Genomic DNA, 55,151 nt, shown 5'->3' with positions numbered 1-55,151 from the left:
TTGCCGAGATCGCCGACCGCGTGGCGGTGATGCAATATGGCAAGATCGTCGAGGCCGGCACCGCCGACGAGGTGTTGGACAATCCGCAGCATGAGTACACGCGGAAGCTGATCGCAGCGATCCCGAAGCTTGCCGCCGAGGCGAGCGAGGAGACGGTGGGAAAGACGCCGATCCTCGAAGTGGAAGGGCTCAACAAGACCTATGTGACCGGCGGCGGCCTGCTCTTTTCCAAGCCGCGTATCGTTCATGCGGTCAACGATGTGAACCTGACGCTCAGCGAAGGCGAGACGCTGGGCATTGTCGGCGAATCCGGCTCCGGCAAATCGAGCGTCGGGCGCTGCCTCGTGCGGCTGATGCAGCCCGATTCCGGCACGGTGAAGCTCGCCGGACACGACATGGCGCAGCTCTCCGGCGAGGCGCTGCGCGAGGCGCGCAAGTCGATCCAGATGATCTTTCAGGATCCCTATGCCTCGCTCAATCCACGCTCCAAGGTTGGCCGCATTATCGCCGAAGGGCCGATGGCGCACGGGGTTTCCAAGCAGGAAGCCTATGCGCGCGCGGTGAAACTTCTGGAACTGGTGGACCTCGATGCGCTCGCCATCGACCGTTATCCGCACGAGTTTTCCGGCGGGCAGCGCCAACGCATCGGCATTGCCCGCGCATTGGCCCTGGAGCCGCGCGTGATCATTGCCGATGAGGCGGTTTCGGCGCTGGACGTTTCCATTCAGGCGCAGGTGCTCGATTTGCTGGCGGAGCTGAAGGAGCGGCTCAATCTGGCGCTGATCTTCATCACCCACGATCTGCGGGTCGCCGCCCAGATCTGCGACCGCATCGCGGTGATGCAGAAGGGCAGGGTGGTCGAGATGGGACCGGCGCATGCCATCTTCAACAACCCTCAGAGCGATTACACGCGCACCCTGATCGAGGCCATTCCCGGCCGCGAGAAGGAGCTGGCGGCGGCGGGGTAACGCGGTGACAACTGGAGCTCACTTCAGCGCTGTGCGTGCCCATTCCCTCGCCCTTCGACAGGCTCAGGATGAGGGAAGGGGCATGGATAGGCTGGTGTCTGTAGTATCGCATATCCAAACGCTCGTGCATCCGCTGTTAGCCCTCATTCTGAGCTTGTCGAAGGGCGAGGGCGGGATGACGCGCGCCATCGCTCACCACTCTCAACACTAATCCGCAGGAACCACCAATTTGGACGAACAACTGGCACAGAAAATCCTCGCAGCCGTCGAGGAAGGCTTTGAGGAACAGATCGACTTTACCGAAGACCTGATCCGCTTTCCCTCGCTGCGCGGAAAGGAAAAGCCCGCACAGGAATTCGTTCACAAGGCGCTCGAAGCGCGCGGCTATGCGGTCGAAACCTTCCATATTGACGAAGACAAGATCAAGGATCATCCGGGCTTTTCGCCCGTTGCTGTCGATTATTCCGACGCGGTGAACGTGATCGCCACCCACACACCGCGCATGGAGAAAGGCCGGTCGCTGATCCTGAACGGTCATATGGATGTGGTGCCGGAAGGCCCGCACGACATGTGGGAGGTTTCGCCGCCCTATGAGCCAAAGCGCGAGGGCGACTGGCTCTATGGGCGCGGGGGCGGTGACATGAAGGCTGGCATCGCCGCCAACATTTTCGCACTCGACGCGCTGCGCCGCATCGGCCTGCAACCGGCAGCGAAAGTGCATGTGCAGAGCGTGGTGGAGGAAGAATGCACCGGCAATGGCGCACTCGCCTGTCTGGTGGAAGGCTATACGGCGGAGGCCGCCATCATCCCCGAGCCGGAAGACGAAATGCTGGTGCGCGCCAATACGGGCGTCTTGTGGTTCGAGGTGAATGTGTCGGGCCACCCGGTGCATGTGCGCGAGGCGGGCACGGGCGCCAACGCCATCGAGGCGAGCTTCCGCGTGATCGAAAGCCTGAAACGCCTGACCGCGGAATGGAACGCTGAAAAGGCGAGTTACCCCTATTTCGAGGAACTCGATCACCCGATCAATTTCAATGTCGGCAAGATCGAGGGTGGCGACTGGGCGTCGACCGTGGCGGCCTGGTGCAAGCTCTCCTGCCGCATCGCCATTTATCCCGGTGACGACCCGAAGGACCGGGCAGCGCAGATCGAGGCGCATCTGGCGCGTGAGCTGGCCGACGATCCCTTTCTTGGCAATCGCCCGCCGGAGGTGATCTGGAACGGGTTTTTCGCGCGCGGCTACGTGCTGGAAGAAGGCACGGACGCCGAAAAGGCGCTTGCCGAAGCGCACCGCGCGGCGACCGCGAGCGAACTGAAAAGCTTCGTGACGCCGGGCTATCTCGATGCGCGGGTCTTCGTGATCTATGCAGGCATGCCGTGTCTCGTCTATGGCCCGATAACCGAGAACATCCACGGGTTCGATGAGCGCGTGAGTCTTTCCTCCATCAAGCGGGTGACGGGGGCGATCGCACTTTTCATCGCCGACTGGTGCGGGGTGGAACCCATCGAGACCGAGGCTGCACATGGCTGACGGACGAGTGATCGAGGGCGTGTATCTGAGCGAGGTCTACGACCTGCATGAACTCTACGGACATGCCTTGGCACCGCATGCAGGCATGATCCGGCTGCGCCATCCGCATGAAATCGACAATCCGGAGGAAATCCGTTTTGCCCTCAGCTGGAGGCCGGCGGCTGATGCGTTTGACCCTTATCCGAATCTGCGGCTTGCGCATTCCATTGCGGCGGGTGTCGACAGCATCATCAACTGCCCAAGCCTGCCAAAGGACGCGCTGGTGGCGCGCGTGCGCGACCCGGATCAGGGCGACATGCTGGCAGGCTTCGCGGCATGGCATGTGATCTGGCATCACCGCAACATGCGCCACCATATCGTGCATGAGACAAAGCACGAATGGGCGCGGCTCATCCCCTCGACCATGAAGCCGCCGCGTGAAACACCGGTCGGCATTCTGGGTTTCGGCCTGATGGGACGCGCCATTGCCCGCGCGGTGACGGCGCTGGGCTTTCCGGTCGTTGCGGCGGCACGCACCACACCCAGGGAGACGATGCCGGGTGTGCGCTTTGAAAGCGCTGAGGGGGCGGCGCTCCGGGTTGCCGAGCAGGCTGCCATCCTCATCAACGTGTTGCCGCTGACGGGAGAGACGCGCGGCCTGCTTGATCTCGATTTCTTCAACCGGATGCCTGAGGGGGCCGCTCTCATTCAGCTTGGGCGGGGAGAACATCTGGTCGAGGCCGATCTTCTGCGTGCGCTCGACAGCGGACGCATCGCCTCTGCCTCGCTCGACGTTTTCGACGTGGAGCCATTGCCCAAAGAACACCCCTTCTGGGCGGATGAACGCATTCTCGTGACGCCGCATCAGGCGGGCGATTGCTCACCGCACCGGATGGCGGAACAGCTTGCCCGCGCTGCACAGGCCGTGGTGGCGGGAGACACACCGAAAACGGTGGTCGACAGATCCAACGGATATTGAAGGACGACAATGAAAGCCATTTTCGACGAACGCCAATTGCGGCACACGCCGGAGCGCTATTTCCGGCGCGGGGCCTATATGCCCCATCCTGAACAGGCTGAACGCGCGATCCTGATCCGCGACATGCTGATCAAAAACCAATTCCCCATCGAGAAACCCCGCGATTTCGGCGACGGGCCGATCAAGGCGGTGCACGATCCGGACTATGTGGATTTCTGGAAAGACGCCTATCAGCGCTGGCGCGCGGAGGCGCCGGATCAGGAGCCGATCCCCAATTGCCATCCCGGTCCGCGCCGGGGGCGGCCTTCCTCATCCGTTTTCGGCCAGCTTGGCTGGTGGGCGACCGACACGTCGGTTCCGCTGACGGAAGGCACATGGGATGCCGTCTACTGGTCGGCGCAGACCGCGCTTGAGACTGCCGAACGCGTGAAGGAAGGCGAACGCATGGTCTATGGCCTGTGCCGCCCGCCGGGGCACCATGCGCTTTCCAACGCGTCGAACGGGTTTTGTCTCTTCAACAATGCGGCCATCGCCGCGCAAAGCCTGCGCGAACGCTTTGGCAAGGTGGCGGTGCTCGACATCGACACGCATACGGGCAATGGCACGCTCGACATTTTTTATGATCGTGGGGATGTTTTTGTCTGCTCGCTGCACACGGACCCCGACCTCTATCCGACCTATTATCTGGGCTATGAGGACGAGCGCGGCGAGGGCGAAGGCGAGGGGGCGACGTTCAATCTCTGCCTGAAGCCCGGATCGGATACGGAAACGATCCTTGGCCGCTTCCGCGAGGGACTTGCGGCCATCACCGCCTTTGGCGCGGAGGCGCTGGTGATTTCGCTTGGGCTCGACATGGCGGCGGACGATCCGCTCTCGGAGGTGAAGCTCACGGGCGACGGCTTTGCCACCATGGCACGCGAGATCGCGGCTCTGGGACTGCCCACGGCGCTGATCCAGGAAGGCGGCTATCTGGGGCCGTCGCTTTCGAGAAATGCGGAGATCTTCCTCACTGCCAGCCGCGAGGCGCTGGCCGGCTGAGGCGGCTCAGAACATTATTGCACGCTTTGCGGATCGGGGGCTGGCTGAACCGGGGTGACCGGCCTTGCCAGCGCCCGCTCACGGAACACGATGTAAAGCCCGGCACCCATGGTGATGGCGATGCCAAGGGCCGCCAGCCCATTGGGCAGATCGCGGAAGACGAGCCAGCCAATGACCGTGGCGAAGGGGATCTCCAGATACTGGATCGGCGCCACGGTGGCCGAAGGCGCAAAGCGCAGCGACCATGTCATCAGGAGATGGCCGAACGTGCCGAAGAAGCCGGACGCGACCAACAGCAGCATTTCCCGCAGATCGGGTTGCACCATGCGCAATTGCGGCAGGTCGAGCCCGAGATTGACGAAAGCCAGCGCGCCGAAGCCGATCATGGCATAGATGCCGCTCACCACCTGAAGCGCGATGGGATCGGCATCGCGCGAGATCTGCCGCGTCACCAGCATGTAGCCGGAGAAGGCGACCGCCACGAGCAGCGGCAGAAGGGCTGGCGCACCGACGGTGAGGAAGCTTGGCTGAACGACCAGCATGGTGCCGACGAAGCCGACCGAACAGGCGGCAAGCCGCCTTGGGCCCACATCCTCGCCCAGAAAGAACTTGCCGAAGGCCAGCATGATGAAGGGCATGACGAAGGCGATGGCGACAGCATCGGCCAGCGGCAGATAGCGCAGCGACATGAACATCGCGCCGATGCCGGCAATGTGGAGAGCCGTGCGCAACACGGTGAGCCGCATGACGCGGGGAGAAAGAAGCAGCGACTTGCCGCTCCACCACACGACCGGCAGGAGAAACACCACCTGCGCGGCGAAACGCACAACCAGGAGCTCGAAGAGCGGAATGGTCTCGCCCAACAGTTTCGCGATCGAGTCGCCCAGAGGGGCAACCGCGCAAAACCCGATCATCAAGAGGATGCCGACAAGCGGCCGGTCGTTTGACATTGCGCGACCCTATGGAGCGAAGCCGAAGCGCGCAATGTCACATGGCGGCGAAACGGTACGGCCAGCGACGGAAATCCTGCGCTGGCCGGTTTCGCCTCAAGCGGCCTGTGCCTGCGGGCCGGTCTGGGGCTGGTAGGTACGGCCGAAACGGTTGGCCAGAAAATCCTCAAGCGCGATGTCTTCCTGCTGGACAAAGCCCTTGGACGGAAGCTTGCCGTTGGCGAGCAGGTCGAGCACGGTGCAGATGCCGGCGGCGGTCGTTTTCTGGATTGCGCTGCGCGCATTCGGGCCGGCCGGATCGGCAAACACGCTGTTGGCATAGCTTTCCTGCACCAGCCGGCCGTTCTTCAGTCCGGTGATGGTGACGAAGATCACCACCACATCCTGCATGGTGGTGGGCAGCGCGTGTTCGAAAATCTCTTTCAGAAGATCGCGGCGTTCGCTCAGGCGCAGATCGTTCAAGAGCATCTTCATAATCGAGGCATGACCCGGATAGCGGATCGTGCGGTAGTTGAGATTGCGCACGCGACCTTTGAGCGATTCGCAGATGGAGCCGAGCCCGCCGGAGGTGTTGAACGCCTCGTAGCGCACGCCATCGAGCGAGAACTCCTCATGCCCCTCAAGCGGCGCGACTTCCTTCATCTCGCCATCGACAATGGCTTCGCAGGGCTCACAATACTCGTTGATAACGCCTTCAGGCGACCAGGTGAGATTGTAGTTGAGCGCATTGGCCGGAAACTGCGGCAGCGCGCCGACGCGCATGCGCACATCGTTGAGCGTGTCAAAACGCTTGGCGAGCGAATTGGCGGCGATGGTGATGAAGCCCGGCGCAAGCCCGCATTGCGGGATGAAGGCCGTGCCTGCAGAGGCGGCGATTTCCTTCACGCGGCGCGTGCTTTTCACATCCTCGGTCAGGTCGAGATAGTGAACGCCGGCCTCGGCAGCCGCCTCGGCGATCGGTACGGTCAGATTGTAGGGGGCTGCGTTCAACAGGGCGAACTTGCCCTTGAGCACGGCAGCCAGCGCCTTCGTGTCTGAAAGGTCGACTTCCACGCCGGAAATCTGCTTGTGAGAAGAGAGGCCAGCGAGCTGTTCCGCCGATCGGTCGGCGACGGTGACCGTGTAATCGCCCGAGGCGACCAGCATGTCTGCGATGGCGGCCCCAATGCGCCCGGCTCCGGTGACAACGATTTCTTTCATCCCGCTCCCTTTCGAATTTATCTGGCGATTCTGCCTGGATGTTTGTCCAGTCTGGCTTTGATCGACGTTGAATCGAAGTATCAATCCGGGTAATTTCACTCACGATTTTATGCATATCGACGAATGGAATGAGCAATATGACGACATCAGACGCAGACCGGTCGGTGATTGCGCTCTTGCGTGAGAATGCGCGCATGCCTGTGTCGGAGATTGCCCGGCGGCTGGGCGTCTCGCGCTCCACCGCGCAGAGCCGGCTGGAGCGGCTTGAGCGCAGCGGAACGATTGCCGGCTATATGGTGCGGCTTTCGGGCGAATATGATGCAGCACAAATCCGCGCGCATCTTCTCGTGACGGTGTCGCCAAAGCTTTCCGGCGATGTGATTACGGCGATGGAGAAGATGAGCGCCGTGCGCACGGTTCACTCGGTGAGCGGGTCGTTCGACATGATCATCATCGTCGAAGCGCCTTCGGTGGCCGAACTCGACACGGTGATCGACACGATCGGCGCGCTGAAGGGCGTCGACCGGACGATGAGCTCGATCGTCCTGTCGACACGGATCGACCGGTAGACGCAGTCCTCAGTCGACGGCCATCCGCGCCGCGCCGCGCCTGCGGGCAATCTCATAGGCGATGGCGCCGAACACGGTGATCGCGATCATGATAAGCGCCAGCGCGTTGACGGCGGGCGTCAGCCCCGTGCGCACCTTGGTGGCGATGTAGACCGTGAGCGGCGTGTCGAACCCGCGCACGAAGAGCGTGGTGTTGTAGTTTTCGATGGACTGGAGAACGGCAAGAAAGCCGGCAGCGATGAGCGCCGGTTTCAGAAAGGGCAGAAGCACGCGGCGAAAGACCATGAATTTCGATGCGCCAAGGCCAAGGGCCGCTTCTTCCTGTGTGGGATCGAAGCGCTGGAGGCGCGCCGTGATCATCAGCATCACATAGCAGATGATGAAGCTTGCCTGCGCGACCACGATCAGGAACACACCGCCGCCAACGCCAAGCTGCCGCCACAGGACCAGCGTGGCGATGCCGATGACCACGCCGGGCGTGAGCAGCGGCGACACCATGACCGCATACATGAAGCTGCGGGCGCGCGCATGCAGGCTGGTGAGAACGAGAGCCGCCGCCGTGCCGATGGGCAGGACGGTGATGACCACGAAGAAGGCGACGACGAAGGAGGTCCAGAGCGACTGCCACATGCCGCCATCGCTCCACAGCGCGTCGAACCATTGCAGCGTCGTGCCGCGCCACGGCGTTACCGTGGGGAAGCGGCTGGTGTTGAACGTGGCGATGCCCATGATGGCGAGCGGCGCGAAGAGATAAAGAAAGAACGCCACCATGTAGAAGCCGAACAGGGCGCGTGCGATGCGGTCGGCGGCACTCATTTAGCCACCTCCGTCAGGCTCACGCGGGCAATGCGCAGCGTGACGAGCACCACTGCAAGGCACAGAACCAGAAGAACCAGCGCGTAGGCAGCGCCGCGGTTCCAGTCGCCGCCCTCGAAGAACCAGTTGTAGATGATTTCGGTGAACCAGCGGCTGCCCGGTGCGCCGAGAAGGGCAGGGGCCACATAGCTGCCGGCGGCGAGCATGAAGGTGAAGACGCAGCCCGTGGCGATGCCCGCCTTGGCGTGCGGGATGACCACCCGCCAGTGAATGCGCCAGGTGGAGGCGCCGAGGTCGCGCGCGGCCTCGATCTGCGATTTGTCGAGCGATTCAATGGCGTTGTAGATCGGGAACAGCATGAACAGGATGTAGGCATAGGTCATGCCGGCCAGAACACCGCCATCGCCATACCAGCGCACCGGTTCGTCGATGACGCCGAGCGAAAGCAGGAAGGCATTCAGCGGGCCGCGAAACGCGAGCAGGATATACCAAGCGAGCGTGCGCAAGACCTCGTTGATCCAGAACGGTATGGTGAGGGCCAGAAGCACCACCGCCGTCTGGTTCACCGTCGCGTGCTGGGCAAGCCAGAACGCCATGGGATAGCACACCAGAAAGGTGATGAAGGCGACAAGCGCGCTCGCCCACACGGTCTTGAAAAAGATCGCGCGGTGAACGCCCTCATTGGCGAGATAGAGAATGTTGTCGAGCGAATAGACATCGTTCGGCCCGCCAAGCTGCGACGGCGGAAGATTGGGCCGCAGCGCATAGTCGATCATCATGACATTGGGCGCGAGCACCATGCCGGCAAGCCATGCGCCGACCAGCGCCAGAAACAGCGTGCCAAGCCCGCCGCCGAAACGTCGATACAGATCAGACATCGGGCAGCACCACCGCATTCGCGCTTTCAAAGCCGAAGCCGGATTTTTCGCCGATGGCGGGAGCCGTGGCGAGCTCGGTGCTGGCGATGGAGGCCACCAGCGGTGTGCCGTCTTCGGCAACGCCATGCGCGAGCGCAAAAGCGCCCTCGAAATCGATGCGCTCGATGGTGGCGGCAAGGCGGTTTACACCACCTTTCGGCTTCAACGCTTCAGGCCGCACATAGAGCTTTGCCGCCACGCCGCCCGAAAGGCCGTCACCGGCGCGGCCAGTCAGCGTGCCATGGGCGGTTTCCACCGTGGCGATGCCGTTGTCGATGCCCTTGACCGTGCAGGAGAGCGCGTTGGTCTCGCCAACGAAGGTGGCGACGAAGGGTGTGGCCGGATTGTCGTAAAGCTCGCGTGGCGCGCCCACCTGCTGCACCACGCCGGCGCTCATCACCGCCACGCGGTCCGACATGGCGAGCGCCTCGGACTGGTCGTGCGTGATGTAGATGAAGGTGACGCCGGTGCGCTTTTGAAGAGCGCGAAGCTCGGCGCGCATGTGCTGGCGCAGCTTCAAATCGAGCGCGGACAAGGGTTCGTCGAGCAGAAGCACCTGCGGCTCGACCGCGAGCGCGCGGGCAATGGCGACGCGCTGGCGCTGGCCGCCGGAAAGTTCGCCCGGCATGCGGTCGCCAAAACCATCCAGAGCGATCAACTTCAGGAGTTCGTCGGCCTTCTTGCGGCGCTCGGTCTTGGAGACGCCACGCGCCTCAAGCCCGAAGGCGATGTTTTCCCACACGGGCATCAGCGGGAAGAGCGCAAGCGACTGGAAGATCATCGCCGTGGGGCGCTGGTTGGGACCGAGCGGTGTCATGTCCTTTTCGCCGATCAGGATGCGGCCTTCGGTCGGGTTCAGGAAACCGGCGATGACGCGCAGAAGCGTGGTCTTGCCGCAGCCGGATGGCCCGAGAATGGAGAAGAATTCCCCACCTTCAACCGTGAAGGAGACATCGTCCACGGCACGGGTGGTGCCGAATGTAACGCCGACATGATCGAGCTCTACGGAATGTGACATGGGCCTCCAATGTTTCCCGATGTTTGGTAGCGCGCAGGTCGCTGCGGCTCGCCTGCATTTCCATGCAAAGATCGGCGCCCGCCCCTCATCCTCACCTTCTCCCCGCTCGCGGGGAGAAGGGGGCATAGAGGTTTCCACTTCTTCCTTCTCCCCGTAGGCGGGGAGAAGGTGCCGGCAGGCGGATGAGGGGCAAACGCCATCATCTGTTGTTTAGCGCGCCTCAGGCCGAAAGGAAGCGGTCCTGATATTCGTTGCGCTTGGCAACGAACCAGCTTTCCTGGATCGGCCACCACCAGAGTTTCTCCAGCGCATCGCCCGGATAGGCGGCGGCGAAGAAGGCCTTGGCATCGTCGGACGTCATGTCGGCGGCACCCACGGCGGTGGAGTTGATCGAGGTCGCGTTGGTGTACATGGCGCCGGCTTCCGGCGTCAGGAACCAGTTGATGAAGGCATAAGCCTGATCGAGGTTTTCGGCACCCTTCGGGATCGCGACACCTTCCATCCATGCCAGCGCGCCTTCCTTCGGCGCGATGAAACCGATGGGGAGGCCTTCCTTGGCGAGTGCTGCAGCGGTTGAATCCCAGGTCTGGCCGATGGCGCAGCCATTGACGCGGAAGGCACCCTGCGCCTCGTTCTCGTTGGACCAGAACTGCGCGATGTTGGCCTTGCGGGCAATCGCTTCCTCGAGGATCACGTCATAGATCTTGACCATGTTCTCTTCGGACTTGAAGGCATCCGCCATCGGCATGGGCAGCTTGCCCTCGCCTTCGAGCCAGAGGCCCAGGCCAACGAGACCCGAATGGCCGCGCACGGTGGCCTTGCTCTTCATTTCCGGCTTCCAGATGTCGCCATAGGATGCGGTGCCATATTCGAGCGGCGCCTGATCCTTGTCGAAGGAAACGGCTTCCGTGCCCCAGTCGGTGGGCACCTGATAGCGCTTGCCGTCGATCACCGCGCCAAGATTGGCGGAGTTCGTCCAGGCGCTCGGCAGGCAGTTGTCGACATTGACCTTGCTCTCGTCGATGGGCTGCACGAGCTCGAACTCGACATAGTTGGGCACGCGGTCGACCGTCGGCCAGATGATGTCGAACCCGCCGCCATTGTTGGCGCGAAGCTGGTTCAAGAGCTCGTCATTGGTGCCGTAGGGCGTGTAGTTTGCCTTGATGCCGGTCTCTTTTTCGAAAGCCGCGAGCATCTCGTCGTTCAGATAACCGGCCCAGGCAAAGATGTTCACCGAGCCGGAAGAACCCTGCGCATAGCTGCGCGAAATGAACGGCACGGCAAGCGAAAGGCCGGCCATCGAGGCAGCGCCCTTGATGAAGTTGCGGCGTTTGATCAATGTCATGGAAAGCACTCCCCTGATTTCTGCGTTGAGATCGCAGGCGTTATTCCTGCATTGTTACAGCGCGATGACCGGGCGGCAACAAAAAACGTAGCTCCCGACTTTCCCTGTTGAATGTGTTTTGCGTCGGCAATGCTTCTCCCGATGTTTGCCATTTCGCGATTTTCGGGGTCTGGCCCATTTGATCCATGTCAAAAGACTGATTGTATGAAGAACCACGGCCCGCACCGGGGTCTGATCAGGGAGGGGAGACAGAATGCGACTTCAGGAAAAGCGGATATTGATATCGGCAGCGGCACAGGGCATCGGACGGGCCAGCGCTCTGGCCTGCGCGGCGGAAGGCGCGACGGTAACCGCCGTTGATATCAATGAGGAAGGGCTGGCATCGCTGGCCACGGAGAACCCCGCGATCCGGACCCACAGGCTGGATGTGCGCGAGCGCGGTGCAATCGATGCGCTGGCCGACAAGATCGGTCCGCTCGACGGGCTCTTCAATTGTGCGGGCTTCGTTCATCACGGCACCATTCTCGACGTTTCGGAGGAGGACTGGGCGTTCAGCATGGATCTCAACGTGACCTCCATGTATCGAATGACGCAGGCTTTCCTGCCCGGCATGCTGGAGCGGGCGGGAGAGGCGGGCAGCGTCTCCGTTCTCAACATGGCCTCGATGGCCTCTTCCATCAAAGGCTTCGTCAACCGGGCGGTCTATGGCGCGACCAAGGCAGCCGTGATCGGACTGACCAAGTCGATCGCCGCCGACTTCGTGACACAGGGTGTGCGCTGCAATGCGCTTTGTCCCGGCACGGTCGACACGCCCTCGCTGCGCGGCCGCATCGCCTCGGCCGCCGATCCGGTACAGGCAGAGAAAGATTTCATCGCGCGCCAGCCCATGGGGCGGCTCGCCACGGTCAACGACATGACTCCGATGATTTTGTATCTCCTTTCGGATGAAAGCCGTTTTGTCACCGGGCAGGCTATGCTCGTCGATGGCGGCGTGACGATCTAAGGATCACCATAGGCGCACCGATGCATCTTTCTGGAGGAACCTCATGCTGCGTGGTATCGACCCCATTCTATCACCTGAACTCCTGCGTATCCTGCGCGCCATGGGCCATGGCGACGAGATCGTCATCGCGGATGCAAATTTCCCTGGTGAGGCCAGCGCACGCGAATTCGTGCGGCTGGACGGCATTGACGCGACGCGCGTGCTCAAGGCCGTGTTGAGTGTGATGCCGCTCGATTCCTTTGTCGATGATCCGGCCATTACCATGCAGATGGTCGATGACCCCGATGGTATCCCGCCGGTGGTTGCTGAATTTCAGGCGGTGATCAACAAGATCGCCGACAATCCCGCTGAGATCCGGCCACTGGAGCGTTTCGCCTTTTATGACCGCGCCCGCGAGGCATTCGCAGTGATCCAGACGGGCGAGCGCCGTTTCTATGGCAATGTGATCCTGAAGAAAGGTGTCCTGCCACCGGAACAGGGCTGAACCGTCAGGCTCTTCCATAGATCGTCGTCGGATTTCACTGCACGGTTCCGGCCAATTCACATGCGCCCATCCTTGATCTGCATGGTGCTCCCCACAGTCGTCCGCAGGAAAAGGCGCGACCTCTCCTTGTCCGAGGCCGCGCTCTAAGCGCTTCGCGGTTCGTCATGGGAATGTGGGTGTACAAACTTGCGCTGCTGTTATGTTATGATATTACATACCAAGCATCAGCCAGAGGAGCCACCCATGCCCAACCAGGACAACCGCCTGCCCGTCACCGTTCTTTCCGGTTTTCTGGGGGCAGGGAAGACGACTCTCCTGAACAATGTGCTCAACAACAGGTCCGGGCGGCGTGCCGCGGTAATTGTCAACGACATGTCGGAAGTGAACATAGACGCCGATCTGGTGCGCGAGGGCGGGGCCAATCTCTCCCAGACCGACGAGAAACTGGTGGAAATGACCAATGGCTGCATCTGCTGCACGCTGCGCGACGATCTTTTGAAAGAGGTTCGGCGTCTGGCGGCGGAGGGACGGTTCGATTATCTCCTGATCGAATCCACGGGCGTCTCCGAGCCGCTGCCTGTGGCCGCCACGTTCGAGTTCCGCGATGAAAAAGGCATGAGCCTTTCCGATGTTGCGCGGCTCGACACGATGGTGACCGTGGTCGATACGGTGAACCTTCTGGAGGACTATGCAAGCCACGATTTCCTGCGCGACCGGGGTGAGGTTGCGGGCGAGGGGGACGAGCGCACGCTGGTGGACCTCCTGGTCGATCAGATCGAGTTTGCCGATGTGGTGATCCTCAACAAGGTGAGCGATGCCGGCCCTGAGCGGCTTGATGCCGCGCGCAAGATCGTCACCGCGCTCAATCCCGATGCGCAGATCATAGAGACGAACCATTCGCATGTTGCGCCAGAGCGCATCTTCGATACGGGGTTGTTCGATTTCGAGGCGGCGCATCAGCATCCGCTCTGGGCCAAGGAGCTCTATGGCTTCGCCGACCATGTGCCGGAGACGGAGGAATATGGCGTTTCCTCGTTTGTCTACCGCGCGCGGCGTCCCTTCCATCCGCAGAAAGTGCATACGGTGCTGAATGCGCCTCTGCCGGGCGTGATCCGCGCGAAGGGGCATTTCTGGGTGGCGACGCGGCCCGACTGGGTGGCGGAGTTCAGCCTCGCCGGTGCGTTATCCAGCGTGAAGCCGCTCGGCACCTGGTGGGCCGCCGTGCCGCGCGAGCGCTGGCCGAACCACCCGGAAGCGAAAGCCTTCATGGACCGCTACTGGAGCGAACCCTATGGGGACCGGCGGCAGGAGCTGGTCTTCATAGGTTCCGGCATGGACCGCGAACGCATCACCGCCGCGCTGGACGCTGCTCTGGTTGGCAGCGCGACGCGGTTTGATCCTGCAGAATTCCTTGCGCTGGCGGACCCTTTCCCGCGCTGGCAGCGGGCACAGGCCGCCTGAGGCGCGGTGTGCTTGCCTTCTCCCCCGCCCTTCGACAAGCTCAGGGTGAGGGAAAAGGCAGGGAAAACCTGGCACAAGTGTCAACGCAGAAGGCATCCCACACAGCCCTCATCCTGAGCGTGTCGAAGGACGGGGGCGGGATGACGTGCGCCCAACTTAACCCCTCACCCGCAAAAGATAGGTATCCATGATCCAGCCCTTGTCTTCTCGCGCCCTGGCGCGCGTCTCCACGATCTGCCCGGCGACTTCCCCAAGCGGGCCGGCGATCAGAAGCTCGTCCTCCGTGCCAAGATAGGCCCCCCAGAAAATCTCGTAGGCATCGCCGTCGAGCGTGCGGAAGGCGCAGTCGCCGTCGAGCATGACGAGAAGCGTGTCGGCATTGGGCGGAAAGCCTTCCGCCTTCAGCCGCCTTCCCGTGGTGATCAACACAGAACCGCCGATCGTGTTGATCGGCATATGGTGGCTGGCCGCGAGCGCCTGAATGCTGGTTATGCCCGGCACCACCTCCAGTGCGACGGCAAGCGCCGTCTCGCGGCGCATGTGCTCGATGATGCGCAGCGTGCTGTCGTAGAGCGAGGGATCGCCCCAGACGAGAAAGGCCGCACGGCCCGTCTCGCCCGTGTGCGCTGCGAGCAGATCGCCATAGGCGTGGGCGATGACCATGTGCCAGTCGTCCACGCCCCGGCGATAGCTCGGATTGGCCGCATCGCGCACCGGCAGGTCGAATTCCACGATCCGCGTCTGCCGGTTCTCCAGAAACCGCTCGCAGATGACGCGGCGCAGATCGGCCAGATCCTCTTTCGCCTCGCCCTTGCGGGGAATGAGGATCACGTCTGCCCGGTTCAGTGCGTTGATGCCCTGAACCGTCATGTGTTCGGGATTGCCGGTGCCAATGCCGATGAGCGAGAGCGTGCGCATCATCAACCGTCCGATACGCCGGCTTCGGCAAAGGTCGCCATGCCGTTGTGGCAGGCAAGTGCTGCGCGCAGAATGTTGATCGCAAGGCAGGCGCCGGAGCCTTCGCCAAGCCGCATGTCGAGATCGAGCAGCGGCCTGAGGCCGAGTTCGGCAAGCAGTTTGCGGTGGCCGGGCTCGGCGGAAACGTGGCCGGCAATGACGTGCGCCAGACCGCCCTCGCCGAGGCACGCGAGCGGCGCGACTGCCGATCCGCACACGAACCCGTCGAGCAGGAGGGGAATGCGTTTTTGCCGCGCGGCAAGAGCCGCGCCGAACATGGCAGCAAGCTCGCGGCCGCCGACCCGGCGCAGCGCCTCCAGCAGATCGGAAAGCGCCTCGCCATGGCAGGCAAGCGCGGCATCCACGGCCTCGGCCTTGCGCGAGAGGCCGGCATCGTCGACGCCTGTGCCGCGCCCGACCCAGTCCGCGCCCCCACCACCGAAAAGGGCTGCGGCCAGCGCGGCAGCGGCGGTGGTGTTGCCGATGCCCATTTCCCCGAGTGCCACGAGATCGGCTCCCTCCGGCACCGCATCGAAACCGGTCTGGACGGCGGTCAGGAAGCTGGCTTCATCCATGGCCGGCGCTTGCGTGAAATCCGCCGTGGGGCGCTCGATCTCCAGCGGCGTGACGGTGAGGCTCGCGCCGGCCTGCTTTGCCAACTGATTGATCGCTGCACCACCGGCGGAAAAATTCGCCACCATCTGCGCCGTTACCTCGGCTGGGAAGGCGGAGACGCCGCGTGCGGTCACCCCATGGGAGCCGGCAAAGATCAACACATGCACCCTGTCGAGCGCGGGCTTCTCACGCCCCTGCCAGCGGGCCATCAGGATGGCCGCTTCTTCCAGCCGGCCAAGGCTGCCGGGCGGCTTGGTGAGCACGGCCTGACGGGCCGTTGCGGCCTGTGCGGCGTTTTCGTCGCCTGAAGGCCGGTCGTTGCAGGCGGTGCGCAGATCGTCGATCGAGAGAAAGCGGGGCATGGATATCCTTCAGATGAAATGCGTGACGCAGGCGAGAAGCAGAACGGTTTCGGCCAGTTGCTGCAATGTGCCGAGCACATCGCCCGTCTGCCCGCCGATCTGTTTTTCGGCGAGCCATTTGATGAAAAAGAGCGCAGCCGCCAGAAGCGGCACGCCAATGAGCGCAAATCCGGGACCGGGAACGAGGAGCAAAACGCCGCCAATCGCCAGCGCGACAAGAACGGTGCCTCTCGTCGGTTGCCCTGCGCCCGCCGAAAGCCCGTTTTCGCGCGCGGGTGGCGAAAGGCGCATCAGCGCGGGCATGAGCGCGCGCGAGGCCGTGTGGGCGATCAGCAATGCGGGAATGGCGGCGAGCCCGAGCGCCACGAGCGCCGACCAGCGCAGGAGAAACGACAGGATCAGCGCGGCCACACCATAGGAGCCGATGCGACTGTCCTTCATGATGGCGAGCTTCTTCTCCCGCGTTGAACCGCCGCCGAAACCGTCGGCCACATCCGCCAGCCCATCCTCATGCAGACCGCCGGTCAGAAGCACGCCCGCCGCGAGCGCGATGGCGGCGGCGATGGTGGCCGGCAGGCCCAGCACGATGACACCCGTCAAAGCGGCGCTGCACACCGCACCAATGAAAAGACCGGCCAGCGGTGCCGCCCATTGGGCATTGGCGAAACCGTGCGCCGGCATCTCGAACGCCGGTAGAGGCAGCCGCGTATAGAAGCCAAGGCAGGCGGCAATGTCACGAAGCGCGTAGCGAAACCCGGCCATTCCTCAGCTCCGCGCGATGGCGTGGAAATAGGTGCCCGACACATGCCCGCGCCGCGCACCGGAAGGGCCGAGCGCGCGGCCCTGACCGTCTGCCAGCATGGCGAGCGGTGCATCATCGCCGGGTTCCATCAGGCGCGAATAATGAAACTCGTGGCCACGGATTGTCTCGCCCTTGCTGCCGATGGCGCAATCGCTCATGAGCGTGGCCTGCCGATAGCCGAGATTCATTTTGCGTTTCGCATAGCTCGTCACATGGGAAAGCAGACCCAGCATGGTGTGGGTCGTGCCCTCCGCATCTTCCAGCGCCTTGCCCAGAACCATGAACCCGCCGCACTCGCCGTGAACGGGCCTGTTCTCCGCGAAAGCCTGCATCGAAGCGTGAAAATTCTTCGCAGCAGCAATTCGCCCCGCATGAAGCTCGGGATAGCCGCCGGGAAGCCAACAGGCGTCAGCGCTCTCCGCCGGTCCCTCATCGGCAAGCGGCGAGTAGGGCAGAAGCTCCGCGCCCGCCTCGCGCCAGTGGCGGGCGAGATGCGGATAGACGAAGCTGAAGGCGGCATCCTGCGCGATGGCGATGCGCTGGCCCGGCGGCGGCAGAAGCCGCGCCGCATCGCCCGCCCGCATGGAAAGCGGCACGGCGGCCTTCATCACCGCGTCGAGGTCGATGGCCTGTTCCATCACATCGGCAAGCCGCTCGATGAAGGCTTCGAGCGCGGCATGTTCGCTCGCCTGCACAAGGCCCAGATGCCGCTCCGGCAGCGCCATGTCCAGGTTGCGGTAGACCGCGCCCAGAACCGGAATGCCGATCGCCTCGATGGCCTCGCGCGCCATCGCCTCATGACGTGGGCTCGCCACCTGATTGAGCACCACGCCGGCAATCCGCACCTTCGGGTCGTAGGCGGCAAACCCCTTTGCCAGCGCAGCAGCCGTCTGCGACTGGCCGGACACATCGAGAATGACGAGGCAGGGCACGTCATAAAGCCGCGCGATGTCGGCTGCCGCACCGGATCGTCCCGGCTCCGAAACGATGCCGTCGAACAGGCCCATGGCGCTCTCGATGAGCAGCATATCGGCATCTTCGCTTTGCCGGCTTCCAAGATGGGCGAGCAGATCGGGGTGCATGGCCCAGCTGTCGAGATTGACGCCCGCTTGCCCCGTCGCCGCCTGATGAAAGCCGGGGTCGATATAGTCGGGGCCGGATTTCGCCCCCCGCACCGCAAGACCGCGCCTTTTGAGCGCGCGCATCAGGCCGATGGTGACGCTGGTCTTGCCCGAGCCAGACCGGGCCGCGCCGATGATGATCGCCCGCGCCGTCATGAAAGCGCCTCGCGCAGCGCCACGATGCCGCCGATCACGATGATGGAAGGCGAGCCGAAGCCCTGCTCTTCCGCTTGAGCGACAAGAGACGAAAGCGTGGTGGTGAGGATGCGCTCATCCGGCTTGGTCGCGTTCATGATGAGGGCGGCGGCCGTGTCGCCCGCCATTCCGCCGGAGGAGAGTGCGTCCACGATCAGGGCGAGCTTGTGCATCCCCATATAGATGACGATGGGCTGCCCCGTTTTCGCCAGCGCCGCCCAGTCCAGATCGTCGGGCGTGCCGGCGGCGTGGCCGGTGGCGAAGACCACCGCCTTGTTCACCCCGCGCATGGTGGCGGGAATGCCCGCATCGGCGAGCGCCCCCACCGCCGAGGTGATGCCCGGCAGAAAGCGGAAGGGAATGCCGGCAAGCGCCAGCACCAGCGCTTCCTCGCCGCCGCGGCCAAACATGTTGGGGTCGCCGCCTTTCAGGCGCAGAACCCTGTGTCCCGCCTCGGCCTCGGCCACCATCAGCCGGTTGATTTCATCCTGCGCCGTGGAGGGTTGGCCGGCGCGTTTGCCGACAAAAATGTGCCGGGCTTCCGACGCGGCCTTCAGGATCTCCGGATCCACCAGCGCGTCATAGATCACCACATCCGCCGCATCGAGCGCGGCCAGAACACCGAGCGTCAGGCAGCCAAAGCCACCGGGACCCGCACCCGCAAGCCACACATGGCCGGGCTCGAACGGCGCTGGTTCAAAAGGCAGGCGGTTGAGCGCTTCAGCCAAACTCATAACCCCTCCCGCCCGCGAAACCGGCGCTGATAATCGGCGCTATAAAGCGCGCTTTCGCGGAAATCCTCGGCACCCAGCCCCGGCCCGACGAGGATGAGCGCCGTGCGCTCTATGGGATCTTTCGCCATCTCCGCTTCGATGGTGGAAAGCGTGCCGCGCAGAATACGCTCATCCGGCCAGCTTGCCCGCGCGACGATTGCGACCGGGCAGTCGGGGCCGTAATGCGGGGTCAGCTCCGCCACCACCCGGTCGAGCGCGTGAATGGCGAGATGGATCGCCAGCGTCGTGCCGGTGGCCGCGAAACTGGCGAGCGTTTCACCCTCCGGCATTTTCGAGGCGCGGCCGGAAATGCGGGTGAGGACAAGGCTTTGCGCCACTTCCGGAATGGTCAGCTCACGCCCCAGCGCCGCCGCAGCCGCCGAGAAGGACGGCACGCCCGGCGTCAGCGTGTAGTCGATGCCAAGTGCTGCAAGACGGCGGATCTGTTCGGCAACCGCGCTCCAGACGGAAAGATCGCCCGAATGCAGGCGGGCGATATCCTCGCCGGCCTTATGCGCGCGGATATATTCCGCCTCGATCTCTTCAAGCGACATGGGCGCGGTGTTGACGATGCGTGCGCCGGGCGGGCAATGGGCGAGCAATTCCTCCGGCACCAGCGAACCGGCGTAAAGGCAGACCGGGCAGCGCGCGATCAGGTCGCGGCCACGAACGGTGATGAGGTCGGCAGCGCCCGGGCCGGCGCCAATGAAATGAACGGTCATGATTGTCTTCCGGTGGTGGCGATGGCGCAGGTCACGCCGTCAAATGTGAGCCTCGGCCCGAGGAGCCGAGCGGCTGGGCCGCAGACGGTCAGCGCCGCCGCCTCCGAGGCCGATGGCAGGCCCGTGGCGGAAAGCGCGTGGTCCGAGCGAGTCAGGCAGCGGGTCGCTACAGCCTGCAACGCGCTCTCATCGGCGATGGAAAGCGGCAGGCCAAGCGCTTTTGCGGCATCAAGCAGGCAGGGTTCGTCCCGTTTCCGTGGCACGGTCGCCAGCGCGCCGAGCCTGTCCCGCGTGAGGCCATGTGTCGTCAGGGCGGCGTCGAGCGCGGCGAGAACCGCCTCGCTTGTCACGCCTTTGCGGGCTCCAAACCCGGCGCAGATCATGGTTTCCTCCAGCGCCATTGAAGCACCGGCATGGCCGCGCGCAGCGCCCTCATGGTGCCAACGGGCGCAGCGCGCGCGATGGCGATCTCGATCAGCTCTCCGCCGTGCCGCCCGTGGTAGTCGATCAGAAGCGCCTGCGTTTCGAGCGTCACCGCATTTGCGACAAGGCGGCCTCCGCTCCCAAGAGCGGCAATCGCCGCCTCCATCAGCCCCGGCACGGTCGCCCCGCCACCGATGAAAACCACATCGGGCGCGGCAAGGCCCGCAAGAGCGGCGGGAGCCTTTCCCTCAACCACGGTGAGCTGTGGCACGCCCATGCGCTCCGCGTTGCGGGCGATGCGCGCCGCGCGCTCCCCGTCCGCCTCGATGGCGATGGCGCTGAGCGATGGTTGCAGCCGAAGCCACTCGATGGAAATCGAGCCTGAACCCGCTCCGATGTCCCAGAGCCGTTCACCCCGTTTCGGGGCAAGCGCGGAAAGCGTGACAGCCCGCACCTCCGATTTGGTGATCTGCCCGTCATGCTCGAAAAGCCCCTCTTCAAGCCCGGTTCCAAGGGGCAGGATGCGTGCATCCTGATCTGCCGCCACCTCGATGGCGACCACGTTCAGATCGCCAAAGCTTTCTGCGGAAAGCGCGGAAGCCATGAAGCTGACCTGCCGTTCGCGCGGTCCGCCCAGTGCTTCCAGCACGTGAAAGCGCGAGGGGCCAAAACCCTCTTTGGTGATCAGCTCTGCAATCGCAGCCGGAGCCGCGCCATCGGATGTGAGCGCGAGAATGCGCGCGCCGGGATGAAGCAGCGGGCGGATCGGCGCAATCGGCCTGCCATGCAGCGAGACCGTCTCGACCGATTGCAGCGGCCAGCCAAGTCGGGCAGCAGCAAGAGCGAAGGAAGACGGGGCGGAAAAGACGCGCATCTCGTTCGCCGGAATGCGCCGTGTCAGCGTCGCGCCAACGCCGAAATGAAACGGATCGCCCGAGGCGAGCACGCAGACATTCTTGCCCCTCAGCGCTTCGATTTCATCGACCGCCTTGTCAAAAGGCGAGGTCCATGGACGCGGCTCGCCGGAAATCTCATCTGCCGCCAGTTCGAGGTGCCGCGCACCGCCGAAGACGATCTCCGCACCGGCAATCGCGCGGCGGGCTTCCGCGCCAAGCCCGGCCAGCCCATCTTCGCCGATGCCCACAATGGTGAGCCAGCGCTGAGAGCTTTCCGCCCGACTGCAAAATGCTTTAGAAGACGTCATGGCAAAGCAGACCCTTCTCATTCTTGGCGGAACCGGCGAGGCGCGGCGGCTGGCAGCGCGGCTTTGCGCGCGGGGCGGGCTGCGTGTCGTCACTTCGCTTGCCGGGCGCACAAGCACACCGGAAACCTTGCAGGGCGAGGTGCGTGTGGGCGGTTTCGGCGGTGCCGAGAGGCTTGCGCTTTATCTTGAGGGCGAAGGCATCGACCTGATGGTGGACGCCACGCATCCCTTCGCCGCGCGCATGGCGCGCAATGCGACGGAAGCCGCCAGACTGACCGGCGTGCCGCTCATCACGCTCATGCGTCCCGCCTGGCAGCCGGTCGCCGGCGACAACTGGCAGATCGCGTCCGGCATGGCCGAGGCGGCAACGCTTCTCGGCCCTGAACCCCGTCGCGTCTTTCTGGCCATTGGCCGGCAGGAGGTACAAATGTTTCGCGCGGCGGCGCAGCATCATTATCTGGTGCGCAGCGTGGAGCCGGTGGAGCCCGCTCATTTGCCGCCGAATGCCCGATGCATTCTGGCGCGCGGGCCGTTCTCCGAAGACGATGAAATCGCGCTGCTTGCCGATCACCGCATCGACATCGTGGTGGCCAAGAACAGCGGCGGCGCCGCGACCTATGGCAAGATCGCAGCGGCGCGCAGGCTGGGCTTGCCGGTGATCATGATCGACCGGCCAAAGCCGGCGGACGCGGCCATTGTGGCCGATGTCGAGGAAGCCTTGGCTGCAATCGATGCTCATCTGGCGGCTCCGCTGGCCGAGCGCGGCGCATAGACCAACGGCGATTTGCCCGGGCGCTCGATCATCCGTGTTTCCGGCGAACCGATGATGACACAGGTGGCCATGTCGGCCATGTCCGCCCGCGCCTCGTTCAACGGAACGATCGCCATGCGCTCGTCGGGCCGGCCCGCGGCGCGGCCGAACACGACCGGCGTGGACGCCGGCAGAATGCCGCTCAACAGTTCAAAGGCGCGGCCAAGCTGCCAGGGCCGAGCGCGGCTGATCGGATTGTAGAGCGCGATCACGAAGCCCGCACCGGCAGCAGCCGCAAGCCGGGTTTCGATCAGGTCCCAGGGTTTCAGATTGTCCGAAAGCGATATGGCGCAGAAATCATGGCCGAGCGGCGCGCCCACGCGGGCAGCCACGGCCAGCATGGCCGTCAGCCCCGGCACGATCTCCAGATCGAGTGTGCGCCATTCCTGCGGCCCGTGTTCGATGGCCTCGCACACCGCCGCCGCCATGGCGAAGACGCCGGCATCCCCACCCGAAACCACGGCCACATGCCTGCCTTGGGCGGCCATGGTGAGCGCCGCCTTCGCGCGGGCAAGCTCTTCCCGGTTGTCGGAGGCATGACGGGTCTGGCCATCGTTCAGGTCGAGCCGGTCGAGATAGGGACCATAGCCGAAGAAATCGCTCGCCGCCGCAATCGCCGCCCGCGCCTCCGGCGTCGTCTGGGCCAGTTTTCCGGGGCCGGTGCCGATGATGACGAGACGCCCGCTCATGCCACCGCCTCGCCGGGCTTTGCCTGCCAGCCCGGTCCGAGCACAAGCGAGAAATAGGGGGCCGTGTCGTCCGCCTTGTCGGCGAGCGGGGTCATGTTCGTATTGTCCATCGTGCCGCGTTCCACATAGACGGTGCCGCCAAGCCTGCCGGCGCGGGCGAGCGCCCGGCGGATTTTCGGCAGATTGCGCCCCACCTTCATGATGACGAAGGCTTCCGTGTCGCTCACGCGGCGCACAAGCTCGTCTTCGGCAAGCGTGCCGGGCAGGACGGTCATGATGTCGTCGCCCTGAACGATGGCGATGCCCGCCTGCGACCAGCAACCCGACATGGCGGTGATGCCGGGGATCACCTTGGTCGGGTAGCGCGCGGCAAGCCGCACATGAAGGTGCATGTAGGAGCCATAGAAGAGCGGATCGCCCTCGCTCAGGACGGCGACCGTGCGGCCCGCTTTCAGATGCGCTTCCACCGCGCGCGCCGACGCTTCGTAAAAGCGGGTGATGGCCGCGATGTAGCGCGGGTCGGTCTTGTCGATCTCGGTGGTGACGGGATATTCGAGCGGCAGTTCCTCGATGCCTTCCGGAAGCAGCCCCTCGACCGTGCGGCGGGCATTGCCCCTGCGCCCGCGCTTGGCGAAGTAGGCCACCACGTCCGCCCGCTCCAGCGCCTTCAGCGCCTTCACGGTGATGAGTTCGGGGTCGCCGGGACCGGTGCCGACGCCAATCAGGGTTCCGCTCACAGGCCCGCCCTCGCCAAAGCGTTGATCGCCGCTGCCGTCATGGCGCTGCCACCCATGCGGCCGCGCACGATGGCGAAGGGAATGCCAAGCCCGCTTTCGGCGAGCGCTTCCTTCGATTCCATCGCGCCGACGAAGCCGACCGGCATGCCGATGATGGCGGCAGGTTTCGGCGCGCCGGCGCGCAGCATGTCGAGCAGGTAGAAGAGTGCGGTCGGCGCATTGCCGATGGCCACCACCGCGCCTTCCATGTGCTCGCGCCACAGTTCCAGCGCGGCGGCGGAACGCGTGTTGCCAAGTTTTTGCGCAAGCTCCGGCGTGCGCGCATCGCGCAGGGTGCAGATCACATCGTTTTCGGCGGGCAGCCGTGTGCGGGTCACGCCGCGCGCCACCATCTCCGCATCGCACAGGATCGGCGCTCCGGATTTCAGCGCCGCGCGGCCTGCCGCCACGAACCCTTGGGAAAAGACGAAATGCTCCGCCGCCTCGACAAGCCCGCAGGCGTGGATCATGCGGATGGCGACATCGGCCTCTTGCGCGCTGAAACGCGCGAGATCGGTCTCGGCGCGGATGATTGCGAACGACTTTTCGTAAATGGCGTTGCCGTCGCGTATGTACTCGGTTTCTTGCATTCAGCCTGTCTTTCGAAGAAGGGCGGCGCGCAGCGTCTCGCCACGCTCTGTGAGAAAGGTGCGAAGGCGCTCGGAAGGTTTTGCGCCAACGGAGGAAAGGGTGCAGCCACCTTCAACCGCGATCAGGTTCACAACCGGCCCGGAGGGCTGGGCGCATCCTTTTTCGCAGGCCGAAAGGTGAAGGCGGAACGGGCCATCGGGCAGACCCGCCGCAGCCGCCTCGGCGGCAAGCGCCTTGGCGTCGAACCGCGCCGAAGCGCAGGCCGGCGCCCCGGCGCAGGCGGCTATGAAGAGGCGGGGATCATGCGCGTCCGTGACAAAGCCAAGAGCCTCAGCCGCACGCGGCAGCTTTTCCTGCCGGGGCTCATCAAGCCCGATCACCAACAGGCCGTGGCGCGGCGCGAGGCGGATTTCGCTTGCATCGGATACAGCCTCGCAGAGCGCGGCAAGCGCTTCCGCTGAAATCTGGCCGAAGGGCAGGGCGATGCCCAGCGCGTTTTCCCCGTCTTTCAGCGCGAACAGACCAACCGGCGCGCTGTCAGCCCGTGCAGGATGTTGCACGGCCGGCTCAAGCCCCGCCCGGAGCGCATCCTTCTGCGCCTGCGTGAAATCGCGTGCGCGTCCGCCGGTCTGCGCCAGCAGATCAAGCGCCGCAAGCGCCGCAGCGCCCACCGCCTGCTCATCGCCCTTGCCCAGCCAATGCGCCGTCGCGCCATTGCCGCCGATGCCGATCAGCCATTGCCCGTCGTCAGCCATGATGAGCTTTATGTCGGCGCTGATCGCGTCGAGATGCAGTGCGCCGCCGCAATCGACCGTGACGGACACTTTTGGCGCGAGCAGCGCAGCATAATCACGCTCGGCCATCTGCGCATTGATGCGCTTCGCAAGCGGAGGAGGAGGGGCCAGCGGTGCGGTCTCCACCGCAAAGCCATCGACGGGACCGAGCTCCAGCGCGGTGATTTCCGTGGCAAACAGGGGCGTGCTTTGGGCCGTCAGTCCGCGGATCTGCAATTTGCCGCGCGCGGTCACTTCCAGAATGCCGTTGCCGTGGCGACCCGCCGCTTTGGCGATGCCCGCCAGCTTCTCGGGCGTGAGCGCGCCATGGGCCGGTGCAATCCGGGCGAGCAGCCCGTCGCCGGTTTCCATGGGGGCGGAGAGTGTGGGGCATGCGCCGCGCCGCATCGTCATGCCGTCGCCTCCGCCAGAAGTGCGGCCAGGTCTGCATCGACGGAATTGCGGCGAGGGTGCCACAGTCCGCGTTTGCGGGCGGCGTGAAACCGTTCCGCCATCGCATGCGCGGCGGCGGGATTTTCCGCCAGAAGAAAATCACGCACACGATCATCGCCGAGATAGGCGTCGAACACGGCATCGATCAGGCTGCCCGAAACCGCATCCGTGGTTTCAGCGAAGCCGATCAACCGGTCCACCGTTTCCGTCAGTTCCGCAGCACCACGCGGGCCATGGCGCAACTGCCCTTCGATGAAGCGCGGATTGACGGCACGGGCACGCACGGTACGCGCAATGGCCTGCGCCAGCGAGCGGGCGCGCGGGCGCTCCGGATCGGTCGTATCGAGCACCACAAGATCGGCCTTACCGCCCAGCGCTTCCACCGCCGCCGCGAACCCGCCGATAAAGGCCACATCCGCCGAGCCTTCGAGAATGTCGCGCCCGGCATCGTCGCCGGTGTGGATGAGCATGTCGGCATCGGCCACCTGCCGTGCAAAAGCGCCGTCTTCCAGTCGGCCTTCGCCCTCCGCACCGCCGAAGGCAAAGGCACCGGCGGCGAGATAGGCTTCGCCCAGCTCGGCGCGCTCCTGCCAATTGCCGCGCGCGAGCTTTTCTTCCGGCCCCGCGCCATAGGTGCCGGGAGCGGAGCCGAAAATGCGCGCCGGAGCCTTGCCGGCCACGCGCGCGGCAGCGGCAAGCGGGTTCTCGCTGTCGTCCTCGTCGCGCGCGGCCACGGTGGCAACCGCCGTATCGAGCAGCGCAATCTGGGTGGGGAACATGTCGCGGAACAGGCCGGAAATGCGCCACGTCACATCGATGCGCGGACGGCCAAGGCTGGCCGGCGGCAGCACTTCGATGCCCGTCACACGGCCCGTCGCCTGATCCCATTGCGGCCGACAGCCCATCAGTGCGAGCCCCTGCGCGATTTCCTCGCCGCCGGTGCGCAGGCTGGCGCTGCCCCACAGGTCGATCACCAGCGAGCGCGGCCAGTCGCCATGCTCCTGCAAATAGCCGCGCACGGCCTCATCCGCCGCCATTTTGCCAAGCGCGGTTGCGGTTGGCGTGGGAAGCGTGCGCGGGTCGGCGGTGAAGATGTTGCGACCTGTCGGCAAAACATCGGTGCGTCCCCGCGCCGGCGCGCCGGAGGGGCCGGGCGCGATGTGCCAGCCATCGAGGGCTGCCAGAAGCGCTCGCTTTTCGCTTTCAGCGCAGGCGCGGCGTTCGGGCGCTTCATCCATGCCGCTGCCTCGGCCATAGATATGCAGCCCGTCCTTGATGGCAAAATCTTTCAGATCGCAGAGCCAGGCGTCGATCTCAATCAGCGTTGCGTCCGTGTCGCCCGTATCCTCCACGCCCGCATCGCGGGTGAGACCGGTGCGCTCGGCGGTTTCCACGATCAGCTGCGCCAGCCGGTCGCGACGGCGGCGGTCCAGACCGTCGGCCTGCGCATATTCATCCACCAGCCGCTCCAGTTCCTGCTGGTCGGGCGAAAGCCCGGCACCCGCCAGCGGCGGCGTCAGATGCCCAAGCGTGACCGCGCCGATGCGGCGCTTGGCCTGCGCCGCCTCGCCCGGATTGCTGACGATGAAGGGATAGACCACCGGCAGTGCGCCGGCCACGATTTCGGGAAAACAGGTTTCCGTCAGCGCGACGGTCTTGCCGGGCAACCATTCCAGCGTGCCATGCGCGCCCACATGGATCAGCGCGTGGGCGCCAAGTTTTTCGCGCATCCAGTGACCGAAGGCGACAAGTGCATGGCGCGGTGCAAGCGCCGGGTCGTGATAGTCCACGCGCCGGTCTGCCGAGCGCCCCCGGTCCGGCGCAAGCGCCACGATGACATTTCCAAACCGCGCCGCGCGGAACGGAAAGACGCCATCCTCCGCATCGTGTTCGGCCGGTCCCCAGGTGGCGAGCAGCGTCTCGCGTGCTTCTTCGGGCAGCGCATCGAAGGCCCGCCGGTATTCATCCAGCGAAAGCGATTCCGAAGGCTTTTCGAGGCGCTGCATGAGCGCGCGGGGTGTCTCCGGAACGCCGGAAATCGCATACCCCGCTTCGCCAAGATCGTGCAGCATGGCGAGCACGCTCGACGGCACGTCGAGACCCACCGCATATCCGGTTCGGCCCGGCGCGCTCGGATAATCCGGGATCAGGATGACGATGCGGCGCTCGGGTTTTGGCGTTCGGGCAAGCCTCAGATGCGCGGCGATCCTCGCCGCGACCTGCCTTATGCGCGCGGGTTCTGGCCGGTTACGCTGCACGCCGAAGGAAAGCCCTTCATCCAGCGCCGCCTCGTCCTTGAAGGAAATTGCCCCCGCCATTAGCCGGCCATCGAGTTCCGGCAGCACCACATGCATGGCAAGGTCGGCGGGTGCCAGACCGCGCTGCCCTTCCTGCCACGCCTCGCGCCGCGTGGTTGCTGTGACCACCTGAAAAACCGGCACGCCAAACCGGTCGAACAGCGTTTTCTCGCCGGGTTCCGCGCCGCTGGAAAAGGCCGTCGCAGTGATGAGCGCCTGAGGCTTCAACGTCTCCACGGCGTCACGCACGAAATCGGCGGCAAGGGGGTCGCGCAGGCTGGAAACGAACACCGGCACGGCGCAAACACCCTGTTCCTCAAGCGCCTCCACCAGCGCGTCGATGGGCGCGACATCGCTGGCAAGCAGCATGGAGCGGTAGAAGAGAATGGGGACGATTGCCCTGCCGGGCTTCGCGGCGGAGAAAAACGAAGCTTCCACGATGCCATGGCCCGGCGCATAGAAGCCGGCTTTGGCGACAGGTTTGGCCTCCGGCGTATCGATCTCCCGCCCCGCAAGGCGCGCCATCTGCATGGTCAGCGCGCGCATATTGTCCGGTCCGCCCTCACGGAAGCAGGCAAGCAGCGCCGCGCGCGCTTCAGCCGAAATGGTGGAACGCTCGGCAAGGCGCGGGTCGTCCTGATGGCATTCGCCGGGTAACAGTGCCAGCGCGATGCCCTTGTCTCGCGCAAGCTCCGCCAGCCGGTCGCAGCCATAGCGCCACCACTCATAGCCGCCCAGCACCCGCACCAGAATGGTGCGGGCGTGCGCTGCCGTGTTGTCGATCCACAGATCAACCGACATGGGGTGTCTGAGATCACGCAAGGCAGCTAGGCGCAGCGAGGGCAGAGCCTCGCGATCTGTCTGCCACGCGGAGGCGATCCCCGCCAGATCGCTGTCGGTGAAGGACAGCGCCACCATGTCCGCCGGCGACTGTTGCAGATCGACAGGTTCGATCAGGTCGTCGAGTGAGGCGGTGGTGGTGGCGAGAATGTGCATCGGGTCAGGCCGTCAGAAGGCTTTCGATGCGCGCGCGGTCAATGCCCTTGAGACCGATTACGACGAGCCGCGTTTCGGCGGCTTCGCCGGCCTTCCACGGGCGGTCATAGTGGTGCGAGACGCGCGGACCCACAGCCTGCACCTGCAGGCGCATGGGCTTGCCCTTCACATGGGCAAATCCCTTGAGGCGCAGAACCTCGCCGGTTCCCACCGCCGCGTTGACACGCGCCTCCAGATCTTCGGGGCGCAGCACCGGCGGCAGATCGACAATGAACGTGTCGAAATCGTCATGCTCGTGGTCATGCGCATCGTCGTGATGCGTCTTGCGATTCTCGATATCGTCTTCGACGGCGAGACCGAGGCCCAGCAGCAGGGCCGGATCCACCTTGCCATGGGCGCTCGGCACGATCTGCACATTGCGCGACAGATGGTCTTCGATGCGGGCGCGGGCGCGCTCGTTGCCTTCCGCGTCCAGAAGGTCGCTCTTGGACAAGACGATCAGATCGGCGCAGGCCACCTGATCGTCAAACACTTCTTCCACCGGATCGTCATGGTCGAGCGAATCATCGGCGGCGCGCTGCGCGGCGAGCGCATCCATGTCGCTCGCCACCTGACCGTCGGCAAGTGCCGGCCCGTCCACCACGGCGATGACCCCATCGACGGTGACGCGGTTCTTGATCGCTGGCCACTGGAAGGCCTGCACCAGCGGCTTGGGCAACGCCAGGCCCGAGGTCTCGATCAGGATGTGATCCACCTTCGGCTCGCGGGCGAGGATCTGGTCGAGGGCGGGCACAAAGTCATCAGCCACGGTGCAGCAGATGCAGCCATTGGCCAGTTCCAGCACGTTTTCCTCGGGGCAATTGTCGAGCCCGCAGTTTTTCAGCACCTCGCCATCGACGCCCGCATCGCCGAACTCGTTGACGATGATGGCAAGCCGCTTGCCCTTGGTGTTTTCCAGCACATTGCGGATGAGTGTTGTCTTGCCGGCACCGAGAAAGCCGGTCACGACGGTGCAGGGCACACGATTGAAGCTCGTGGTCATGGGATATCCTTCAGAGGGAGTGTGGTGAATGCGGGGATGCGGGCGAGGGAGACGCCAGCCCTTTCAGGCCGCGTTCGGGCAAGGTCGCCATGAATGGCAGAGAGAAGGCGCGCAGAGGCGCAATCGGCAATCACAATGCACACTCCTTGCCCGGGACACCCGCCAGGCGGTCAGGATTTCATTTTCAGACGGCAGGTTTCCTGGCTCACGGGTCGCTGCGCTCTCCAGCCTTCCCAGGGCGTTGCCCCAGTGGCGTGTCAGGTGCGCTCTCCGCTTACAGTTGCGGGGACAGCTGCGGCATTGGGCAAGGCCCGCACCGCATTCCCTCTTAGCCCTCTTCTTTGCGGAAGAAGGACCGTCTGCCACGCATTTATGGCTCGCCCGGCACGTCTGTCAATGCGTGAAGAAAGCGTTTGCCGGGAGAGACGACTCCTGTATGGTCGAGCCGCTGACGGTTCCGCGCAAGCGGACCAGAGGGAACATAGTGCGGCGCTCAAGCGCCAAGGCCATGGCTGCCCCCGCAACTGTAAGCGGTGAGCATTTTCCTGATCGCCACTGAGGCTTTTTGCCTTGGGAAGGCTGGAAAACGCTGCGACCCGTGAGCCAGGAAACCTGCCGACAGCATGAAAGAAACACCGTATCCCTCGGGTGGAGGGGAAAGGACCGGACATGACCGCGCGTATCGCACGCATTTTTTCCGCATTCGTTTTTTCAACGCTCTTCGCAACCAGCGCTCAGGCCCATCACGCCATGGACGGGCAAACGCCCACGACCCTCTATGAGGGACTGGTTTCGGGTCTGGCGCATCCCGTGATCGGGCTCGATCATCTGGCCTTTATCGTCGCTGCCGGCCTCATTGCCGCTGTAGCCGGCATGAGCCTTTTCGCGCCGCTTCTCTTCGTCGCCGGTTCGCTGATCGGCGTCGGTCTGCACCTGATGCTGCTCGATCTGCCGGCGGCGGAAATCATCATCGCGGCAAGCGTTCTTGCCGGCGGCTGGCTGCTGGCGCGCGGCCGGGCGGTGGAAAACCACATGCTCGTTTTCGCGATGTTTCTGGTGGTCGGCGTGTTTCATGGCTATGCCTTCGGCGAGGCCATCGTCGGCAGCGAGGAGACACCGCTGATCGCCTATCTCGCCGGCCTCGCTGCAATCCAGAGCGCCATCGCGCTTGGCGCCTATTTTCTGGTCCGGTCGCGCGGCTGGGCTGTCGAGGCCACGCAGCCTCGGCTTGCCGGTGCCGCCATCCTTGGCGTTGGCGTGACCTTCCTTGCCGGGCATCTTGTCGGCTGAGCCGGCGAAATAGCGATGCGATCGCTTCATTTCGTTCTGGGCGGCGCGCGCTCCGGCAAGAGCCGTCATGCCGAGAGGCTGATCGAGGCCGCACCAGCGCCCTGGCATTACATCGCCACGGCGCAGGCCTTCGATGACGAGATGCGCGAGCGCATCGCCATGCACCGTGCGCGGCGCGAGGGGGCGGTGGCGTGGCAGACGCACGACGCCCCGCTCGACCTGCCGGATGTGCTTGAAAAACTGCCGGCCCGCGAGACGGTGCTCGTTGATTGCCTGACCCTGTGGCTCAGCAATCTCATGCTGAACAACCACGAGCTGCAACCTGCCGCCGAGAGACTGCTTGCAGTCCTTGCCGCGAGAAAGGGAACCACGGTTCTCGTTTCCAATGAAGTCGGCTTCGGCATCGTGCCCGAAACCCCGCTCGGACGCCGTTTCCGCGACGAGGCGGGGTTCCTGAACCAGAAGATCGCTGCCGCTGCCAACAGCGTCACGCTGGTGGTTGCCGGCCTGCCCATGAAAGTGAAGTGACATGCGAGAGATCGACGAAAACGAGGCCGAGCGCCACAAGGCAAAGATGGAAAAGCGCAAGGCGGTTCAGGATGCCGAAGTGCGCGACAAGACGGTGGAAAAGGGGCTTCTGATCGTCAATACGGGGCCGGGCAAGGGAAAGTCGACCGCCGCCTTCGGGCTGGCGCTGCGCATGCTCGGTCATGGCCGCCGTGTCGGTGTCGTGCAGTTTATCAAGGGTGCGTGGCACTGCGGCGAAAAGGATGCCTTCGCCGCCTTCGGCGATCAGGTCTCGTGGCACACGATGGGCGAAGGCTTCACCTGGGAAACGCAGGATCTTAAGCGCGACATCGCCGCTGCGGAGCGCGCCTGGGGAAAGGCCGAGGAACTGATGGCGGACCCGACCATCGGTCTGGTGGTGCTCGACGAGCTGAACATCGCGCTGCGCTACGACTATCTCGATCTTGAGCGTGTGGTGACCGCGCTGACCAACCGGCGGGAGGACCTGCATGTGGTGGTGACCGGGCGCAACGCCAAGCCGCTATTGACCGAGGCCGCCGATCTCGTCACCGAAATGGGGCAGGTGAAGCATCATTTCGCCGCTGGCGTGAAAGCGCAAAAGGGCATCGAATTTTAGGTCGCCCTGCTTTGAGGTGGTGCGTGGTTCGACAAGCTCACCATGAGGGAGGTGGATGCGCTGCAACTCTGTTCTCCATGTTGATGTACAGGATTGCAGGTCTCTACCCATCCTCATGGTGAGCTTGTCGAACCACGCACGACGCCATTGCCAAGAGATCAAAACACCAGATGCCAAAGCCCAGCCGCTACCGCCACAAGCCCGATCAAGAGCCCGTCTGCAATCCGGTAGAGCGTGAGCGCGCGGCGGATGTCGCCGGCATTGGCCGCGCGGCGGCCGCCATCGCCCATCACCGCATCCTCCACCACCTCGCCGCCATAACGTCGCGGCCCGGCAAGGGCGAGGCCAAGCGCGCCGGCCATGGCCGCTTCCGGCCAGCCCGCATTGGGCGAGCGATGAAGGCGCGCATCGCGGCGCACCGCCTTCCATGCCGCTCCAGCCGAGGCGTCGCGCATGAAGAACGCTGCAGCAATGAAGAGAAACGCCGTCAGGCGCGACGCGGGCAAGTTGATCAGATCGTCGAACCGCGCCGCCGCCCAACCGAAATCAAGATGCCGCGCGCTTCTGTGCCCGATCATGGAATCGGCGGTGTTCGCGGCCTTGTAGAGCGCGCCGCCCGCCAGCCCGCCGACCGCCAGCCAGAACACGGGCGCGACCACGCCGTCGGAGCAATTTTCGGCAAGGCTCTCGATGGCCGCGCGCGCCACACCGGCCTCATCAAGGCTTTCGGGATCGCGGCCAACGATCTGCGAGACGGCTTTGCGACCCTCCGCCAGTCCGCCGGCGTCCAACCCGTCCGCCACTGCTTTCACATGGCTTGCAAGGCTGCGCTGCGCGATCAGCGAACTGCCCACAAGCGCGGCGATCACCAGCCCCACCCATCCGGAAAGGCTCGTCTGGATCAACCAGCCGGTCAGCCCCGCGAGCATCAGAATGACGACAAGCGCCAACGCGCCATTCAGGCGGCGCGCACCCGGCGAAAGGCTTTCGACATTGCACTGCGCATCCGCCAGCGCGATAAGACGGCCGATCCAGGTGACCGGATGGCCGATCAGGCGAAAGAGCCGCTCGGGGTAACCGATGGCGAGCTCCACCAGCATGGATGAAAGGGCGATCAGAATGGACATCAGGCCTCGACTGGCTGACCGGACGGTGAACAGGGTGACCGATCACGGCGGCAGTCTCGTTCAGGCTTCGGCGCTCTTTCCGGATGCGCCTATGCCCTTTTTCGACCTGTCCACCGGCATCAACCCGAACCCCTATCCTTTTTCGCCGCTGCCTGCCAGCGCCGTCGAGCGCCTGCCCGAAGAGGCTGACATCGCCACACTCGCTGGTCGCGCCGCCGACCACTACGGCGCACCCTCTGCCGCCCATGTCATCGCTGCGCCGGGGACCCAGCTTCTCCTGCCGCTGGTCGCCTCGCTTCTGCCGCCCGGACCGGCCCGCATTCTCGGCCCCACCTATGCCGAACACGCGCGCGCCGCCGCACTGGCCGGACATGCGGTCGAGGAGGTGGAGCGTTTCGATGCTCTTTATGGCGCGCGGCTTGCCGTCGTGGTCAATCCAAACAATCCCGACGGGCGGCTGATCGGTCGCAGCGAATTGCTCGATCTTGCGGAAAACCTGCAGCGCTCGGGCGGCATCCTGGTGGTCGATGAGGCCTTCATGGATGTGGGACCGCGCCCCGAGAGTCTCGCCGGGGACGTGGATGCCGGCAACATCGTGGTGCTGCGCTCCTTCGGAAAGTTTTTCGGTCTCGCCGGCCTGCGGCTCGGCTTCGCGCTGGCTTCGCACGATGTGGCGCAATGGCTTGGTGACTGGCTGGGCCCATGGGCGGTTGCAGGGCCGGCGCTCCACGCGGGGCTCGAAGCGCTATCCGACCGCGACTGGCAGAGCACGATGCGCCAAGACCTGATCACGGCGCGGGTCAGGCTCGATGCCCTTTTCGACGACGCAGGCCTGTCGATCGAAACCGGCACCGATCTCTTCCGCTTCCTGCGTCATCCGCGCGCGGCGCAACTCTTCGATCATCTTGGTCGCAACGGCATTCTCGTTCGGCGATTTGCAGGCCGTCCCGATTGCCTGCGCATTGGCCTGCCGGGAGACGATCAGGGATTCGAACGTCTCGGCCTGGCGCTGGAAGGCTGGGCCGGGAGCGGTCAATAATGCTCTATGTCTGTCCCGCGTCGCATCTGGAACGCATGCTGCAAGCGACCGGCGCGCAGCACATGATTTCGCTCATGTCGAGCAGCAAACCGCCTTCTTGTGAAAAGATCGATACGGTTCCGAAACGCCTGCATCTTGCCATGCACGACATCACGGATTTGCGCCCGGGGCTGATCGCACCGGCCTATGAACAGATCGAAGCTTTGGTCGAATTTGCCCGTGACTGGGACTGGTGCTCGCCCATGGTGGTGCACTGTCACGCGGGCATCAGCCGCTCCACCGCAGCGGCCTATGTCATCGCCAATCTGTTCGCCCGCGAGATGGACGAATGCGCGCTGGCCGGAATGCTGCGCGAGCGCGCGCCGAGCGCCACGCCAAACCGGCGCATTGTCGCGCTGGGCGACAGGCTGCTTGGGCGCGAAGGGCGCATGATCCGCGCCATCCACGAGATCGGACGGGGCAGGGACGCTTTTGCGGGCGAGCCGTTCCACTACCCCGCCCGCTGAATGCTTCTTATGAGGACGGTGTTGCCGCGCGCTCGGACATGACCTCCGCCGCGATCCGAAAGGATTTCAGCCGCGCCGCATGGTCGTGAATCTGGCCGGTAATGATGATTTCGTCCGGCCCGTAGCGGGAAATGAACCCTTGAAGCGCTTCCCGCACCGTTTCGGGATTTCCCGCCGCGGTGCAGGCCAGCGCCTGTTCCACACCGGCGGCAATGGCGGGATCGAAGGTCTCCACCACATTCTCCACCGGGCGGGGCAGGGGCCCCGGTCGCCCGGTGCGCAGATTGGCAAAGGCCTGCTGCATGGACGTTTTGAGAAACTGCCCCTCCGCGTCCGTGTCGGCGGCAAAGACATTGAGCGCCATCATGAAATGCGGCTTTTCCAAATGTTCGGATGGCCGGAATGTCTGGCGGTAGACCTCCATCGCCTGTTCCAGCGCGGCAGGCGCGAAATGCGAGGCGAAGGCATAAGGCAGGCCCAGATGCGCGGCCAGTTGCGCGCCATAAAGGCTGGAGCCAAGAATCCAGACCGGCACATGCGTGCCGCGCCCGGGGATGGCGCGCACTTGTCGGCCCGCTTCATCGTCTCCCAGATAGGCGATCAGCTCCATCACATCGCGCGGAAAGCCTTCGCCATCGTCGAGCCCGCGCCGCAGGGCGCGGGCCGTGGCCATGTCGGTGCCCGGCGCGCGGCCAAGCCCCAGATCGATGCGGTCCGGATAAAGCGTGGCCAGCGTGCCGAACTGCTCGGCGATGATCAACGGCGCGTGGTTGGGCAGCATCACCCCGCCCGCGCCCACGCGGATCGTCTTGGTGGCGGCAGCGACCTGCCCGATGAGGACCGAGGTTGCCGCGCTGGCGATGCCGGCCATGTTGTGATGTTCGGCCAGCCAGAAGCGGCGATAGCCCCAGCTCTCTGCATGGCGGGCAAGATCGAGCGTGTTGTTCAGCGCATCGGCAACGCTCGATCCGTCAGGGACGGGCGCCAGATCGAGAACGGAAAAGGGGATCATGGGAGAACTCCAGGGAGGAAAATCACTCCCCGGCATATGGGGGCAATTTGCGCCGATCCAAGGGTGGCACTTTCAATGCTCCCTGACGTCATGGGCAGAACGCTGGCGTCCAGTCTTCAGATTGTTCCGACGCCCCACTGCATTGTCGTCGTGCGTGGTTCGACAAGCTCACCATGAGGGAAGCGGTATCCTGCGAGCCTGTTCATGAGCATGGAGACGCAATTGCAGCGTCTCTCCGTCCCTCATGGTGAGCTTGTCGAACCACGCACCGCGTTCCAATTCCCCCCGATGGCACCTTCCTTTGCCAGCGCTTCAATCTCGTCAGCCTCGAAGCCGCTCGCTTCCAGGACCGCCCTCGTGTCCGCCCCCAGCTCGGGTGCTGGATGGCGCAGGCGGCAGGGGGTGTCGCTCAGCTTCACCGGAAAGCCCAGCATGCGGATCGGGCCGTGGTTCGGCTGGTCAACCTCGATCACCATTTCCTGCGCCTGCGTCTGCGGGTCATTCAGCGCCTCGGCCAGGTTCTGCACCTTGCCGCAGGGCACGCCGGCGGCATTGAGCCGCGCAATCCAAGCCTCCTGCGTGTCCTGGCCGACAGCCTGATTGATCATCTCGTTGAGTTCGGGACGGCGGGCAAAGCGCTTGTCATTCGTGTCGTAGCGCGGATCTTCCATCAGGTGACCGAGCTCCAGCACATCGAGAAACCGCTTCAGGATCACGTCATTGGAGGGCGCAACGGCAATCTCGCCGTCCCGCGCCTTGAAGAGGCCGTAAGGGGCGACCAGCGGGTGGTCATTGCCGGTGCGGGCAGGCAGCTCTCCGGTGGTGAAATATTCCGACGCCAGATAGGCCATCATGCTGATCGCGCCGTTCATCATGGCGCTTTCCACATGCTGGCCCGTGCCGTTCAGATCGCGCGCGCGCAGCGCGCTCACAACGCCGAATGCACAGTAGAGACCGGCCACGAGATCGGTAATCGGCTGCGCGACGCGCATCGGCTCGGTGCCTTCCGCACCGTTAACGCCCATGAGACCGCTCATGGCCTGAGCGATGAAATCGAAGGCGGGGCGATCCACATAGGGACCGGTCGAGCCATAACCGTTCACATTGGCGGTCACGAGCTTGGGGTTGAGCGCTTTCAGACGTGCCTCGCCAAAACCCATCTTCGCCATCACGCCGGGGCGGAAATTGTCGATCAGCACGTCGGCATCCGCGATCAGCCGCTCCAGCACCGCGCAGCCACGCGCGCTATAGAGATCGATGACGACCGATTTCTTGTTGCGGTTGAAGCTTGCATAATAGGCGGAGAACCCGTCGCGTAGCGTGCCCTGTTCGCGGATCGGGTCGCCCTTGGCGGGTTCGACCTTGATCACCTCCGCCCCCATGTCGCCCAGCATCATGGTGCAGAACGGGCCGGAGAGAACCCGCGTCAGATCGATGACGCGAATGCCTTCGAGCGGCGCCTTTTTCGTGGTCATGTTCTCAGCCATTGGCGGTCGCAACGCTGTCCATGCTGGCGGTCTTGAGACGCGGTCCCGCCTTCATCACCTGTCCGGGAAGCGTGCGCCCGATCATCGCTTCGGCTTCCTGCGCGACACCGATCAGCTTTTCGAGATCGACACCGGTTTCCACCCCGCATTCGCTCAGCATGTAGACGAGATCCTCGGTGCAGATGTTGCCGGTGGCGCGCGGCACGAAGGGGCAGCCGCCAAGGCCGCCAATGCTCGCCTCATAGCGGGTCACACCTTCCAGCAACCCCGCATAGACACAGGCAAGCCCCACGCCGCGCGTGTTGTGGAAATGAAGCGCGATGTCGGCTTCCGGCACCGCCTCTCTCAGCGCTTGGCAGCGCTCCTGCACCACAGGCGGCGTCGCCATGCCGGTCGTATCACCCAGCGACAGCGTGGTGATGCCCATGTCGCGATAGGCGCGGGCAATCTCCACCACGGAGGAGACCGGCACTTCGCCCTCGAAGGGACAACCGAAGGAAGTGGCAATCGCTCCGAAGACCGGAATCTTCGCATCCCCTGCAATGCGCACGATATCGGCGAAGCCTTCAAGCGATTGCGCGCGGGTGCGGTTCACATTCTTCAGATTGTGGCTTTCGGAGGCCGACATGAAAACGACCATGGCATCGACCCCGGCCTCGGCTGCGCGGTCGGCGCCTCGCGCATTGGGCACCAGCGCCGTCAGCACCGCTCCTTTGGATCGGTCAATGCCGGCCAGAACGTCTGCCGCATCCCGCATCTGCGGCACGGCGCGCGGTGAAACGAAGGATGTGACCTCCAGATGGCGGATGCCGGCATCGATCAGCCCGTTGACGAGCGCGATCTTTCTCTCCGTCGGCGCGAATTGCGGCTCCGACTGCAATCCGTCGCGCGGCCCCACTTCGACGACGCTGACGCGTTCGGGGAACCCTTTCACAAGGTGGCCGGCTGGTGCTCTCACGATTTTTCCTCCCACCTGATTGCATCGGTAGACCGGATTGGTATACCGTCTTGCGAAGAACGGTCAATGCCCGTTCCGAAAATGGCAGACGGGAGGGCAGGGAGGCTTTTCCTGGCCGCCGCACATGCAGGGAGGAGTGCTCGTCCATCATGGGTGAGGCAGCAAAAGTCTTGGTCGAACAGCCGCTTGGCGAGCGCGTGCTTTCACGCATTCGTGGAGATGTGCTCTCGCTCAAGCTTGCGCCGGGGGAGGTCGTGTCCGAACGATCGCTGGAAACCACCTATGGCGTTTCGCGCACCCCCATCAGGCAGGCGCTGGCAGAGCTGATTCGAGAAGGGCTCGTCGTGAAAGCCGAGCGGGGCTACGCCATCGCGCCCTTCGACCTGCAGCAGCTCGAGGAAATCTTCGAGTATCGTGAGATCGTCGAGGATGCTGCAATCCGCCTTGCCTGCGAGCGGGCAACGCCGGAGGAACTGGATGCCATCTTGCGCACGGTGGACGTTGGCCTGAGCGACTTCACGCCCGACGACTGGTTCGAGGCCGGGCTCGATGTGCATGTGCAACTCGCGGCCCTTTCCGGCAATCGCTTCCTTCGCGATGCGGTACAGGATGCGGTCAACCGCACGATCCGCGCCCGCTGGCTGGTGGCGAGCTCGCCGGAGGCACGTGCCATCGCCCACCGAGAACACAATGAAATCATAGCGCTTGTCCGGCAGCGGAAAACCGAGGAGGCCGCGGCTGCCATTCGCAGGCATGCACGCGACGTGCGTGGGCAGATCCTGCAGGCGCTGGAAGATTCGCGCCGCCTTTTTGGCGCGCGCGGGTTTGTGGAAGGAGGCTGAGACCGGACTCTTTTCCGATCTCAGACACGGAAATTTCGACTTCAATGAGGGAGGACTTGATGAGGAAACTTTCTAAGATTTTTGGGGCGGCTGTCCTGTGGACATCGCTTTCCGTGGCTGGTGCCACGGCAGCCGAATGCATCGCGCCTGCCGATCCCGGCGGCGGCTGGGATTTCACCTGCCGCACCATAGGCAAGATGCTGTTCGACCAGAAGCTGGTGGATACACCGATGCAGGTCACCAACATGCCGGGCGGCGTTGGCGCGGTTGCCTATGCCAAGGTCATGTCATCGCGCGCTGACGATGCGGAGCTGATGGTGGCAACCTCCACCGTGGGCGTCACGCAGATCGCGCAGGGCAAATATCCGGCCGACACGTCGGTGATGCGTTGGGTCGCGATGCTGGGCACCGATGTCGGCGTGATCGTTGTGCCGAAGGATTCGAACTTCAAGACGCTCGACGATCTGACCGCCGCTCTAAAGGAAGACCCGAGCGCACTTGCGGTTGCCGGCTCCTCTGGCGCTGGCGGCTGGGACCATATCCGTCTCCTCATGCTGGCGCAGGCCGCTGGCCTTTCGGGTGATGAATACAAGCAGATCCGCTGGGTCCAGTTCGATGGCGGTGGTCCTGCCGTGACGCAAATGATCGGCGGGCAGGTTCAGGCGGTTTCCACCGATCTGGGCGAGATCGCCGGTTTTGTGGAATCGGGCGACATTCGTATTCTGGCAGCCCTCTCCGACGACCGCGTTCCGGCCTTCCCGGATTCGCCCACCGCAAAGGAGCAGGGTCTTGACGTGACCGGCTACAACTGGCGCGGGTTCTACACGGGCGGCGATGTCTCCGACGAAAGCTACAATGCCTGGGTCGAGCGCCTGCAGAAGCTCTATGACACCGACGACTGGAAAGAGACCGCCAAGGGCAACGGCCTCGTGCCGGTGTGGCGCGGCGGCGCGGAGTTCGAGGCCTATGTGAAGGACCAGTCCGAACAGATGCGCAAGATTTCCCAGGAGATCGGAGTCATCAAGTGACAGACAGGATCGTCGGCCTTTTCCTATTGGCCATTTCGATCTGGTACGGCGTGACCGCGGGAGACTATGAGGCGAGCTTCGGCGACCCTCTTGGCCCCGCGGCCTTTCCCATCATGCTGTCCGTGCCCGCGGCCATCCTCAGCCTGACGATGATCATCCGTCCGGATGAAGAGCCGGCCTGGGTCACGGGCAAGCCGCTTCTATTGCAGGTGGGGGCGGTGTCGCTGCTGCTTGCCTATGCGGGATTTCTGGAGGTGCTCGGCTTTCCGCTCGCCACCTTCATCGCTGTCGCGCTGTTGGGGCGCATCCTGCGCAGCTCATGGCCGAAATCCATTGCCTCGGCGGCGATCATGAGCGCGTTCCTGTTTCTTGCCTTCGACAAGCTGCTCGGTCTTCCGCTGCCGCTTCTCCCAGAATTCGTGAGCTGATTTCATGGACATGCTCTCCGCCCTTGCGCAGGGTTTTGCAGTCGCGATCACGCCGACCAATCTGGCACTGGCGCTGTTCGGCTGCTTTGCGGGAACGCTGATCGGCGCGCTGCCGGGGCTCGGCCCCGTGAACGGCGTCGCCATCCTCATCCCGCTGGCCTTTTCACTCGGGCTGGAGCCCACGTCAGCGCTCATCATGCTGTCGTGCATCTATTATGGCTGCATGTATGGCGGGCGCATCTCCTCGATTATGCTCAACATTCCCGGCGACGAACCGGCCATCATGACAACGCTCGACGGCTATCCCATGGCGCGAGCAGGCAAGGCATCCGAGGCACTCGCCATTTCCGCCGTCGCCTCCTTTATCGGCGCGACTTTTGCCACGATTGGCCTCACACTCTTCGCGCCGCTTCTGGCCAAGGCAGCCATCTATTTCGGCCCAGCCGATTACTTTGCGCTCTATGTCATGGCCTTTGCGACAATCGGCGGCATCACCTCGGTCAATCCGTTCAAGACGCTGCTTGCCGCGTTCCTCGGCCTGATGATCGCCACGGTCGGCCTCGACCCGGCGACCGGCACGGCGCGCTATACGGCCGGTTCATTCCATCTCTATGACGGGTTCGACCCCATCGTTGCAATTGTCGGCCTGTTCGCCATTTCCGAAGTGCTGGTCTATCTGGAGCGGGTCCATCAAGGGCACGAGAAAATGGTTCCGCTCGGTCGCGCCCTGCCGCGTTTCAAGGACATGATGGCTGGCGGCTGGGCCAATTTGCGCGGCTCGGTCATCGGGTTCGTCTGCGGCATCCTGCCGGGGGCCGGGGCGTCGCTCGGCGCGTTCATGTCCTACATCGCCGAACAGCGCTGGAGCGCGAAGGACGGCAAGTTCGGCGAGGGCGATCCGCGCGGCATTGCGGCACCCGAAGCCGGCAACAATGCGGCGTCCGGCGGCGCGCTCATCCCGATGTTGACACTCGGCGTACCCGGCAGTGGCACCACGGCGGTCATGCTCGCACTGTTGATCTCGCTCAACATCCAGCCCGGACCACTGCTCTTCGACCGGCAGCCGGATCTCGTCTGGGGCCTGATCGCCGCGCTCTACATCGCCAACATCGCTCTGCTCATCATGAACATTCCGATGATCGGCCTGTTCACGCGCATGCTCTCCATGCCGCAATGGGTGCTGATGCCCTTCGTCGTCATGGTCAGCTTTCTCGGTGTCTACTCGATCAGCCATTCCACCTTCGACCTCTTCGTCATGGTCGGGTTCGGGGTGATCGGCTACGTCCTGCGCATGCTGGGCATTTCGCTGGTGCCGGTCATTCTGGGCCTGCTTCTGGGGGCGGACATGGAAAACAATCTGCGCCGCGCGCTCTCCATCTCGAACGGCGATTTCCAGATCCTGTTCTCAAGCCCCATCGCGCTGACGCTTTACGCTATCACCGCCACCATGCTCGGCCTCGCCTTCCTCCTGGCATTCCGCTCGCGCAGACGAAACCGCGCAACGGCGAACTGACCCGGCACCAGCCCCCACGCTTCGTCATCCTCGGGCCTGACCCGAGGATCCACGCCGGGACCGCACTTATCTACACCGACAACGGCATGGATACCCGGCTCAAGGCCGGGCATGACGAAAGTGGGAGGGATCACACACCGTTGACAGGTGTCACCCGAAGACGACCGTCTTGTGCCCGTTCATCATCACCCGGTTTTCCAGGTGCAGCTTGACGGCACGGGCGAGAACCCGGCTCTCGATGTCGCGGCCCGTGGCGACGAAATCCTCTGCTGTCATAGCATGCGTCACACGCTCGGTTTCCTGCTCGATGATCGGACCTTCGTCCAGATCCGGCGTCACATAATGCGCCGTCGCGCCGATCAGCTTCACGCCTCGCTCATGCGCCTGGTGATAGGGTTTTGCACCCTTGAAGCTTGGCAGAAACGAGTGGTGTATGTTGATCACCTTGCCGTAGAGCCGGTTTGAAAGCTCGTTGGAAAGCACCTGCATGTAGCGCGCGAGGATCACAAGATCGGCCCCCGTCTCCTTGAACAGGTCGAGAAGCTTCGCCTCCTGCTCCGCCTTGTTGTCCTTTGTCACCTTCCAGCAATGATAGGGGATGCCCTCCATCTCCGCCGTGCGACGTGAATCCTCGTGGTTCGAGACGATGGCCACCACTTCGGCATCGAGCCAGCCAACGCGGATCTGATAGAGCAGGTGCAGAAGCGCGTGATCGAACTTCGACACCATGATGATGATTTTCGGCCGCCGTTCCGTGTCGGCAATGGCTGTCTTCATGTCGAAACGCGCAATGGCCGGCTCCAGCGCACGCAAGAGCCCGTCGCGATCCACACCCGCCGGTGCCGTCGCGGCGATGCGCATGAAGAAGCGGTTCGACTGCCGGTCCCAGAACTGGTTGGACTCGGCAATATTGGCACCAAGACCGGCCAGCTCCGTCGTCACCGCGGCAACAATGCCGGGGCGGTCTTCGCAGGTGAGATTGATGTGAAACGTCTTCTCGGTCATGGCGCGGCCTGAACTGATGGATTGCTGAGTGAACACCCGGGAGGGTGCCGGGATTTATACGCCATCGGAGCGGGATTGAAACCGCGTTCGTCTCGGCGAACGGTTGTTTTCCCTCACGATCGCGTTGACGGCCACTGACGCTGTCGACATCCTTTCGCCGGCCATTCCCCGGCCACGTCACCGAGGAGACCCTATGACGAACGAAGCTTTCTTTGCGCTCAACCACATGTGCGCCCCCCATCGCCCGATTTCCGCCTTCTTCGATCTCGCCATTTCGCTTGGCATCAAAGACGTGGAAATCCGCAACGATCTGGAAGGCAACGCCATTCTGGATGGTACGTCGCCGGCGTCGGTCCGTGGGCAGGCAGAGGCGCACGGGCTGCGCATCCTCTCCATCAATGCGCTGCAGCGCTTCAACGACTGGAACGGCACACGCGAGGCGGAAGCCCGAACTCTGATTGCCTATGCGCGTGATTGCGGCGCAGAGGCGCTGGTGCTCGTGCCCGTCAATGACGGCACCGGAACCGCCGATCGAGAGCGGCAGGCCAATCTGCGAACTGCGCTGAAGGGCTTGCGCCCGCTTCTCAAAGACGCCGGCATCATTGGCCTTGTCGAACCGCTCGGCTTCGAAACCTGTTCCCTGCGCCTCAAATCGGAAGCCGTCGAGGCAATCGCCTCGCTGGATGCTTCCGGGACCTTCCGGCTCGTCCATGACACGTTTCATCACACGCTTTCCGGCGAGAAGAACCTCCACGTTGCCGAGACCGGGCTCGTTCACATTTCCGGTGTCGTCGACACGGCGCTTTCGGTCTCCGACATGCGCGACGGACATCGGGTTCTGGTCGATGTGAACGACCGGCTGGACAATGTCGGGCAAATCTCAGCCCTGTGCTCTGAAGGCTATCGAGGGCCGTTTTCGTTCGAGCCTTTTGCGGATTCCGTCCATATGTCCGACGATCTGCACAGCGACCTCGAAGAGAGCATGCAGCACCTGCGCGCCACCGCTTTCCCACCACCCGCCTGACGCGAAAAGCGAAATGGAATTTCGCCTTGACGCATCTACAAGAAATAGAATAAATATTACATATTGAGTTTTTAACGGTGCCTACATTCTATTTTGCGGAATGCCGGGCGGTTGGAAGGCGAGGAGTTCGGCTGCTCATGTGCCGGTGAGGCTCATACATTCCCATTGAAGGATTCCGGTCAAAGCGGGTGCTGCCGGACACCCATCGTGTGGAGGAGCATTCAGATGAAAAAGCTTATGATGGGCGTTGCCGTTTCGGCACTGATGTCCACCTCGGCCATGGCCGAGACGGTCGGTGTCTCGATGGCGTTGTTCGACGACAACTTCCTGACGGTCTTGCGCAATGGCATGGTCGACTATGCCGAAACGCTGGACGGCGTGGAACTGCAGGTGGAGGACGCGCAGAACGACGTTGGCAAGCAGCTCAACCAGATCCAGAACTTCATCGCTTCGGGTGTCGATGCCGTCATCGTCAACCCGGTCGATACCGACGCCACCGTGGCCATGACCAAGGCCGCGGCCGATGCAGGCGTGCCTCTCGTCTTCGTCAACCGCGAGCCGGTCAATGTCGACGATCTGCCCGACAACCAGGCCTTCGTCGCCTCCGATGAGCGTGAATCCGGCACGCTGGAAGCGCAGGAAGTCTGCCGCCAGCTCAAGGAGAAGGGCAAGGGTGAGGGCGCGAAGATCGTTGTTCTGATGGGTGAACTCTCCAATCAGGCTGCGCGCATGCGCACCCAGGACGTTCATGACGTGATCGCCACGGACGAATGCTCCTTCATGGAAATCGTCGAGGAGCAGACCGCCAACTGGCAGCGCACCGAGGCGACCGACCTGATGACCAACTGGCTCTCCGCCGGGCTGGAGTTCGACGCCGTTGTCTCCAACAATGACGAGATGGCCATTGGCGCCATTCAGGCCATGAAAGCGGCCAACATCTCGATGGAAGACATGCTGGTCGGCGGTGTCGACGCAACGCAGGATGCGCTCGCAGCCATGGCCGCCGGCGATCTGGACGTGACCGTGTTCCAGGACGCGGCAGGGCAGGGCAAGGGCGCGCTCGATGCGGCCCTCATGCTCGCCAAGGGTGAAGACGTCGATCAGAAAGTGTATATTCCCTTCCAGCTCGTCACACCGGACAACATGGATCAGTTCACAACCAAGAACTGATCCTGCGCTCCTGACGGCGGCGACCGCCGGGTCGCCGCCGACTCCTCGCGCAAAACCGGTCCCCCATGGCGGAATAGACAATGGCAAACCAGGCACAAGCAGTTTCCGACAGCGTCGCGGAAATGCCCCAAAAACGGCCGCGCTCTCACGAATTGAATGCGTTGCTCGGCCTCGTCGGCATCGCGCTCATCTTCGAGATACTCGGTTGGATCTTTCAGGGACAGAGCTTCCTGTTCAACACCCAGCGCCTGTCCATCATGATCCTGCAGGTTTCGGTGGTGGGCATCATCGCCATCGGCGTCACGCAGGTCATCATCACCGGCGGCATCGACCTTTCGTCGGGCTCGGTGGTGGGTGCCACGGCGATGATCGCGATGAGCTTCGCTCAGGTCAGCACCTATCCGCGCGCGGTCTATCCGGAGCTGACGGACCTTCCCGTCATCATCCCCATTCTGATCGGCCTTTCCTGCGGCATCGTGGCCGGCATGATCAACGGTCTGCTGATTGCCTTCACGAAAATTCCGCCCTTCATCGCCACGCTCGGCATGATGGTCACGGCGCGCGGCATTGCCAAATGGTACACAAAGGGCCAGCCGGTTTCCTTCCCGACCGACAGTTTCGCTGCGCTGGGACAGGGGATGACACCTGTCTTCATCTTTCTGGCGATCGTGGCTCTGTTCCATGTGGCGCTCAAATATACCGTCTACGGCAAACACACCTATGCGATCGGCTCCAACGAGCAGGCCGCGCGCATGTCCGGTATCAATGTCGAGCGGCATCTGGTTCTGGTCTACACGATCGCAGGTCTTCTTGCCGGTCTTGCCGGTATGGTGATTGCCGCGCGCGGACTGACCGCGCAGGCTGGCATGGGCGTCATGTACGAACTCGACGCCATCGCCATGGCCGTTATCGGCGGCGTATCGCTTTCCGGCGGCCGCGGCTCGATCATCGGAACGCTGATCGGCGCCGTCATCTTCGGCGTCATCATATCCGGTTTCACCTTTCTGCGGCTCGATGCCTATTATCAGGAAATGATCAAGGGCGTGATCATCGTCGCCGCCGTGGTGGCCGATGTCTACCGCCAGCGCATGCGGCCACGGTCGCGCTGAACCCCAGGAGGACCCCATGACAGACGCAGAACGCAAAGTCATCCTCAAAACCGAGGGGCTGACCAAGCATTATGGCGGCGTGCGCGCACTCGAAGATGCCAATTTCGAGCTTCTCGATGGTGAACACGTGGCGATTGTCGGCGACAATGGTGCCGGCAAGTCGACCTTCGTACGTCAGATCACCGGCGTGGAGCGACCGACGTCCGGCAAGATCCTGTTCGATGGACAGGAAATGGATTTTCAAAGTCCGGTCGATGCCCGCGAGGCAGGCATTGAGGCCGTGTTCCAGAATCTCGCACTCGCAGACGATCTGGACGTGCCCTCCAATATTTTTCTTGGCCGGGAGGAAACCTATTTCAATCTCGGTCCGTTCAGCTTCCTGAACGAGAAGAAAATGCTGCAGCGCAGCCAGGAAGCCCTTGAACAAACGGGCGTAAAAATTCCCAACCTGCACAACGCCATCGCCAACATGTCCGGTGGTCAGCGCCAGTGTGTCGCCATCAGCCGCGCTGCGAGCTTTGCCTCGAAGCTGATCCTCATGGACGAGCCCACGGCAGCCCTTGGCGTGCAGGAAACGACGCAGGTGGAAAACATCATCCGTGGCTTGAAGAAGCGCGGCATACCCCTGATCCTCGTCAGCCACAATCTCAGGCAGGTTTTCAACCTCGTCGACAAGATCTGGGTGTTCCGGCGCGGTCGCATCGCCGGCATGCTGGAGGCTGACAAGACGGATGGAAACGAGGTGGTTTCGCTGATCACTGGCGTGCAGACCGGCGTGCACGAGAACGCCAGCTACATCTGAGACAAAAACATCCAAATTCCAGACAGAAAGACCCTACATGACCGTAAATTTCGCGCTTCTTGGTGCCGGGCGCATCGGCAAGGTCCATGCAAAGGCGATTGCCGGCAATGCGGAGGCGCAGCTTGTCGCCGTCGCTGATGCCTTTGCAGAGGCCGCACAGGCTGTGGCCAATGCCTATGGATGCGCGGTTCACAGCATTGAAGACATTGAGGCCGACAGGAGCATTGACGCCGTCGTCATCTGCACGCCGACCGATACGCATGCGGATTTGATCGAGCGCTTTGCACGTGCCGGTAAGGCGGTTTTCTGCGAAAAGCCCATCGATCTCGATCTTGCCCGCGTAAAACAGTGCCTTGGCGTGGTGAAGGAAACCGGTGCCGTGCTCATGGTGGGTTTCAACCGTCGCTTCGATCCGCATTTCGCTGCCGTGCGCGCCGCCATCGACGAAGGCCAGATCGGCCATGTTGAGATGGTGCAAATCACCTCGCGCGATCCTGGTCCGCCGCCCATCAGCTATATAAAATCATCGGGTGGCATCCTGCGTGACATGACAATCCACGATTTCGACATGGCGCGTTTCCTGCTGGGCGAGGAGCCCGAAACGGTGTTTGCCACCGCTTCGGTCCTGGTTGATCCGGCGATTGGCGAGGCGGGTGATTTCGATAGCGTGTCCGTCATCCTCACGACTGCATCCGGGCGGCAATGCAGCATTTCCAATTCGCGCCGCGCGACCTATGGCTATGACCAGCGGATCGAGGTGCTGGGTGCTGCGGGCGCAATCGCGGCGGAAAACCAGCGACCCGTTTCCATAGAGATCGCCAATGCGCAGGGTTTTACCCGCCCGCCGCTGCATGATTTCTTCATGACACGCTACACGGAGGCCTATGCCGCCGAGATTGCGCGCTTCATCGCCGCCATTGTCGAAGGCAAGCCGGCGTCACCCTCGGGCGAGGACGGTCTGCGCGCGCTGGCACTGGCCGATGCGGCGCTGCTTTCGGTGAAGGAAGGCCGGGCAGTCAAGCTGACAGAAGTCGTCTGATCTGGTCTCAGCTGGGAATCCAGCGTTCGGACAAATGGGTTTTTGCCGCGCGCACGCTGGCCTCCAGCCCATCGCCCCGGGCAAGGCCGGCAGCGATGGCGCTTGCCAACATGCAGCCGGTGCCGCGCATCGCGCCCGGCAGGCGCGGGCTCTCGAACCGCAATGGCGGCTCTCCCGCCTGATACAGCGTGTCCGTGGCGCGCGGCCCCTCTGCATGCCCGCCTTTCACGAGCAGCGCCTTCACACCGCTGCCAAGCAGATCGCGTGCCTGCTGGTGTTCATCTGCCTCGCTCCCACCTGAAAGGAGTGCGAGCTCAGGCAGGTTGGGCGTGACGAGGCTGCAAAGCGGCATCAGGCTTTCCCGCATCACGGCAATGGCATCGTCCGAAAGAAGCGCCCTCCCGGATGAGGATGCGACCACCGGATCGAGCACCACTGGTATCGCCGCATGGTCGAGCAAAACCTCCGCAACGCGCGCGACTGTCTCGCGGCTTCCGAGCATACCGATCTTGATGGCCGCGACCGCGTTTGCCGAAAGGGCGGCGCGCATCTGTGCTTCCACCAGATCGGGGTCGCAGAGCTCGACGCGCTCCACCTCGTGATGCGTCTGCACGGTCACCGCCGTCACGGCGAGGCAGGTCTTCAGACCAATAGCCGAAATGGTCTCAATGTCGCGCGCGATGCCCGCGCCGCCAGACGAATCCGAACCGGCAATCACCAGGACATGCGCCATGCTCACCGCCATTGCGCAGTGGCTGCCAGCCATTCGCGGGTGCGCGCTTCCGGATCGGGGTTCAGAGTGATGTCCGTCACCACGGCAGCACTGTCTGCCCCCGCTGCAAACACGCCGGGAAGCCGCTCGGGGTTCAGCCCGCCAATCGCCACCAGCGGCACATCGCCCACACGCTTGCGCCAATCGGCCAGCCGGTCGAGCCCCTGCGGGTTCCATTTCATCTTTTTCAGGATCGTCGGATAGACCGGGCCGAGCGCCACATAGTCGGGTTTCACGGCGAGCGCAGTTCGCAACTCCGCCCCGTCATGGGTACTGATACCGAGCTTCAGCCCTGCGGCGCGGATCGCATCGAGATCGGCCTCAGCCAGATCTTCCTGCCCCAAATGGATGAAATCGCAGCCCGTCTCGATGGCCAGCCGCCAATGGTCATTCACGATGAGCTGGCAATCGTGTTCGGCACAGATGCGCCTTGCCTCGATGATCTCTCCACGAAGCCCCGCTTCATCCATCTCCTTGATGCGCAACTGCACGAGCTTTACGCCGAGGGGGACGAGACGGGCGATCCACGCCGCACTGTCGACGATCAAATAGAAGGGATCGAGTTTCATTCAAACACTGCCTTGCCGATCACCGGCGTTGAGGGAACAGCCATATTGCGCGGCTCCAGCGGACCGGCCAGAAAGGCCTTTCGCCCGGCGTTGACAGCACCGGAAAAAGCCTCAGCCATCGCCACCGGATCACCCGCCTTCGCCACAGCCGTGTTGAGCAACACCGCGTCAAACCCGAGCTCCATCACCATGGCCGCATGGGATGGTCGCCCGAGCCCCGCATCCACGATGAGCGGCACATCGGGAAATTCTGCTCGCATGGCCAGAAGCGCATCGGGATTGGCTGGCCCACGCGCGGAGCCGATGGGCGCGCACCAGGGCATCAGCACCCCGCACCCCGCCTCAAGCAATCGCTCCCCCACCACCAGATCGTCGGTGGTGTAGGGAAAAACCTTGAACCCCTCATCGCTCAGGATGCGCGCGGCCTCGACAAGGCCAAACACATCCGGCTGGAGCGTGTCGTGGTGGCCGATCACCTCGAGCTTGATCCAGTCCGTGCCGAAAAGCTCGCGCGCCATCTGCGCCGTGGTCACCGCCTCTTTCACCGAATGGCAGCCCGCCGTGTTGGGCAACACCCGCACACCGAGCTCGCGGATCAGCTCCCAGAACCGGCCGCCATTGCGGTTGCCCGCCATCTCGCGGCGCAGTGACACAGTCACGATCTCGCAGCCGCTTTTTCGCACCGCATCCGCCATGATGGCGGGGGAGGGGTATTGCGCGGTTCCCAGAAGCAACCTCGAAGTCAGGGTTTCGCCATAGACTTCCAGCATGTCAGCCTCCCTGCATGGGCGAAAGGATCTCGATCCGGTCCCCGTCTTTGAGCGTGCACCAGCTTCGTTCCGCTGCCGCAACGACCTCGCCATTGCGCGCGGTGGCGAGAAAATCGGGCGCGTAGTCCAGTTCATCGAGCAGGGCGGCCAGCGTTGCTGCTGTCACCTGCCGCTCTTCGCCATTAACCGTGAGCTTCATCGAACACCTCCACGCGTTCGTTCAGAATGAGGGTGGCCGCCTCGCGCGCCATGGCCGGGGAGAGCAGAAAACCGTGGCGGTAAAACCCGTTCACGCTGATGCCCTTCGGCGTACGCTTCACGCGCGGCAAATTGTCGGGATAGGCGGGGCGCACACCGGCGCCCGTCTCCACGATCTTCGCCTCGGCAAAGGCCGGGTGCAGGCTGTAGGCCGCGTTGAGCAATTCCATCATCGAGCGGGCGCTGATCGGACCATCGTCATCGCTTTCGATCATCGTCGCGCCCACCATGAAATGGTGATCCGCACGCGGCACGATATAGACCGGTATGCGCGGGTGAAGCAGCCGCACCGGGCGCGCAAGCCTGACCTCTTTCGTGCGCAGCAGAAGCATCTCACCCCGCACCCCGCGCAGCTCCGGATCCGCCGCTGCCATGCCGGTGCAATCGGCAATCCTGTCGGCCTCAACCTCCATTTCGCAGACGAAACGAACACCAGCCCTCCTCAACCCCTCGGCAAGCGCCGTCAGCGCCCGCCGTGGGTCAAGATGGGCCTCGCCCCGAAAGAAAAGCCCGCGGCGAAACCGGCCCGCAAGATCAGGCTCCAGCACAGCCACGGCTTCGCCCTCCAGCCATTCATGGCCGGATGTGCGCGCGGCAAAGCGGTCGAGCTCCGCCCGGTCCCGCGCAGGCGCGACAACGAGCGTTCCATTGCGCACCACATGGCCGGGAAGAGCCTCGTGCCACCAGTCTGCCGCGCTCTTTCCGAGCGTGAGCACCGGCCCCTCCGCGCTCTCGCGCTCACACCACGGTGCCAGCATCCCACCCGCCAGCCACGAGGCGCTGCCCGCCGGGCCGGAGCGGGTGTCGCACACCGTCACCCGCACACCCGCCCGCACCAGCTCATGCGCCAGCGTGAGGCCGGCAACGCCCGCCCCACGAACAAGGACATGCATGGATCACTCCCCGGGTTCGACCGCCTTTTCCAGCGGCATATAGAGCTCACCGCCCTCGCGGAACTTCTCCGCCATCTTGGCCATGCCCTCCTTCTGCGCCTCGGCGCGGATGTCGTGGGAGATGCGCATGGAGCAGAATTTCGGGCCGCACATGGAGCAGAAATGCGCCACCTTGTGCGCTTCCTTGGGCAGCGTCTCGTCGTGGAAGTTCCGCGCAGTCTCGGGATCGAGCGAGAGGTTGAACTGGTCCTCCCAGCGGAACTCGAACCGCGCGCGCGACAGCGCATCGTCGCGGATCTTCGCCGCCGGATGCCCCTTGGCAAGGTCCGCCGCATGGGCCGCGATCTTGTAGGTGATGACGCCGGTCTTCACATCGTCTCGGTCGGGCAGGCCCAGATGCTCCTTCGGCGTGACATAGCAGAGCATGGCCGTGCCGAACCAGCCGATCATCGCCGCGCCAATGCCGCTCGTGATGTGGTCATAGCCCGGCGCAATATCGGTCGTGAGCGGTCCAAGCGTATAGAAGGGTGCCTCGCCGCAGACATCGAGCTGCTTGTCCATGTTTTCCTTGATCTTGTGCATCGGCACATGGCCGGGCCCCTCGATCATCACCTGGCAGTCCTTCTTCCAGGCGATCTGCGTCAGCTCGCCCAGCGTTTCCAGCTCGGCAAATTGCGCGGCGTCATTGGCATCGGCAATGGAGCCCGGACGCAACCCGTCGCCCAGCGAGAACGAAACGTCGTAGGCGCGGCAGATGTCGCAGATTTCCTCGAAATGCTCGTAGAGGAAGCTCTCCCTGTGGTGATGCAGGCACCATTTGGCCATGATCGAACCGCCGCGCGAGACAATGCCCGTCACGCGGTCGACCGTCAGCGGAATGTAGTGGAGCCGCACGCCCGCATGGATGGTGAAATAGTCGACGCCCTGTTCGGCCTGTTCGATCAGCGTATCGCGAAAGACCTCCCAGTTGAGGTCCTCGGCAATGCCGTTCACCTTTTCCAGCGCCTGATAGATCGGCACGGTGCCGATCGGCACAGGCGAATTGCGGATGATCCATTCGCGGATGTTGTGGATGTTGCGTCCGGTGGAAAGGTCCATCACCGTGTCGCCGCCCCAGCGCGTCGCCCACACCATCTTTTCCACCTCTTCGGCCATGGAGGAGGTGACGGCGGAATTGCCGATATTGGCGTTGATCTTCACGAGGAAATTGCGGCCGATGATCATCGGCTCGGCTTCCGGGTGGTTGATGTTGGCGGGAATGATCGCCCGGCCCTTCGCCACCTCGTCGCGCACGAATTCCGGCGTCACGAAATCGGGAATGGCCGCGCCAAAACTCTCGCCATCGCGCACGAGCGCAGCCCTTGCTTGTTCGCGCCCGAGATTTTCGCGGATGGCGATGAACTCCATCTCCGGCGTGACGATGCCGGCCCGCGCATAGGCAAGTTGCGTGACGGCCTTGCCGTCCTTGGCCCGCAGCGGCTGGTGGCGCGTGGGGAACTCGGGCGTCAGCCGGTCGCCGGAAACGAAGCCATTGTCCTCCGGCTTCACATGGCGGCCTTCGTAGACCTCCACATCGCCGCGCGCCTTCACCCAGGCCTCGCGGATGCGCGGCAGGCCTTTCTCGATCTCGATGAGCGCATCCGGGTCCGAATAGGGGCCGGAGGAATCATAGACCGTCACCGGCGGTTCGCCAGCGCTTGGGTGCACGGCGATCTCGCGCAGGGGCACGCGAATGTCGGGGTGAAGCTTGCCGGGTTTGTAGATCTTGCGCGATGCCGGCAACGGGCCGGTTGTCACTTTCGGAGCGATAGCATCCATGGGTCAGAGCCTCCTCTGCGTTTTGCAATGGAGACCCAGTTCGTGCCGAGAGGAGGAAGAGCGCTGACGATCCGCTATGGATATGGATTTCGGCTCGAAGGAGCCAGCGACCCGCCAGGCTTGCACCATCCCTACGCCAGTATGAACTGGATCAGGTTCATCGGGTCACTGCGCTGCATGGAAAACCATGCCCAGCAGAATCTCAGCCCCTTGGCGGGACCCCCCAGGTGAGGCCGCAAGGTGAGTGAAGAGGGGCGCTCTTGTCAAGCGCGGTGATGAAGCTGTGTGGAAAGGTGCGGATCAGGAAGGCTGGACCCGTTACACACCAACCTCGAAGTGTCCTTCTCCCCGCGAGCGGGGAGAAGGAGGATGGCCGCCAACTCGGCACTTTTGCCGGGTGCTAGGCGTCTGCTTCCACGCGCGCCTTCGCGCCGGAGATGGTGGGCAGGCTCTCGCCGGCGTCGATGCGCTTCAGAAGTTCGACCTCTCGCGCCTGCATTTGGATGGCGCGGTCTGCCACTGTGTCCACCTCGTCGGGAGACAGGATTAGCACGCCGTTTTCATCGGCCAGCACCGCATCGCCCGGATTGACCACCACGCCGCCAACGCTGACGGGGATATTCATTTCGCCCGAAACGCCAAGCAGTTTGGTGGTGATGGGCGAGGGGCCCCGGCACCACATGGGAAAACCATGACGTTCGAAATCGGCAACATCCGTCGCCGGCCCGTCCACCACCGCACCGGCGGCCTTCTTGCGGGCCGCCGTGTGGGTGATGACGCCGCCCCAACAGGCGTGGCGTGTGTCGCCGGCACGATCGATGATCACGAAATCGCCGGGCCGGATATGGTCCATCGCATAATGCAGGAGCGTGCTGTCGGCATGGGGCAGCCGCAGGGTCACCGCCGTACCGGCAGTCCGCACCCTGGGCAGCATGGAGCGGATGCCGGTGTCGAGGAAATTTGCATGCAGGAAGTGGCCCACCGTGGCGGTCTCCACCTGCATCAGCTTGTCGATCTTGGCCTGTGCCAGTTGCTCCGGCATCGAATTGACCTGGTACATATGCGTATTCCTTAGAGTATTTTGCAGTCAGATGGAATCATCTGACGTCCGCATAAATGCGGAAAAACAAACAGATAGAGCGCAACAGCGTTTCTATGAAACGATGATCCGCTCTATGCGACGACGTGATGGTCTGCGACCGGCATGGAGCGGCGGATCTGCTCGGCATAACCGGTGTCGATGGTCGCGCTTGCATGGCCGACGCGGTCCGAGCAGTTGGCGATGGTCACGCCCCATGGGTCGATGATGAGCGAGTGGCCGAAACACAGCTTCTTGCCTTCGTCATGCCCGAAGATCTGGGCCGATGCGGCCACATAGGACTGGGTCTCGATGGCGCGTGCGCACAGGAGCTGCTCCCAGTGGTCCTTGCCGGTCTGAAGCGTGAAGGCGGCTGGCAGGACGATCACCTCGGCCCCCTTGTCGCGCAGGCTGCGGAAGAGTTCCGGGAAGCGCAGATCGTAGCAGATGGCGCAACCGATCTTCACGCCTTCAAGCTCGTAGACGACCACGTCCTCGCCGCGTTTCATCGTGTCGGATTCCAGATAGCTCTGGCCGCCGGGAACCTCCACGTCGAAAAGGTGGATCTTGCGGTAGCGGGCAATCTCCTTGCCCTGCCGGTCGAACACGA

The 55,151-nt window shown here is 63.7% G+C and carries 56 protein-coding genes and 3 riboswitches (2 of these 59 cut by a window edge); of the genes, 23 read left to right on the top strand and 33 right to left on the bottom strand.

The window, feature by feature from the left end; all coding sequences use genetic code 11:
• The 4 genes from KW403_RS18590 to KW403_RS18575 all read left to right on the top strand — a co-directional run.
• On the top strand, positions 1-968 hold the 3' portion of the coding sequence (locus tag KW403_RS18590; protein ID WP_223022732.1) for an ABC transporter ATP-binding protein. Its footprint begins 655 nt before the window's first position; the window shows 968 of its 1,623 coding nt (coding positions 656-1,623); its start codon lies off the left edge, out of view; it ends in the stop codon at positions 966-968.
• A gap of 229 nt (positions 969-1,197) precedes the next feature.
• Positions 1,198-2,499 carry an ArgE/DapE family deacylase gene (locus KW403_RS18585; RefSeq protein WP_223022731.1) on the top strand — a complete coding sequence of 434 codons (1,302 nt, stop codon included), beginning with the start codon at positions 1,198-1,200 and terminating at the stop codon, positions 2,497-2,499.
• Complete coding sequence (locus KW403_RS18580; protein WP_223022730.1) at positions 2,492-3,457, top strand: NAD(P)-dependent oxidoreductase; 966 nt, start codon at positions 2,492-2,494, stop codon at positions 3,455-3,457. The genes KW403_RS18585 and KW403_RS18580 overlap by 8 nt, the downstream gene beginning before the upstream one ends.
• A 9-nt stretch (positions 3,458-3,466) precedes the next feature.
• Positions 3,467-4,495, top strand: coding sequence for a histone deacetylase family protein (locus tag KW403_RS18575; protein WP_223022729.1), 1,029 nt, complete (start codon positions 3,467-3,469; stop codon positions 4,493-4,495).
• Between the two features lie 14 nt (positions 4,496-4,509).
• On the opposite strand, the gene KW403_RS18570 is transcribed toward KW403_RS18575, so the two are convergent.
• Both KW403_RS18570 and KW403_RS18565 read right to left on the bottom strand, forming a co-directional pair.
• Positions 4,510-5,445 (bottom strand): DMT family transporter, encoded by a 936-nt coding sequence (locus KW403_RS18570; RefSeq protein WP_223022728.1) that lies wholly within the window; start codon positions 5,443-5,445, stop codon positions 4,510-4,512.
• Between the two features lie 96 nt (positions 5,446-5,541).
• Positions 5,542-6,645 carry a saccharopine dehydrogenase family protein gene (locus KW403_RS18565; protein ID WP_223022727.1) on the bottom strand — a complete coding sequence of 368 codons (1,104 nt, stop codon included), beginning with the start codon at positions 6,643-6,645 and terminating at the stop codon, positions 5,542-5,544.
• 137 nt (positions 6,646-6,782) lie between these two features.
• On the opposite strand from KW403_RS18565, the gene KW403_RS18560 reads away from it, so the two are divergent.
• On the top strand, positions 6,783-7,214 hold the full coding sequence (locus tag KW403_RS18560) for an Lrp/AsnC family transcriptional regulator (RefSeq protein WP_378597131.1): 432 nt from the start codon (positions 6,783-6,785) through the stop codon (positions 7,212-7,214).
• Between the two features lie 9 nt (positions 7,215-7,223).
• Here the strand turns inward: KW403_RS18560 and KW403_RS18555 are convergent, their stop codons facing one another.
• The 4 genes from KW403_RS18555 to KW403_RS18540 all read right to left on the bottom strand — a co-directional run bounded on the left by KW403_RS18555 (position 7,224) and on the right by KW403_RS18540 (position 11,310).
• Entirely contained in the window at positions 7,224-8,030 is an 807-nt protein-coding gene (locus tag KW403_RS18555) for an ABC transporter permease (RefSeq protein ID WP_223022725.1), read from the bottom strand.
• A complete protein-coding gene (locus tag KW403_RS18550) occupies positions 8,027-8,908 on the bottom strand; it encodes an ABC transporter permease (RefSeq protein WP_223022724.1) in 882 nt (293 codons plus the stop codon). Before KW403_RS18550 ends, KW403_RS18555 begins: the two co-directional genes overlap by 4 nt.
• The gene (locus KW403_RS18545) at positions 8,901-9,965 is read right to left on the bottom strand and encodes an ABC transporter ATP-binding protein (protein ID WP_223022723.1); all 1,065 of its coding nucleotides are present in this window, start codon (positions 9,963-9,965) and stop codon (positions 8,901-8,903) included. The genes KW403_RS18550 and KW403_RS18545 overlap by 8 nt, the downstream gene beginning before the upstream one ends.
• A gap of 220 nt (positions 9,966-10,185) precedes the next feature.
• Entirely contained in the window at positions 10,186-11,310 is a 1,125-nt protein-coding gene (locus tag KW403_RS18540; RefSeq protein WP_223022722.1) for an extracellular solute-binding protein, read from the bottom strand.
• Positions 11,311-11,563: 253 nt separating this feature from the next.
• Between KW403_RS18540 and KW403_RS18535 the strand changes: the two genes are divergently transcribed.
• From KW403_RS18535 to KW403_RS18525, 3 genes are all read left to right on the top strand, one after another.
• Positions 11,564-12,313 carry an SDR family oxidoreductase gene (locus KW403_RS18535; protein ID WP_223022721.1) on the top strand — a complete coding sequence of 250 codons (750 nt, stop codon included), beginning with the start codon at positions 11,564-11,566 and terminating at the stop codon, positions 12,311-12,313.
• Between the two features lie 43 nt (positions 12,314-12,356).
• A complete protein-coding gene (locus tag KW403_RS18530) occupies positions 12,357-12,797 on the top strand; it encodes an RbsD/FucU family protein (RefSeq protein ID WP_223022720.1) in 441 nt (146 codons plus the stop codon).
• A 243-nt stretch (positions 12,798-13,040) separates the two neighbouring features.
• Positions 13,041-14,258 carry a GTP-binding protein gene (locus KW403_RS18525; RefSeq protein ID WP_223022719.1) on the top strand — a complete coding sequence of 406 codons (1,218 nt, stop codon included), beginning with the start codon at positions 13,041-13,043 and terminating at the stop codon, positions 14,256-14,258.
• A 156-nt stretch (positions 14,259-14,414) separates the two neighbouring features.
• Here the strand turns inward: KW403_RS18525 and cobF are convergent, their stop codons facing one another.
• The 8 genes from cobF to cbiE are packed head-to-tail and all read right to left on the bottom strand — an operon-like array spanning position 14,415 to position 21,432.
• Positions 14,415-15,176 carry a precorrin-6A synthase (deacetylating) gene (gene cobF / locus KW403_RS18520; RefSeq protein ID WP_223022861.1) on the bottom strand — a complete coding sequence of 254 codons (762 nt, stop codon included), beginning with the start codon at positions 15,174-15,176 and terminating at the stop codon, positions 14,415-14,417.
• Between the two features lie 2 nt (positions 15,177-15,178).
• Entirely contained in the window at positions 15,179-16,192 is a 1,014-nt protein-coding gene (cobT, locus tag KW403_RS18515) for a nicotinate-nucleotide--dimethylbenzimidazole phosphoribosyltransferase (protein ID WP_223022718.1), read from the bottom strand.
• A gap of 9 nt (positions 16,193-16,201) precedes the next feature.
• Positions 16,202-16,954 carry an adenosylcobinamide-GDP ribazoletransferase gene (gene cobS / locus KW403_RS18510; protein ID WP_223022717.1) on the bottom strand — a complete coding sequence of 251 codons (753 nt, stop codon included), beginning with the start codon at positions 16,952-16,954 and terminating at the stop codon, positions 16,202-16,204.
• 3 nt (positions 16,955-16,957) lie between these two features.
• Complete coding sequence (locus KW403_RS18505) at positions 16,958-18,271, bottom strand: cobyrinic acid a,c-diamide synthase CobB (RefSeq protein ID WP_223022716.1); 1,314 nt, start codon at positions 18,269-18,271, stop codon at positions 16,958-16,960.
• Entirely contained in the window at positions 18,268-19,044 is a 777-nt protein-coding gene (cobA, locus tag KW403_RS18500) for a uroporphyrinogen-III C-methyltransferase (protein WP_223022715.1), read from the bottom strand. Before cobA ends, KW403_RS18505 begins: the two co-directional genes overlap by 4 nt.
• The gene (gene cobM / locus KW403_RS18495) at positions 19,041-19,805 is read right to left on the bottom strand and encodes a precorrin-4 C(11)-methyltransferase (protein WP_223022714.1); all 765 of its coding nucleotides are present in this window, start codon (positions 19,803-19,805) and stop codon (positions 19,041-19,043) included. Before cobM ends, cobA begins: the two co-directional genes overlap by 4 nt.
• The gene (locus tag KW403_RS18490) at positions 19,802-20,206 is read right to left on the bottom strand and encodes a cobalamin biosynthesis protein (RefSeq protein WP_246637992.1); all 405 of its coding nucleotides are present in this window, start codon (positions 20,204-20,206) and stop codon (positions 19,802-19,804) included. Before KW403_RS18490 ends, cobM begins: the two co-directional genes overlap by 4 nt.
• The gene (gene cbiE / locus KW403_RS18485) at positions 20,185-21,432 is read right to left on the bottom strand and encodes a precorrin-6y C5,15-methyltransferase (decarboxylating) subunit CbiE (RefSeq protein WP_223022713.1); all 1,248 of its coding nucleotides are present in this window, start codon (positions 21,430-21,432) and stop codon (positions 20,185-20,187) included. Before cbiE ends, KW403_RS18490 begins: the two co-directional genes overlap by 22 nt.
• Between cbiE and KW403_RS18480 the strand changes: the two genes are divergently transcribed.
• Complete coding sequence (locus KW403_RS18480; protein ID WP_223022712.1) at positions 21,431-22,204, top strand: cobalt-precorrin-6A reductase; 774 nt, start codon at positions 21,431-21,433, stop codon at positions 22,202-22,204. The genes cbiE and KW403_RS18480 overlap by 2 nt on opposite strands.
• Here the strand turns inward: KW403_RS18480 and KW403_RS18475 are convergent.
• From KW403_RS18475 to cobW, 6 genes are read right to left on the bottom strand one after another with little or no spacing between them, the layout of a single operon-like run.
• Positions 22,168-22,932 (bottom strand): precorrin-3B C(17)-methyltransferase, encoded by a 765-nt coding sequence (locus tag KW403_RS18475; RefSeq protein WP_223022711.1) that lies wholly within the window; start codon positions 22,930-22,932, stop codon positions 22,168-22,170. The two genes, KW403_RS18480 and KW403_RS18475, sit on opposite strands and share 37 nt — an antisense overlap.
• Positions 22,929-23,669 carry a precorrin-2 C(20)-methyltransferase gene (locus KW403_RS18470; protein ID WP_223022710.1) on the bottom strand — a complete coding sequence of 247 codons (741 nt, stop codon included), beginning with the start codon at positions 23,667-23,669 and terminating at the stop codon, positions 22,929-22,931. The genes KW403_RS18475 and KW403_RS18470 overlap by 4 nt, the downstream gene beginning before the upstream one ends.
• On the bottom strand, positions 23,666-24,298 hold the full coding sequence (locus KW403_RS18465) for a precorrin-8X methylmutase (RefSeq protein WP_223022709.1): 633 nt from the start codon (positions 24,296-24,298) through the stop codon (positions 23,666-23,668). Before KW403_RS18465 ends, KW403_RS18470 begins: the two co-directional genes overlap by 4 nt.
• Positions 24,299-25,486: a precorrin-3B synthase gene (gene cobG, locus KW403_RS18460; RefSeq protein WP_223022708.1), complete on the bottom strand. Its 1,188-nt coding sequence runs from the start codon at positions 25,484-25,486 to the stop codon at positions 24,299-24,301.
• Positions 25,483-28,818 (bottom strand): cobaltochelatase subunit CobN, encoded by a 3,336-nt coding sequence (gene cobN, locus KW403_RS18455; RefSeq protein ID WP_223022707.1) that lies wholly within the window; start codon positions 28,816-28,818, stop codon positions 25,483-25,485. Before cobN ends, cobG begins: the two co-directional genes overlap by 4 nt.
• A gap of 4 nt (positions 28,819-28,822) precedes the next feature.
• Positions 28,823-29,860 (bottom strand): cobalamin biosynthesis protein CobW, encoded by a 1,038-nt coding sequence (gene cobW, locus KW403_RS18450; RefSeq protein ID WP_223022706.1) that lies wholly within the window; start codon positions 29,858-29,860, stop codon positions 28,823-28,825.
• Positions 29,861-30,033: 173 nt separating this feature from the next.
• Positions 30,034-30,235, bottom strand: a riboswitch (cobalamin riboswitch).
• A gap of 60 nt (positions 30,236-30,295) precedes the next feature.
• Positions 30,296-30,494, top strand: a riboswitch (cobalamin riboswitch).
• 35 nt (positions 30,495-30,529) lie between these two features.
• On the opposite strand from cobW, the gene KW403_RS18445 reads away from it, so the two are divergent.
• The 3 genes from KW403_RS18445 to cobO are packed head-to-tail and all read left to right on the top strand — an operon-like array spanning position 30,530 to position 32,294.
• Complete coding sequence (locus KW403_RS18445) at positions 30,530-31,150, top strand: HupE/UreJ family protein (protein ID WP_223022705.1); 621 nt, start codon at positions 30,530-30,532, stop codon at positions 31,148-31,150.
• A 15-nt stretch (positions 31,151-31,165) separates the two neighbouring features.
• Complete coding sequence (gene cobU, locus KW403_RS18440) at positions 31,166-31,678, top strand: bifunctional adenosylcobinamide kinase/adenosylcobinamide-phosphate guanylyltransferase (RefSeq protein ID WP_223022704.1); 513 nt, start codon at positions 31,166-31,168, stop codon at positions 31,676-31,678.
• 1 nt (position 31,679) lies between these two features.
• Complete coding sequence (cobO, locus tag KW403_RS18435; protein ID WP_223022703.1) at positions 31,680-32,294, top strand: cob(I)yrinic acid a,c-diamide adenosyltransferase; 615 nt, start codon at positions 31,680-31,682, stop codon at positions 32,292-32,294.
• 158 nt (positions 32,295-32,452) lie between these two features.
• Here cobO and cbiB read toward each other — a convergent pair whose 3' ends face one another.
• A complete protein-coding gene (gene cbiB / locus KW403_RS18430) occupies positions 32,453-33,421 on the bottom strand; it encodes an adenosylcobinamide-phosphate synthase CbiB (RefSeq protein ID WP_223022702.1) in 969 nt (322 codons plus the stop codon).
• On the opposite strand from cbiB, the gene cobD reads away from it, so the two are divergent.
• Both cobD and KW403_RS18420 read left to right on the top strand, forming a co-directional pair.
• Positions 33,414-34,460, top strand: a complete 1,047-nt coding sequence (cobD, locus tag KW403_RS18425) for a threonine-phosphate decarboxylase CobD (RefSeq protein WP_223022701.1) — start codon at positions 33,414-33,416, stop codon at positions 34,458-34,460. The two genes, cbiB and cobD, sit on opposite strands and share 8 nt — an antisense overlap.
• Positions 34,460-34,966 carry a tyrosine phosphatase family protein gene (locus tag KW403_RS18420; protein ID WP_223022700.1) on the top strand — a complete coding sequence of 169 codons (507 nt, stop codon included), beginning with the start codon at positions 34,460-34,462 and terminating at the stop codon, positions 34,964-34,966. The genes cobD and KW403_RS18420 overlap by 1 nt, the downstream gene beginning before the upstream one ends.
• 7 nt (positions 34,967-34,973) lie before the next feature.
• Here the strand turns inward: KW403_RS18420 and KW403_RS18415 are convergent, their stop codons facing one another.
• The 3 genes from KW403_RS18415 to KW403_RS18405 all read right to left on the bottom strand — a co-directional run bounded on the left by KW403_RS18415 (position 34,974) and on the right by KW403_RS18405 (position 38,423).
• On the bottom strand, positions 34,974-35,978 hold the full coding sequence (locus KW403_RS18415; RefSeq protein ID WP_223022699.1) for an LLM class flavin-dependent oxidoreductase: 1,005 nt from the start codon (positions 35,976-35,978) through the stop codon (positions 34,974-34,976).
• A 242-nt stretch (positions 35,979-36,220) separates the two neighbouring features.
• Complete coding sequence (locus KW403_RS18410) at positions 36,221-37,453, bottom strand: CaiB/BaiF CoA transferase family protein (RefSeq protein ID WP_223022698.1); 1,233 nt, start codon at positions 37,451-37,453, stop codon at positions 36,221-36,223.
• Positions 37,454-37,457: 4 nt separating this feature from the next.
• Entirely contained in the window at positions 37,458-38,423 is a 966-nt protein-coding gene (locus tag KW403_RS18405; protein WP_223022697.1) for a hydroxymethylglutaryl-CoA lyase, read from the bottom strand.
• Between the two features lie 149 nt (positions 38,424-38,572).
• On the opposite strand from KW403_RS18405, the gene KW403_RS18400 reads away from it, so the two are divergent.
• The 4 genes from KW403_RS18400 to KW403_RS18385 are packed head-to-tail and all read left to right on the top strand — an operon-like array spanning position 38,573 to position 42,234.
• Positions 38,573-39,265, top strand: coding sequence for a GntR family transcriptional regulator (locus tag KW403_RS18400; protein WP_223022696.1), 693 nt, complete (start codon positions 38,573-38,575; stop codon positions 39,263-39,265).
• 59 nt (positions 39,266-39,324) lie between these two features.
• Positions 39,325-40,293 (top strand): Bug family tripartite tricarboxylate transporter substrate binding protein, encoded by a 969-nt coding sequence (locus KW403_RS18395; protein ID WP_223022695.1) that lies wholly within the window; start codon positions 39,325-39,327, stop codon positions 40,291-40,293.
• Positions 40,290-40,721: a tripartite tricarboxylate transporter TctB family protein gene (locus KW403_RS18390; RefSeq protein WP_025031717.1), complete on the top strand. Its 432-nt coding sequence runs from the start codon at positions 40,290-40,292 to the stop codon at positions 40,719-40,721. Before KW403_RS18395 ends, KW403_RS18390 begins: the two co-directional genes overlap by 4 nt.
• Before the next feature lie 4 nt (positions 40,722-40,725).
• Entirely contained in the window at positions 40,726-42,234 is a 1,509-nt protein-coding gene (locus KW403_RS18385; RefSeq protein WP_223022694.1) for a tripartite tricarboxylate transporter permease, read from the top strand.
• 150 nt (positions 42,235-42,384) lie between these two features.
• On the opposite strand, the gene purU is transcribed toward KW403_RS18385, so the two are convergent.
• A complete protein-coding gene (gene purU / locus KW403_RS18380; RefSeq protein WP_223022693.1) occupies positions 42,385-43,239 on the bottom strand; it encodes a formyltetrahydrofolate deformylase in 855 nt (284 codons plus the stop codon).
• Positions 43,240-43,432: 193 nt separating this feature from the next.
• On the opposite strand from purU, the gene KW403_RS18375 reads away from it, so the two are divergent.
• The 5 genes from KW403_RS18375 (at position 43,433) to iolG (ending at position 48,383) form a co-directional block, all read left to right on the top strand.
• Positions 43,433-44,263, top strand: a complete 831-nt coding sequence (locus tag KW403_RS18375) for a TIM barrel protein (RefSeq protein WP_223022692.1) — start codon at positions 43,433-43,435, stop codon at positions 44,261-44,263.
• A 225-nt stretch (positions 44,264-44,488) separates the two neighbouring features.
• Positions 44,489-45,433 (top strand): sugar ABC transporter substrate-binding protein, encoded by a 945-nt coding sequence (locus KW403_RS18370; RefSeq protein WP_223022691.1) that lies wholly within the window; start codon positions 44,489-44,491, stop codon positions 45,431-45,433.
• A 122-nt stretch (positions 45,434-45,555) separates the two neighbouring features.
• Entirely contained in the window at positions 45,556-46,542 is a 987-nt protein-coding gene (locus KW403_RS18365; protein WP_246638007.1) for an ABC transporter permease, read from the top strand.
• Positions 46,543-46,558: 16 nt separating this feature from the next.
• The gene (locus tag KW403_RS18360) at positions 46,559-47,344 is read left to right on the top strand and encodes an ATP-binding cassette domain-containing protein (protein ID WP_223022689.1); all 786 of its coding nucleotides are present in this window, start codon (positions 46,559-46,561) and stop codon (positions 47,342-47,344) included.
• A gap of 37 nt (positions 47,345-47,381) precedes the next feature.
• Positions 47,382-48,383 carry an inositol 2-dehydrogenase gene (iolG, locus tag KW403_RS18355; protein WP_223022688.1) on the top strand — a complete coding sequence of 334 codons (1,002 nt, stop codon included), beginning with the start codon at positions 47,382-47,384 and terminating at the stop codon, positions 48,381-48,383.
• Positions 48,384-48,390: 7 nt separating this feature from the next.
• On the opposite strand, the gene KW403_RS18350 is transcribed toward iolG, so the two are convergent.
• The 8 genes from KW403_RS18350 to KW403_RS18315 form a co-directional block, all read right to left on the bottom strand.
• On the bottom strand, positions 48,391-49,116 hold the full coding sequence (locus tag KW403_RS18350; protein ID WP_246637991.1) for a hydroxymethylpyrimidine/phosphomethylpyrimidine kinase: 726 nt from the start codon (positions 49,114-49,116) through the stop codon (positions 48,391-48,393).
• Positions 49,117-49,118: 2 nt separating this feature from the next.
• Complete coding sequence (locus tag KW403_RS18345; RefSeq protein WP_223022687.1) at positions 49,119-49,724, bottom strand: thiamine phosphate synthase; 606 nt, start codon at positions 49,722-49,724, stop codon at positions 49,119-49,121.
• Positions 49,721-50,494: a thiazole synthase gene (locus KW403_RS18340; protein WP_223022686.1), complete on the bottom strand. Its 774-nt coding sequence runs from the start codon at positions 50,492-50,494 to the stop codon at positions 49,721-49,723. Before KW403_RS18340 ends, KW403_RS18345 begins: the two co-directional genes overlap by 4 nt.
• 1 nt (position 50,495) lies before the next feature.
• On the bottom strand, positions 50,496-50,693 hold the full coding sequence (gene thiS, locus KW403_RS18335) for a sulfur carrier protein ThiS (protein WP_223022685.1): 198 nt from the start codon (positions 50,691-50,693) through the stop codon (positions 50,496-50,498).
• Positions 50,677-51,645, bottom strand: a complete 969-nt coding sequence (gene thiO / locus KW403_RS18330; protein WP_223022684.1) for a glycine oxidase ThiO — start codon at positions 51,643-51,645, stop codon at positions 50,677-50,679. The genes thiS and thiO overlap by 17 nt, the downstream gene beginning before the upstream one ends.
• A gap of 3 nt (positions 51,646-51,648) precedes the next feature.
• Positions 51,649-53,463, bottom strand: a complete 1,815-nt coding sequence (gene thiC / locus KW403_RS18325) for a phosphomethylpyrimidine synthase ThiC (protein ID WP_223022683.1) — start codon at positions 53,461-53,463, stop codon at positions 51,649-51,651.
• A gap of 110 nt (positions 53,464-53,573) precedes the next feature.
• A riboswitch (TPP riboswitch) is annotated at positions 53,574-53,699 on the bottom strand.
• 164 nt (positions 53,700-53,863) lie between these two features.
• On the bottom strand, positions 53,864-54,523 hold the full coding sequence (locus KW403_RS18320) for an RraA family protein (protein WP_223022682.1): 660 nt from the start codon (positions 54,521-54,523) through the stop codon (positions 53,864-53,866).
• A 113-nt stretch (positions 54,524-54,636) separates the two neighbouring features.
• On the bottom strand, positions 54,637-55,151 hold the 3' portion of the coding sequence (locus KW403_RS18315; protein ID WP_223022681.1) for a carbon-nitrogen hydrolase family protein. Its footprint extends 292 nt past the window's final position; only the last 515 of its 807 coding nucleotides appear in the window; its start codon lies beyond the right edge, outside the window; its stop codon occupies positions 54,637-54,639.

The sequence above is a fragment of the Nitratireductor kimnyeongensis genome, from assembly GCF_019891395.1.
GTDB classification, from domain to species: domain Bacteria; phylum Pseudomonadota; class Alphaproteobacteria; order Rhizobiales; family Rhizobiaceae; genus Nitratireductor; species Nitratireductor kimnyeongensis.
The sequence above is the reverse complement of the archived record's forward strand: the minus strand, read 5'-3'. Positions and strand labels throughout refer to the sequence as shown.

Bases quoted from the DNA above. Each gene is read 5' to 3' on its own strand.
- KW403_RS18580 (WP_223022730.1), top strand. From the start codon at position 2,492: ATGGCTGACGGACGAGTGATCGAGGGCGTGTATCTGAGCGAGGTCTAC.
- KW403_RS18575 (WP_223022729.1), top strand. From the start codon at position 3,467: ATGAAAGCCATTTTCGACGAACGCCAATTGCGGCACACGCCGGAGCGC.
- KW403_RS18570 (WP_223022728.1), bottom strand. From the start codon at position 5,445: ATGTCAAACGACCGGCCGCTTGTCGGCATCCTCTTGATGATCGGGTTT.
- KW403_RS18565 (WP_223022727.1), bottom strand. From the start codon at position 6,645: ATGAAAGAAATCGTTGTCACCGGAGCCGGGCGCATTGGGGCCGCCATC.
- KW403_RS18560 (WP_378597131.1), top strand. From the start codon at position 6,783: ATGACGACATCAGACGCAGACCGGTCGGTGATTGCGCTCTTGCGTGAG.
- KW403_RS18555 (WP_223022725.1), bottom strand. From the start codon at position 8,030: ATGAGTGCCGCCGACCGCATCGCACGCGCCCTGTTCGGCTTCTACATG.
- KW403_RS18550 (WP_223022724.1), bottom strand. From the start codon at position 8,908: ATGTCTGATCTGTATCGACGTTTCGGCGGCGGGCTTGGCACGCTGTTT.
- KW403_RS18545 (WP_223022723.1), bottom strand. From the start codon at position 9,965: ATGTCACATTCCGTAGAGCTCGATCATGTCGGCGTTACATTCGGCACC.
- KW403_RS18540 (WP_223022722.1), bottom strand. From the start codon at position 11,310: ATGACATTGATCAAACGCCGCAACTTCATCAAGGGCGCTGCCTCGATG.
- KW403_RS18535 (WP_223022721.1), top strand. From the start codon at position 11,564: ATGCGACTTCAGGAAAAGCGGATATTGATATCGGCAGCGGCACAGGGC.
- KW403_RS18530 (WP_223022720.1), top strand. From the start codon at position 12,357: ATGCTGCGTGGTATCGACCCCATTCTATCACCTGAACTCCTGCGTATC.
- KW403_RS18525 (WP_223022719.1), top strand. From the start codon at position 13,041: ATGCCCAACCAGGACAACCGCCTGCCCGTCACCGTTCTTTCCGGTTTT.
- cobF (WP_223022861.1), bottom strand. From the start codon at position 15,176: ATGCGCACGCTCTCGCTCATCGGCATTGGCACCGGCAATCCCGAACAC.
- cobT (WP_223022718.1), bottom strand. From the start codon at position 16,192: ATGCCCCGCTTTCTCTCGATCGACGATCTGCGCACCGCCTGCAACGAC.
- cobS (WP_223022717.1), bottom strand. From the start codon at position 16,954: ATGGCCGGGTTTCGCTACGCGCTTCGTGACATTGCCGCCTGCCTTGGC.
- KW403_RS18505 (WP_223022716.1), bottom strand. From the start codon at position 18,271: ATGACGGCGCGGGCGATCATCATCGGCGCGGCCCGGTCTGGCTCGGGC.
- cobA (WP_223022715.1), bottom strand. From the start codon at position 19,044: ATGAGTTTGGCTGAAGCGCTCAACCGCCTGCCTTTTGAACCAGCGCCG.
- cobM (WP_223022714.1), bottom strand. From the start codon at position 19,805: ATGACCGTTCATTTCATTGGCGCCGGCCCGGGCGCTGCCGACCTCATC.
- KW403_RS18490 (WP_246637992.1), bottom strand. From the start codon at position 20,206: ATGGCGCTGGAGGAAACCATGATCTGCGCCGGGTTTGGAGCCCGCAAA.
- KW403_RS18480 (WP_223022712.1), top strand. From the start codon at position 21,431: ATGGCAAAGCAGACCCTTCTCATTCTTGGCGGAACCGGCGAGGCGCGG.
- cbiE (WP_223022713.1), bottom strand. From the start codon at position 21,432: ATGACGTCTTCTAAAGCATTTTGCAGTCGGGCGGAAAGCTCTCAGCGC.
- KW403_RS18475 (WP_223022711.1), bottom strand. From the start codon at position 22,932: ATGAGCGGGCGTCTCGTCATCATCGGCACCGGCCCCGGAAAACTGGCC.
- KW403_RS18465 (WP_223022709.1), bottom strand. From the start codon at position 24,298: ATGCAAGAAACCGAGTACATACGCGACGGCAACGCCATTTACGAAAAG.
- cobG (WP_223022708.1), bottom strand. From the start codon at position 25,486: ATGACGATGCGGCGCGGCGCATGCCCCACACTCTCCGCCCCCATGGAA.
- cobN (WP_223022707.1), bottom strand. From the start codon at position 28,818: ATGCACATTCTCGCCACCACCACCGCCTCACTCGACGACCTGATCGAA.
- cobW (WP_223022706.1), bottom strand. From the start codon at position 29,860: ATGACCACGAGCTTCAATCGTGTGCCCTGCACCGTCGTGACCGGCTTT.
- KW403_RS18445 (WP_223022705.1), top strand. From the start codon at position 30,530: ATGACCGCGCGTATCGCACGCATTTTTTCCGCATTCGTTTTTTCAACG.
- cobU (WP_223022704.1), top strand. From the start codon at position 31,166: ATGCGATCGCTTCATTTCGTTCTGGGCGGCGCGCGCTCCGGCAAGAGC.
- cobO (WP_223022703.1), top strand. From the start codon at position 31,680: ATGCGAGAGATCGACGAAAACGAGGCCGAGCGCCACAAGGCAAAGATG.
- cobD (WP_223022701.1), top strand. From the start codon at position 33,414: ATGGACATCAGGCCTCGACTGGCTGACCGGACGGTGAACAGGGTGACC.
- cbiB (WP_223022702.1), bottom strand. From the start codon at position 33,421: ATGTCCATTCTGATCGCCCTTTCATCCATGCTGGTGGAGCTCGCCATC.
- KW403_RS18420 (WP_223022700.1), top strand. From the start codon at position 34,460: ATGCTCTATGTCTGTCCCGCGTCGCATCTGGAACGCATGCTGCAAGCG.
- KW403_RS18415 (WP_223022699.1), bottom strand. From the start codon at position 35,978: ATGATCCCCTTTTCCGTTCTCGATCTGGCGCCCGTCCCTGACGGATCG.
- KW403_RS18410 (WP_223022698.1), bottom strand. From the start codon at position 37,453: ATGACCACGAAAAAGGCGCCGCTCGAAGGCATTCGCGTCATCGATCTG.
- KW403_RS18400 (WP_223022696.1), top strand. From the start codon at position 38,573: ATGGGTGAGGCAGCAAAAGTCTTGGTCGAACAGCCGCTTGGCGAGCGC.
- KW403_RS18395 (WP_223022695.1), top strand. From the start codon at position 39,325: ATGAGGAAACTTTCTAAGATTTTTGGGGCGGCTGTCCTGTGGACATCG.
- KW403_RS18385 (WP_223022694.1), top strand. From the start codon at position 40,726: ATGGACATGCTCTCCGCCCTTGCGCAGGGTTTTGCAGTCGCGATCACG.
- purU (WP_223022693.1), bottom strand. From the start codon at position 43,239: ATGACCGAGAAGACGTTTCACATCAATCTCACCTGCGAAGACCGCCCC.
- KW403_RS18375 (WP_223022692.1), top strand. From the start codon at position 43,433: ATGACGAACGAAGCTTTCTTTGCGCTCAACCACATGTGCGCCCCCCAT.
- KW403_RS18370 (WP_223022691.1), top strand. From the start codon at position 44,489: ATGAAAAAGCTTATGATGGGCGTTGCCGTTTCGGCACTGATGTCCACC.
- KW403_RS18365 (WP_246638007.1), top strand. From the start codon at position 45,556: ATGCCCCAAAAACGGCCGCGCTCTCACGAATTGAATGCGTTGCTCGGC.
- KW403_RS18360 (WP_223022689.1), top strand. From the start codon at position 46,559: ATGACAGACGCAGAACGCAAAGTCATCCTCAAAACCGAGGGGCTGACC.
- iolG (WP_223022688.1), top strand. From the start codon at position 47,382: ATGACCGTAAATTTCGCGCTTCTTGGTGCCGGGCGCATCGGCAAGGTC.
- KW403_RS18350 (WP_246637991.1), bottom strand. From the start codon at position 49,116: ATGGCGCATGTCCTGGTGATTGCCGGTTCGGATTCGTCTGGCGGCGCG.
- KW403_RS18345 (WP_223022687.1), bottom strand. From the start codon at position 49,724: ATGAAACTCGATCCCTTCTATTTGATCGTCGACAGTGCGGCGTGGATC.
- KW403_RS18340 (WP_223022686.1), bottom strand. From the start codon at position 50,494: ATGCTGGAAGTCTATGGCGAAACCCTGACTTCGAGGTTGCTTCTGGGA.
- thiS (WP_223022685.1), bottom strand. From the start codon at position 50,693: ATGAAGCTCACGGTTAATGGCGAAGAGCGGCAGGTGACAGCAGCAACG.
- thiO (WP_223022684.1), bottom strand. From the start codon at position 51,645: ATGCATGTCCTTGTTCGTGGGGCGGGCGTTGCCGGCCTCACGCTGGCG.
- thiC (WP_223022683.1), bottom strand. From the start codon at position 53,463: ATGGATGCTATCGCTCCGAAAGTGACAACCGGCCCGTTGCCGGCATCG.
- KW403_RS18320 (WP_223022682.1), bottom strand. From the start codon at position 54,523: ATGTACCAGGTCAATTCGATGCCGGAGCAACTGGCACAGGCCAAGATC.